The organism is Streptomyces sp. NPDC028928 (genome assembly GCF_055564915.1).
In genome coordinates this window covers 591,320-647,572 of record NZ_JBVHVI010000001.1, presented here as the reverse complement: position 1 = coordinate 647,572, position 56,253 = coordinate 591,320, and the positions used below count along the sequence as shown (strand labels likewise).

The 56,253-nt window shown below is 73.2% G+C and carries 51 protein-coding genes and 1 pseudogene (1 of these 52 running past the window's edge); 22 read left to right on the top strand and 30 right to left on the bottom strand.

The features are described from left to right. From ACZ4U1_RS02940 to ACZ4U1_RS02875, 14 genes and pseudogenes are all read right to left on the bottom strand, one after another. Positions 1-431, bottom strand: partial view of a hypothetical protein gene (locus ACZ4U1_RS02940; RefSeq protein ID WP_467900046.1) — the 5' portion only. The gene continues 121 nt to the left of window position 1, outside the view; the window shows 431 of its 552 coding nt (coding positions 1-431); its start codon is at positions 429-431; its stop codon lies off the left edge, out of view. 63 nt (positions 432-494) lie between these two features. Further along, a pseudogene (locus ACZ4U1_RS02935) lies at positions 495-1,124 on the bottom strand (hypothetical protein); the annotation flags it as partial. After that, positions 1,121-1,858, bottom strand: a complete 738-nt coding sequence (locus ACZ4U1_RS02930) for a YqjF family protein (RefSeq protein ID WP_467898864.1) — start codon at positions 1,856-1,858, stop codon at positions 1,121-1,123. The pseudogene ACZ4U1_RS02935 and the gene ACZ4U1_RS02930, both read right to left, overlap by 4 nt. Positions 1,859-1,940: 82 nt before the next feature. Continuing rightward, the gene (locus ACZ4U1_RS02925) at positions 1,941-2,222 is read right to left on the bottom strand and encodes a hypothetical protein (protein WP_467898861.1); all 282 of its coding nucleotides are present in this window, start codon (positions 2,220-2,222) and stop codon (positions 1,941-1,943) included. A gap of 103 nt (positions 2,223-2,325) precedes the next feature. Then, positions 2,326-3,006 carry a maleylpyruvate isomerase N-terminal domain-containing protein gene (locus ACZ4U1_RS02920; protein WP_467898859.1) on the bottom strand — a complete coding sequence of 227 codons (681 nt, stop codon included), beginning with the start codon at positions 3,004-3,006 and terminating at the stop codon, positions 2,326-2,328. An 86-nt stretch (positions 3,007-3,092) separates the two neighbouring features. Next, entirely contained in the window at positions 3,093-3,626 is a 534-nt protein-coding gene (locus tag ACZ4U1_RS02915) for an SLATT domain-containing protein (protein ID WP_467898857.1), read from the bottom strand. Between the two features lie 68 nt (positions 3,627-3,694). Next, positions 3,695-5,050: a hypothetical protein gene (locus ACZ4U1_RS02910; RefSeq protein WP_467898854.1), complete on the bottom strand. Its 1,356-nt coding sequence runs from the start codon at positions 5,048-5,050 to the stop codon at positions 3,695-3,697. Further along, positions 5,047-6,201 carry a nucleotidyltransferase family protein gene (locus tag ACZ4U1_RS02905; RefSeq protein ID WP_467898851.1) on the bottom strand — a complete coding sequence of 385 codons (1,155 nt, stop codon included), beginning with the start codon at positions 6,199-6,201 and terminating at the stop codon, positions 5,047-5,049. The genes ACZ4U1_RS02910 and ACZ4U1_RS02905 overlap by 4 nt, the downstream gene beginning before the upstream one ends. Further along, on the bottom strand, positions 6,177-7,856 hold the full coding sequence (locus ACZ4U1_RS02900) for a hypothetical protein (protein ID WP_467898849.1): 1,680 nt from the start codon (positions 7,854-7,856) through the stop codon (positions 6,177-6,179). Before ACZ4U1_RS02900 ends, ACZ4U1_RS02905 begins: the two co-directional genes overlap by 25 nt. 6 nt (positions 7,857-7,862) lie before the next feature. Beyond that, positions 7,863-11,318: a hypothetical protein gene (locus ACZ4U1_RS02895; protein WP_467898846.1), complete on the bottom strand. Its 3,456-nt coding sequence runs from the start codon at positions 11,316-11,318 to the stop codon at positions 7,863-7,865. A gap of 136 nt (positions 11,319-11,454) precedes the next feature. Beyond that, the gene (locus tag ACZ4U1_RS02890; protein WP_467898844.1) at positions 11,455-12,270 is read right to left on the bottom strand and encodes an ABC transporter permease; all 816 of its coding nucleotides are present in this window, start codon (positions 12,268-12,270) and stop codon (positions 11,455-11,457) included. Positions 12,271-12,279: 9 nt separating this feature from the next. Next, on the bottom strand, positions 12,280-13,173 hold the full coding sequence (locus ACZ4U1_RS02885; RefSeq protein WP_467898841.1) for an ABC transporter permease: 894 nt from the start codon (positions 13,171-13,173) through the stop codon (positions 12,280-12,282). A gap of 3 nt (positions 13,174-13,176) precedes the next feature. Beyond that, positions 13,177-14,376, bottom strand: coding sequence for an ABC transporter substrate-binding protein (locus ACZ4U1_RS02880; protein ID WP_467898839.1), 1,200 nt, complete (start codon positions 14,374-14,376; stop codon positions 13,177-13,179). Between the two features lie 27 nt (positions 14,377-14,403). Then, positions 14,404-15,435, bottom strand: a complete 1,032-nt coding sequence (locus ACZ4U1_RS02875; protein ID WP_467898836.1) for an ABC transporter ATP-binding protein — start codon at positions 15,433-15,435, stop codon at positions 14,404-14,406. 110 nt (positions 15,436-15,545) lie between these two features. On the opposite strand from ACZ4U1_RS02875, the gene ACZ4U1_RS02870 reads away from it, so the two are divergent. Together ACZ4U1_RS02870 and ACZ4U1_RS02865 are read left to right on the top strand one after the other, a co-directional pair. Continuing rightward, on the top strand, positions 15,546-16,286 hold the full coding sequence (locus ACZ4U1_RS02870; protein ID WP_467898834.1) for a FadR/GntR family transcriptional regulator: 741 nt from the start codon (positions 15,546-15,548) through the stop codon (positions 16,284-16,286). Between the two features lie 37 nt (positions 16,287-16,323). Then, positions 16,324-17,094: a PDC sensor domain-containing protein gene (locus tag ACZ4U1_RS02865; RefSeq protein WP_467898831.1), complete on the top strand. Its 771-nt coding sequence runs from the start codon at positions 16,324-16,326 to the stop codon at positions 17,092-17,094. 84 nt (positions 17,095-17,178) lie between these two features. Here the strand turns inward: ACZ4U1_RS02865 and ACZ4U1_RS02860 are convergent, their stop codons facing one another. Next, a complete protein-coding gene (locus tag ACZ4U1_RS02860; RefSeq protein ID WP_467898828.1) occupies positions 17,179-17,829 on the bottom strand; it encodes an FMN-dependent NADH-azoreductase in 651 nt (216 codons plus the stop codon). Between the two features lie 128 nt (positions 17,830-17,957). Between ACZ4U1_RS02860 and ACZ4U1_RS02855 the strand changes: the two genes are divergently transcribed. Then, the gene (locus ACZ4U1_RS02855; protein ID WP_467898826.1) at positions 17,958-18,350 is read left to right on the top strand and encodes a winged helix-turn-helix transcriptional regulator; all 393 of its coding nucleotides are present in this window, start codon (positions 17,958-17,960) and stop codon (positions 18,348-18,350) included. Between the two features lie 237 nt (positions 18,351-18,587). On the opposite strand, the gene ACZ4U1_RS02850 is transcribed toward ACZ4U1_RS02855, so the two are convergent. From ACZ4U1_RS02850 to ACZ4U1_RS02840, 3 genes are all read right to left on the bottom strand, one after another. Continuing rightward, positions 18,588-20,066: a glutamate-cysteine ligase family protein gene (locus ACZ4U1_RS02850; RefSeq protein WP_467898824.1), complete on the bottom strand. Its 1,479-nt coding sequence runs from the start codon at positions 20,064-20,066 to the stop codon at positions 18,588-18,590. Between the two features lie 103 nt (positions 20,067-20,169). Next, the gene (locus ACZ4U1_RS02845; RefSeq protein ID WP_467898821.1) at positions 20,170-20,967 is read right to left on the bottom strand and encodes an SAM-dependent methyltransferase; all 798 of its coding nucleotides are present in this window, start codon (positions 20,965-20,967) and stop codon (positions 20,170-20,172) included. Positions 20,968-21,899: 932 nt separating this feature from the next. After that, positions 21,900-23,060: a 4Fe-4S binding protein gene (locus ACZ4U1_RS02840; RefSeq protein ID WP_467898818.1), complete on the bottom strand. Its 1,161-nt coding sequence runs from the start codon at positions 23,058-23,060 to the stop codon at positions 21,900-21,902. 171 nt (positions 23,061-23,231) lie between these two features. On the opposite strand from ACZ4U1_RS02840, the gene ACZ4U1_RS02835 reads away from it, so the two are divergent. Both ACZ4U1_RS02835 and ACZ4U1_RS02830 read left to right on the top strand, forming a co-directional pair. Next, entirely contained in the window at positions 23,232-23,936 is a 705-nt protein-coding gene (locus ACZ4U1_RS02835; RefSeq protein ID WP_467898815.1) for an SDR family oxidoreductase, read from the top strand. Positions 23,937-24,193: 257 nt separating this feature from the next. Continuing rightward, the gene (locus ACZ4U1_RS02830; protein WP_467898812.1) at positions 24,194-25,813 is read left to right on the top strand and encodes an ABC-F family ATP-binding cassette domain-containing protein; all 1,620 of its coding nucleotides are present in this window, start codon (positions 24,194-24,196) and stop codon (positions 25,811-25,813) included. Positions 25,814-25,855: 42 nt separating this feature from the next. Here ACZ4U1_RS02830 and ACZ4U1_RS02825 read toward each other — a convergent pair whose 3' ends face one another. Continuing rightward, on the bottom strand, positions 25,856-26,641 hold the full coding sequence (locus ACZ4U1_RS02825) for an SDR family NAD(P)-dependent oxidoreductase (protein WP_467898810.1): 786 nt from the start codon (positions 26,639-26,641) through the stop codon (positions 25,856-25,858). 160 nt (positions 26,642-26,801) lie between these two features. Between ACZ4U1_RS02825 and ACZ4U1_RS02820 the strand changes: the two genes are divergently transcribed. From ACZ4U1_RS02820 to ACZ4U1_RS02810, 3 genes are all read left to right on the top strand, one after another. Then, positions 26,802-27,455 carry a TetR family transcriptional regulator gene (locus ACZ4U1_RS02820; RefSeq protein WP_467898807.1) on the top strand — a complete coding sequence of 218 codons (654 nt, stop codon included), beginning with the start codon at positions 26,802-26,804 and terminating at the stop codon, positions 27,453-27,455. Between the two features lie 102 nt (positions 27,456-27,557). Continuing rightward, on the top strand, positions 27,558-27,737 hold the full coding sequence (locus ACZ4U1_RS02815; protein ID WP_467898804.1) for a hypothetical protein: 180 nt from the start codon (positions 27,558-27,560) through the stop codon (positions 27,735-27,737). A 156-nt stretch (positions 27,738-27,893) separates the two neighbouring features. Next, positions 27,894-29,345, top strand: coding sequence for a WGR domain-containing protein (locus ACZ4U1_RS02810; protein WP_467898801.1), 1,452 nt, complete (start codon positions 27,894-27,896; stop codon positions 29,343-29,345). Between the two features lie 18 nt (positions 29,346-29,363). On the opposite strand, the gene ACZ4U1_RS02805 is transcribed toward ACZ4U1_RS02810, so the two are convergent. The 4 genes from ACZ4U1_RS02805 to ACZ4U1_RS02790 all read right to left on the bottom strand — a co-directional run bounded on the left by ACZ4U1_RS02805 (position 29,364) and on the right by ACZ4U1_RS02790 (position 33,117). Then, a complete protein-coding gene (locus ACZ4U1_RS02805) occupies positions 29,364-30,356 on the bottom strand; it encodes a cation:proton antiporter (protein ID WP_467898798.1) in 993 nt (330 codons plus the stop codon). A gap of 99 nt (positions 30,357-30,455) precedes the next feature. Then, positions 30,456-30,770 (bottom strand): hypothetical protein, encoded by a 315-nt coding sequence (locus tag ACZ4U1_RS02800; protein WP_467898796.1) that lies wholly within the window; start codon positions 30,768-30,770, stop codon positions 30,456-30,458. 134 nt (positions 30,771-30,904) lie between these two features. Beyond that, a complete protein-coding gene (locus ACZ4U1_RS02795; protein WP_467898793.1) occupies positions 30,905-32,485 on the bottom strand; it encodes a glycerol-3-phosphate dehydrogenase/oxidase in 1,581 nt (526 codons plus the stop codon). Then, entirely contained in the window at positions 32,482-33,117 is a 636-nt protein-coding gene (locus ACZ4U1_RS02790; RefSeq protein WP_467898790.1) for a TetR/AcrR family transcriptional regulator, read from the bottom strand. Before ACZ4U1_RS02790 ends, ACZ4U1_RS02795 begins: the two co-directional genes overlap by 4 nt. A gap of 129 nt (positions 33,118-33,246) precedes the next feature. On the opposite strand from ACZ4U1_RS02790, the gene ACZ4U1_RS02785 reads away from it, so the two are divergent. From ACZ4U1_RS02785 to ACZ4U1_RS02775, 3 genes are read left to right on the top strand one after another with little or no spacing between them, the layout of a single operon-like run. Continuing rightward, a complete protein-coding gene (locus ACZ4U1_RS02785) occupies positions 33,247-34,839 on the top strand; it encodes an FAD-binding oxidoreductase (protein ID WP_467898787.1) in 1,593 nt (530 codons plus the stop codon). Positions 34,840-34,877: 38 nt separating this feature from the next. Further along, positions 34,878-35,759 (top strand): YegS/Rv2252/BmrU family lipid kinase, encoded by an 882-nt coding sequence (locus ACZ4U1_RS02780; RefSeq protein ID WP_467898785.1) that lies wholly within the window; start codon positions 34,878-34,880, stop codon positions 35,757-35,759. A 55-nt stretch (positions 35,760-35,814) separates the two neighbouring features. Then, positions 35,815-36,183: an NUDIX hydrolase gene (locus ACZ4U1_RS02775; RefSeq protein ID WP_467898783.1), complete on the top strand. Its 369-nt coding sequence runs from the start codon at positions 35,815-35,817 to the stop codon at positions 36,181-36,183. A 12-nt stretch (positions 36,184-36,195) separates the two neighbouring features. Here the strand turns inward: ACZ4U1_RS02775 and ACZ4U1_RS02770 are convergent, their stop codons facing one another. Further along, complete coding sequence (locus ACZ4U1_RS02770) at positions 36,196-36,732, bottom strand: GNAT family N-acetyltransferase (RefSeq protein WP_467898781.1); 537 nt, start codon at positions 36,730-36,732, stop codon at positions 36,196-36,198. A 443-nt stretch (positions 36,733-37,175) separates the two neighbouring features. After that, positions 37,176-37,571: a thioesterase family protein gene (locus tag ACZ4U1_RS02765; RefSeq protein ID WP_467898778.1), complete on the bottom strand. Its 396-nt coding sequence runs from the start codon at positions 37,569-37,571 to the stop codon at positions 37,176-37,178. 253 nt (positions 37,572-37,824) lie between these two features. Between ACZ4U1_RS02765 and ACZ4U1_RS02760 the strand changes: the two genes are divergently transcribed. Further along, positions 37,825-40,341, top strand: coding sequence for an ATP-dependent Clp protease ATP-binding subunit (locus tag ACZ4U1_RS02760; protein WP_467898775.1), 2,517 nt, complete (start codon positions 37,825-37,827; stop codon positions 40,339-40,341). A 60-nt stretch (positions 40,342-40,401) separates the two neighbouring features. Here the strand turns inward: ACZ4U1_RS02760 and ACZ4U1_RS02755 are convergent, their stop codons facing one another. Next, a complete protein-coding gene (locus ACZ4U1_RS02755) occupies positions 40,402-40,860 on the bottom strand; it encodes a GreA/GreB family elongation factor (protein WP_467898772.1) in 459 nt (152 codons plus the stop codon). 120 nt (positions 40,861-40,980) lie between these two features. On the opposite strand from ACZ4U1_RS02755, the gene ACZ4U1_RS02750 reads away from it, so the two are divergent. Then, on the top strand, positions 40,981-41,121 hold the full coding sequence (locus ACZ4U1_RS02750; protein ID WP_467898770.1) for a hypothetical protein: 141 nt from the start codon (positions 40,981-40,983) through the stop codon (positions 41,119-41,121). Positions 41,122-41,181: 60 nt separating this feature from the next. Here ACZ4U1_RS02750 and ACZ4U1_RS02745 read toward each other — a convergent pair whose 3' ends face one another. Then, positions 41,182-41,586: an STAS domain-containing protein gene (locus ACZ4U1_RS02745; protein WP_467900044.1), complete on the bottom strand. Its 405-nt coding sequence runs from the start codon at positions 41,584-41,586 to the stop codon at positions 41,182-41,184. Between the two features lie 179 nt (positions 41,587-41,765). Here ACZ4U1_RS02745 and ACZ4U1_RS02740 point away from each other — a divergent pair, with 179 nt between their 5' ends. From ACZ4U1_RS02740 to ACZ4U1_RS02730, 3 genes are all read left to right on the top strand, one after another. Continuing rightward, positions 41,766-43,052 carry a hypothetical protein gene (locus tag ACZ4U1_RS02740; RefSeq protein WP_467898767.1) on the top strand — a complete coding sequence of 429 codons (1,287 nt, stop codon included), beginning with the start codon at positions 41,766-41,768 and terminating at the stop codon, positions 43,050-43,052. Between the two features lie 136 nt (positions 43,053-43,188). After that, positions 43,189-44,199 (top strand): urea transporter, encoded by a 1,011-nt coding sequence (locus tag ACZ4U1_RS02735; protein WP_467898765.1) that lies wholly within the window; start codon positions 43,189-43,191, stop codon positions 44,197-44,199. A 221-nt stretch (positions 44,200-44,420) separates the two neighbouring features. Beyond that, entirely contained in the window at positions 44,421-46,124 is a 1,704-nt protein-coding gene (locus ACZ4U1_RS02730; RefSeq protein WP_467898764.1) for an LCP family protein, read from the top strand. A 24-nt stretch (positions 46,125-46,148) separates the two neighbouring features. Here the strand turns inward: ACZ4U1_RS02730 and ACZ4U1_RS02725 are convergent, their stop codons facing one another. Further along, positions 46,149-46,928 carry a DUF1206 domain-containing protein gene (locus ACZ4U1_RS02725; protein ID WP_467898761.1) on the bottom strand — a complete coding sequence of 260 codons (780 nt, stop codon included), beginning with the start codon at positions 46,926-46,928 and terminating at the stop codon, positions 46,149-46,151. 190 nt (positions 46,929-47,118) lie between these two features. Between ACZ4U1_RS02725 and ACZ4U1_RS02720 the strand changes: the two genes are divergently transcribed. After that, on the top strand, positions 47,119-47,772 hold the full coding sequence (locus tag ACZ4U1_RS02720; RefSeq protein ID WP_467898759.1) for a hypothetical protein: 654 nt from the start codon (positions 47,119-47,121) through the stop codon (positions 47,770-47,772). 172 nt (positions 47,773-47,944) lie between these two features. Beyond that, on the top strand, positions 47,945-48,562 hold the full coding sequence (locus ACZ4U1_RS02715) for a sigma-70 family RNA polymerase sigma factor (protein ID WP_467898756.1): 618 nt from the start codon (positions 47,945-47,947) through the stop codon (positions 48,560-48,562). A gap of 547 nt (positions 48,563-49,109) precedes the next feature. Here the strand turns inward: ACZ4U1_RS02715 and ACZ4U1_RS02710 are convergent. Continuing rightward, the gene (locus ACZ4U1_RS02710) at positions 49,110-50,372 is read right to left on the bottom strand and encodes an MFS transporter (protein ID WP_467898753.1); all 1,263 of its coding nucleotides are present in this window, start codon (positions 50,370-50,372) and stop codon (positions 49,110-49,112) included. Between the two features lie 226 nt (positions 50,373-50,598). Here ACZ4U1_RS02710 and ACZ4U1_RS02705 point away from each other — a divergent pair, with 226 nt between their 5' ends. Beyond that, entirely contained in the window at positions 50,599-51,261 is a 663-nt protein-coding gene (locus tag ACZ4U1_RS02705; RefSeq protein WP_467898750.1) for a ScbR family autoregulator-binding transcription factor, read from the top strand. Between the two features lie 110 nt (positions 51,262-51,371). Here the strand turns inward: ACZ4U1_RS02705 and ACZ4U1_RS02700 are convergent, their stop codons facing one another. Then, positions 51,372-51,824 (bottom strand): SgcJ/EcaC family oxidoreductase, encoded by a 453-nt coding sequence (locus ACZ4U1_RS02700; RefSeq protein WP_467898748.1) that lies wholly within the window; start codon positions 51,822-51,824, stop codon positions 51,372-51,374. Between the two features lie 126 nt (positions 51,825-51,950). Between ACZ4U1_RS02700 and ACZ4U1_RS02695 the strand changes: the two genes are divergently transcribed. The 3 genes from ACZ4U1_RS02695 to ACZ4U1_RS02685 all read left to right on the top strand — a co-directional run bounded on the left by ACZ4U1_RS02695 (position 51,951) and on the right by ACZ4U1_RS02685 (position 56,122). Beyond that, complete coding sequence (locus ACZ4U1_RS02695; protein WP_467898745.1) at positions 51,951-52,403, top strand: MarR family winged helix-turn-helix transcriptional regulator; 453 nt, start codon at positions 51,951-51,953, stop codon at positions 52,401-52,403. Positions 52,404-52,508: 105 nt separating this feature from the next. Then, positions 52,509-53,357, top strand: a complete 849-nt coding sequence (locus tag ACZ4U1_RS02690) for a class I SAM-dependent methyltransferase (RefSeq protein WP_467898742.1) — start codon at positions 52,509-52,511, stop codon at positions 53,355-53,357. A 581-nt stretch (positions 53,358-53,938) separates the two neighbouring features. Further along, positions 53,939-56,122 (top strand): MMPL family transporter, encoded by a 2,184-nt coding sequence (locus tag ACZ4U1_RS02685; RefSeq protein WP_467898740.1) that lies wholly within the window; start codon positions 53,939-53,941, stop codon positions 56,120-56,122. The last annotated feature ends 131 nt before the right edge of the window (positions 56,123-56,253 follow it).

Here is a 56,253-nt window from a genome sequence, read left to right as displayed (position 1 = left end):
AGGCGTTCGTCGGTCGCGGCGAGCCGGCGCAGGGTGGTCCAGGCGGCCGCCTTGCCCTCCACACCGAGCCGCAGCGCCTCCAGTTCCAGTACGGCGCTGAGCGGAGAGCGCCGCACGAGGCGGCCGTTGCCCTTCAGGCGGGCCGCCTTCTCGGCCGTCCAGCCCGCCCAGACCTTGTAGTGGCGCACGGGGACGTCCAGGTCCCGCATGATGTCCAGCAGCGTCGCCCGGTCCTCGTTGATCTCGACGGCGACGGCATCGAGGGCCCGGCCGAGCGCGGAACCGCGACAGGCGCGGGCCAGATGGCCGACCCGCTGGGCGCCCGCGGTGGCGCCGGCCAGGTGGTCGTTGAGATAGACACCGAGCAGCTTCATGTCTGTGCCGCCGGTGGACTCGCGCCCGGGCGCACCGGAGCGTACCGGTCCGTTCATGGCAGGCCTCCTTCGTGGCTTCCTCGGCAAGGGACGGGGGCGCCCACGGCGTCCGGCCGCGCGGGGTGCGCCGACCGTCGTCGTGACGCGTACCAGGCTGGGCGTGCGCGGCGCCGAGCCGAAACCGAAGCGGACGGCGGGCTCGACCGGGGCGAGGGGGCCGAGGTCGCGCCCTTCGTGCACGGCGCTCGCCGCGGTGATCCGGTGCAGGTCGCGCGCGCCGTACCACTCGCGCCGGCCACCGCCGGAGCTGCCTCGGGTCCGCGCCCCGAGCAGCACGCGGGCGGGCGGATCGGTCAGCACCGTCCAGCGGGTCCGGGCGGCCAGCGCACCCGGGACGGCCCGCAGCAGGACCCCCGGCAGACTCCTGCGGCCGACGGTCAGGCGCAGGTCGAGCAGCGAACCGGCGGTGACCGTCCACCGGTCCCCGGTGACGCGGACCCGTACCGGTACGACCCGCACCTCGTCGAAGGTGTAGGTGCCGGCGATGAAGTCCGCCGTGCGCCGGGTCGGGGCCAGCAGCAGACGGTGACCGTCCTCCCGCTCCAGCATCACGTCGCTGAACGGGCCGAAGGGCGAGCGGGGCCAGTGCCCGAGCACCACGCGGGTCCCGGACGCCGTCCCGATGCCGGCGATCCAGCCGTCGAAGCGGAGCCGGACGGCCCGGGCCGGGCCCGGCGCGGACGCGTTCATCCGTCCGGGGCGGCACGGTCGCGGGCCCGGCCGCTGCGCCCCACCGGGTGCGAGACGCCCAGGCGTACGTTCCGCACCCCGTCCGAGAAGTGCACGATCGGCTCCGTCCCGGGCGGGGGCAGCCCCGCCGGCCGGGTGAACGTCTCCTCCAGCGCCACGAGACGCGCCTCGCGCAGCGGCCAGGGGGCATGCTCGACCGGCGTCTCCCAGAGCACGCCGCAGCGCAGGGTGAAGGCCCGCCAGCGCGAGGTCAGCCACACGTCCAGCCGGCTGGGCCGGACCGGCCCGCCCGGTCGGACCGACAGGCGGTACCCGGGACCGCCGCCCCGCCGGGCGCCGGTGTAGTGCACCGCGTCCTCCCGCCGCGCCAGCTCCAGGCGGCCGACGTGGTACGGCACCCCCACCGCGCGGGCGGCCAGCATCACCGGGCAGCCCACCTCGATGGACAGGAACCACAGCCCTTCCCGGCCGTCCGGGCCCCGCACATAGGTGCGCAGATTGGTCTCCGCGAAAGGGGGCAGGGCCACCGGCGACCCGGGCGGGCGCACACCGGACATCAGGAACGGCGTGAGACTCACCCAGGCCGAACCGTCGTACGTGTCCACGGCGAGCCCGCGCGGCAGCAGGGGCTGGACCTGTGCGGGCGGGCAGGCCCAGTGCACGAACGTCTGGGTCAGCCAGTCGGCCCGCAGCGCCGGGACGTACACACGCTGCTGGGGTCCATACGACACCACCCGCACCGACTCCCCCGCAGCGGGGCGCCGAAACCCGGCGCGCCGCGTCGGACCGGCCCGTCCCCCCGCTCCGGGTGCCGGCTCAGGTGGCGCGCGTTCCACCGCCCCGGCGGATGCGCCCCAGCAGGTCCCGGTGGTAGGCCGCGAGTTGGCCGGCCGGCACCGGGGCGGGGCTCCCGGCCAGGGTGTACCAGGTGTCGCTGCCGGAGTACTGGATGGCGACCCGCACGCTGCGGCCGTCGGGCAGGAGGATCGTCGCGACGGTGAGATCGCCGGTGATGACCCCGACCTCGTCGGTCATCGCACCGCCGGGACCGGCCGTGACCCGGTCGACGTAACTGTTGATGCTGGGAGGGTTGTTCATGGGGCGCAGGTTTCCATCAACCCGACCGGGATGCCCCGCACCGCGCAGGCGGCGCGCGCGGCTGTCGCCGCGTTGGGCGTGCCGCCGGGGCACCGGCCGGTGCTCAGCCGAACAGCGGGAGCCGGTCCGCCGCAGTGCCGAGGGCGGCACGTTCGGTGTCGGTGAGCGCGGCCCGCCCGGTGCCCACGCGCGCGTACCGCTCGTCGCCCCACTCCGCCGGGGCGGGCCGGCCGAGGAGCCCGTCCAGCGTGGCGCGCACCGCCGTCAGGCCCTCGGGCGAGGGTCCGGGGGCGTGCGGGAGGTGGACGATCAGGTCGAGATGGTGGACGGTCGCCTCCACCGCGAGCGTGGTGATCAGGTCGCCGGCCGTCAGCACGTGCCCCTGGGTGGCCACCCGCCGGCCGGGATCGGCCGTGTCCGCCGCGTGCACGGCCGCCGCCAGTGTCTCCAGGTACAGCTCCCGCATCTGGCCGAAGACCAGGAACATGCTCCCGTTCACCCGCACCCAGCGCCGGCCGTTCGCCGCCCCGGCGGTGTCGGGCCGCCAGTCCTGCCAGTACGTCACCGCGTCCCGGTCGGCGGGCCCGTCCACCGGTGTGTGCAGGGCCACCAGTCCGCGCTGGGCGTCCTGCAGACAGTGGAAGACGAGGTCGCGGACCGCCCAGCCCGTGCAGCCGGTCGGCAACCAGGACTCCTCGTCCCCCAGCCCGGCGACGACGGCCGAGGCGGCCTCGTAGGCGGCGCGCAGGGTCCGCGCCGGAGTCGTGGAGTTCACTGTGCTCATACGGTCTCCCCGGACGTGTGCGGTGGCCGGTCACATGATCGTGGACGGGGGGGCCGGACGGAACGCCCGACCTCGGTGGGCCGGTCTCAGCCCTCGCCGTCGACCGCGTACCTCTGCGTCCCCGCCCGCAGGTTCGCCTGGGCCCTGCGGTACGCCCGCCGGCTGGGGACCTCCGCCTTGGCGTTCTGCTCGTCGCGGCGGGCGGTCAGCTCGGCCAGGGCCCGGCGGGCCTCGTCCGGTGTCCAGTGCGCGAGGTCGATCTCCCGGTGCTGCCGCGCGGCGGTCTGGATCTCCAGATAGGCGTTGGCGGACGCGGCCGCCTGCGCGGTGCGCTGCGGCGCGTTGACGGTGGTCAGGACGGCACCGAGGCCCGAGGCGAGCAGGGCGAGGATGCCGGCCGCTGTCCGGCCGGTGGACTCCACGAGGGCGGTGGTACCCGCGACGGCGGCCAGCAGGGTGGTCGGGACACCGAGCAGCAGATGCACGGCACGCCAGCGCTTGGTCTCCTCGAACTGGCACTGCGCGCTGTACATGGCGCTCTCCTCGATACGCCGCAGTTCGGTCTCGATGGCTCGGCGGCGGGTGTCGCCGTCGGTCCCGGCCGGGTCGTCGCTGTCCACGCGTTCACGATAAACGGCGGCACCGGCCGGACGGGACCGAATTGCCTCCCCCAGCACGCCAGTTGCCCTCACATCCGCCCCGACTCGTACGCGGCCAGGGCGGCGTGGGCCGGATGGTGCGGGGGCAGACCGTCGATCATGTGGTGCCACTGGGACAGGGTGACCCGCTCGTTGGCGGGGAGCGACACCTCCAGCTCGGCCGGGGGCACGCGGTCCAGGAAACGCAGCGGTACGGGCGGTCCGTCCAGGTCGACTTCGAAGGTGGTGCCCGGCACCGGGACGGCCAGGAAGCCGTACAGGGATCCCGGGAACGCGCTCAGCGCCATCCAGTGACGCGTGCCCCCGGTGTCGGAGGCGTCCGTGCCGGTGGCCGGGCGCAGTGTCACCGGGTGGAAGAGCGGTCCGTCGGCGAGCCGACGGGCGGGCGGGGAGGGATCGTCCTCGATCTCCGTCTCGATCTCCAGCAGGCCGCCCGCGGTGACGGTGAGGCCGGTGGTGACCGGCCAGTGCTCGATGATCTCGGTGCGGTGGGCGGCCGGCTCACCGGACGACGCCCGCAGCGCGAAGTCGGGGTCGAGGCGCCTCCTGAAGGCGACCGGCGCCACCGGGCCGGTGCCCCGCAGGCGCGTCGCGGCCAGGCCCGCGCTGTGGTGCAGGGCGCGGTCCGCCGCCGCGAGCGCGTCGGCGAGGCCGGCCAGGGCGTGCCGGGCCGTCCGGGGCAGGCGGGCGGTCTCGGCGGCCAGGATGCCGCCCAGCAGATGTGCGGCCTCCCGGCCGAACCAGGGCCCCGGGCGGCCGTTGCGCAGACCGGCCTCCAGGACCTGGAGGGGCCCGGCCAGCGGCGCGGCGGCCGGAGCGAACCAGTGGCGCAGTTCGCCGGCCGGCGGCGCTGCGGCGACGGTGCCGGCGCCTCCCGTCCCGGCGCGCAGCAGGGCGGCGGCCGAGTCCGCCGTGGCCGTCACCCGCTCCCACGGCAGGCAGTGGAACAGTTCCGGCGGCGCGTGGGTCTCCCGGGCGACGCGGTGCAGGAGGAAGTAGCGCAGGGCCGGACTCTCGGCGCGCAGGGCCGCCACCGTCGCCGGGTCGGCGGGGAGTGCGTCCCATGTGCTCTCCAGGCGGGCGACGAGCGCGGCGCCCGCCTCCGACACCGGGACGGGACCGCCGAAGTCGTCCAGTTCCACGACCGTGGTGCCGTCGGCGGCGCGCAGGGCCAGCGCCCGGCACGGTTCGCCCTGCCACATGACGACGGCACTGGTGCGCGTCCACGCCTGCTCGCGGAAGCGTCGCATCGTACGGGCGTCGGTGCGTTCGCTGCCGTCGTTGACGGCACCGAGTCCCGGGTCAGTGGTCCGGACCCGGGCGATCCAGTCGCTGAGCGGCCGGTGGGCGGGCACGGCGTGCGAAGGGGGACCGGTCTCGTTCATGCCGCCCCCGCGAGGAACCGGGCGTGCAGGCGGATCGCGACGGTGCCGAGTCGCTGGACGGTCTCGGTGACGGCGGGAGCCGTGGGATCGGGCACGCACTGCTCCCACAGGGTCGCCAGGTGGTGCCAGGTCTCGGGACCCCGCGCGTCGAGCCGGTCGAGCAGGTCGGTGGGCAGCGCCCGGGCCCAGGCGCGCAGCGGCTCGTCGTCCGGTTCGCCGGGACGCCGGTTCCAGCGCAGCAGGAACTTCAGCCCGCGCAGCAGCACTTCGGCGCGCGCCAGCGGGTCGGTGGAGGCGAGGGCGGGGACGAGACGGCGTGGGGCCTGCCGGGGCTCGTCCCCCAGGTCGTCCAGGGCCTGTCCCAGCGGGTCGACCACGAGGTTGCGCACCGGGTCGTAGAGCAGGGTGTTGACGGTCAGGTCCCGCTGCCGGCTGTCCTGGAGCAGGTCGCTGCCCGTCGCCGGGAAGCGGGTGGCCTCGCGGAGCAGACCGAGACCGCGGTAGTCGAGCGTGGGCCCGTGCGTGCGGGCGACCGGGTCGAGGATGGCGCAGGTGAGCGTGGTCGGGTTGAACCGCTGGACGTGCTCGGCGCTGAGGCCGTCGAGGTCCAGCACGGCGCGGGCCGCGTCGGTGAACGCTCCGGCGGGCGCGGTCCCGGTGAGGTCCAGGTCGTTGACGCCGCCGGGGCCTGCACCGGTCACCATGTCGCGGGGTGCGCCGCCGCTCAGCCAGCTGTGATGGCCCGACGCCGCCAGACGCTCGACCAGCGGGGCTGTGAAGGGCAGGGAACGGGGCCCGTGCAGCAGCTCCTGGAACCGGTCGGTGAGACCGGGACGGATGTCGTCGGGCCGGCGGGTACGGGCCGGTTCGAGCTGCTCGCAGGGGTGCCGGCCGGTCCGTGTCAGGCTCGGCTGGTCGGCGGGGTCCGTGCTGCGCCGCGGCGGGCGCCCGGCGTCCTCCTCGCCGCCGAGGACGAGTTGGTCGTCGCGGGCGGTCGGCAGGGCCGTGGCGGTGCAGGCGAAGCCCACGACCGGCCGGCCCTCGACGGTGTCACCGGTGAGGATCGGTGCCGTCCTGCCGTCGCCCTGCTGCTGTCGGGGCAGGGACGGCGCGCCGGTGACGTCCTTCACCCGGCGGCAAGTCCGGTCCATCGCGCGGTTCCTCCTTCGACGCGAACGGTGAGCGGCACGGTCACGGCGTCCCCGGCGGTGTAGGCGGACCCGTTGTAGTCGAGACCCGGTGCGAGGCCCGGTTTCAGGCCCAGGACGGCGGCGTCCCGCAGCCGTTGCGGCGTACAGCTGATGTCCGTGTCCGGCTCGTCCACGCACGTCGACGCGTTCGGGTAGACCAGTTCCCCGGCCGACGCTCGCCGGGGGTGGGTGCGGATCGCCCGCAGGACGGCGCGGGGCCCATCGGCGGTGCGGATCCAGCGGCGCTCCGTCGCGGAACACGGGTCGCACAGCGTCACGAGCCGCTTCGTGTCCCCGCGGACCGCCGCGTCCTCGATGTCCCCGGCCAGCTTCCGCACCGCGGCGGGTAGCCGGGCGCCGTGGTCGTCCACGGCCGTCACGCCCTCCGACGGCTGCCGGGCCGCGGCGGGCGGTCGTGCGGCGGCGCTCTCGGCGGGAGTGAGCGCGAACAGCGAGACACCCTGGGCGAGCACGCGCTTTCGGCCTCCGCCGGTCAGGGTGAGGGTGCCGGTGGGGCTGTCGCTCGCTGTCGCGTAGCGGGCGCGCGGGTACACCGGGTCTTCAAGGCGTACGACCCTGCCGTCACCGCCCAGGGCGATGCCCAGCATGCCGCTGCCGAGGTAGGTCCACCGGCCGTCGTGCAGATAGTAGGAGACAGTCCGCTCCGGGGAGATGACCTGGCAGTTGGGCATGGGGCTGAAGGTGGCGGTGATGCCGTCGCCCGCCCAGGCGACGGACGTCACGAGCCGTGCCTCGGTCACCAGCGCGTGCCGGAACGCGCTGTCGTGCGGCATCGGGCGGCCGGGCTCGCCGCTCCCGGTGCCCTGGTGGGTGAGGACGCTTTCCAGGGACCAGCAGGCACCGCCCGAGTCGTGGCTGGACCACGTCAGTCCCTGGCCGTCGGGCTGTCGCTGCGCGTGCGACAACGTGGTGCGCCCCTTGGCCGTGAGGAGCCGGCGGACGCGCCCCTCGCGGTCGGCCACGACGAGGGTGCCCTCGCCGCGGGCGACGCCGGGACCATCGACAAGCGGCGAGAACAGGATCACGTCAGCTGCCCCGCCGGCGGCCAGTCGGGCGTACTGCCGCTGACGTGTGGCGAGGGCGATGCGCCGCGGGCCGCCCGTGGCCGGGAAGAGCAGCAGGGAGCTGCCGTCGGTGCTGAGACTGACCGCGTCGTCGCCGAGGAAGCCGATGCCGCTGCACGGGCAGGGCCGTGAGGTCTGCCGTCCGGTGTCCACGTCCAGGAGGTGGATCTGCCCGGTCCCGGAGCCGCCGTCGGCATCGAGCCAGGCCAGTGACCGCCCGTCGGGTGACCAGGCGAACTGCGACGGCCACGTGTCGAGTCCGCTGAAGGAGTCCTCGCCGGGCTGCACCTCGCCCGCCTTCCAGGTGCGGCCGGCGGCGTCGGCGGCGAAGACCGCGCGCTGGGCCGGCCGGAGGAAGGCGACGACAGGGTGCCGCCGGTCGGGTTGCCCGGTGGGGGCGGCGGAGGCGCCGGCCCGCGGGGCCCGGGAGGTGCCGTCGCCGTCGGAGGTGCAGGCGCTCGCGGCCAGGATCAGGGCCAGGGCGAGCGCGAGGCCGGGGTACCGGGTGCGGCGGCGTCCGATGAGGGGCATGGCGGCTCATTTCCTTCCGGTGCACAGGTCGATGTAGGCGTGGCGGTCACCGACCTGGGTGCGCCATTCCCGGGCGGTGAGACCGGAGTCGCCGGTCCAGCGGCAGATCTGGCGCCTCCAGTCGATGTCGGCCACCTGCCACAGGTTCACGGGCCCGGCGACGTCGCTGTCCGTGACCGGGCGGGTCGCCCCGGCGAGGAAGTCGCCGTTCGGCGACCAGTCCAGGCGGGTGATGTCCGTGCCGCCCGAACTGCGCAGGGTGGGCAGGGCCTGTTGGCCGGTGGTGGTGTCGTAGACGAGCACCTGGTCCTCCACCGCGACCGCTAGATGACCGCCGTCGGGTGACAGGGCCATGGCCTTCGGGGTCGCGGTGGTGGCCGGCAGGGTGAGGGAGTCGCCGGTCTCCTTCAGGTTCGCGTCGCGGAACCGTACGGTGCCCTCCGCGCCGAGCACGGCGATCCGGGAGCCGTCGCGGCTCCAGGCCAGCTGTGCGGCGCCGGGGGCGTCGACGCGGCGGGTCGTCCGGGTGGTCAGGTCCGTGAGGGCGATGCGGGGCCCGTCCTTCCCGCCGTCCTCCAGTGCGAGCGCCCGTGTGCCGCTCACGGCCAGGCCCGTGCCCGCGTGGAGGTCCACGGTCGCCACGAGTTTGAAGGTGCTGGTGGACCAGAGGGCGAGCGGTCCGGTGGCGTGCCGGGCGACGAGCAGGTCCGCGCCCGGCACGAAGTCGGTCGCTGTGAACCCGCGCCGGCCCGGGCCGGCGGTGCCCCGGTCCAGCTGCGGTGCCTGGAGGGCCCGGCGCGGAGTCTTGTCGTTCTTGCCCCAGACGCTGACGACGGACTGGCCTTGGTACTGGCCCGCGGCCACGGCGTAGGCACGGTTCCGGGCGGCGTCGAGGATTTCGAAGGTCCCCGAGCCGTAGTCCTCGACGTGGGCGTAGGGCTGCTGGACCGGATCGCGTTCGATCTTGGGCCTGACCGCCGGGTCGATCGTGAACAGGCCTTTGGAACCGCGATCGCCGCCGGCGGCGAGGAGCAGCAGCCCGTCGGGGCCGAAGGACACCGTGGTCGACTGGTCGGCGGGGGTGAGGCTCAGCGGCCCGGGCCGGCGGTCGAGGACGTTCACCCGGCCGCCGCGCCCGCCGGACACCACGGTGGAGAGGTTTCCGACCGCCACGGTGACGGCGAGGCCGCCGCGCGGCGTCTCCATGTCCCCGTCGGCGATGGGGTCGTCGCCGGTGCCGACCGGCACGAGCGCGGTGCCGTCGTCACCGGCGATCGCCACGCTGCCGGACTGCCCGGCCATGGCGCGCGGCGCGTAGTCCAGGCCTCCCACCGGGAAGGCCAGTTGCCGGTGGCGGCGCCTGTCCCAGGACTGCACCCCGCGTGGTGTCGCGAGGAACACCGTCGTGTCGCTGGCGGTGATCTGTGCCGCACCGACCTGGACGTCGGTGAAGGGGATCTCGGTGGTGACCTTGCGGCTGTCCAGGCCGACGGCGACGACGGGCCCGGAGTCGAGCAGAAGCAGTGCCCGGTCCTCTCCTGGGGGCTGACCGGAGCGCTGCGGCGGCGGGCTCGGCGCGGCCGTGGCGTCGACCACGCTGCCGGGGCCCACCAGGGCGGTCAGGCCGTCCGGCACGATGTCACCGAGGCGCCGGCAGGAGGTCTCCCGCAGGGTCGTGGTGTCGTACTGGGCGATGGTGCCGTCGTCCCGCGCCTCGACCAGCCGTACGCCGCTGTTGGCGAAGCCCGTGGCGACGGGTCGGCTGTCGGTTCCGGCACAGGTGGGCGCCGGGAGCCTGCCCATGCGCCGGGGGACGGGTCGCAGCACCGAGTACACGCTCACCCCCTGCTCGTCCCGGGCCGCGAGCAGTCCGCTGTGGTCGTCCAGGACGAGGTCGGTGACCGCCCCGGCGGCCTTCCCGAGCGGTTTGCCGGTCAGCAGGTCCCAGGACTTCAGGTAGGGATCGTCGCCGGTGGTGTACACCCGGCCGTGCCGGTCGTCCACGGCGATGCTCGTCACCTCCGCCGGGCTGGCCCGCCAGGACAGCCCGACCCCCGAGTTGGCCTCCAGTACGTCGCGCATCGCCTGGACGGCGCCGGGGGTGTCCGGCTCGATGGTGTACCCGGCCAGGGCGAGCAGACCGGCGAGCCGCGGGTCGGTCTGCCTCAGCAGCATCGCCCGGGCCGCGAGGTCGGCGGCGAGTGCCTTGCGGCTCTCCTTCTCGCTGTCCGCGCTGATCTGCTGGACCATGACCACCGCGAGCACGACGACCACGCAGAGGAGGGACAGGGCCGCGAGACCCCATCGCTTGACGACGGGAAAGTCCCAGACGCGTGCCTTGCTCGCCGCCTCCGCGACGGTGGCCGCGAAGAGGAGGCGGTCCGCGGTGCCCTTGGGCTGGGCGCGCAGGGCGGCCTCCCGGTCCGCCGCGGGGACGACCACGTTGGCGCCGTCGGCCACGGCCTGGAGCTTGGCCGGGTAGCCGCCGACGGAGACCAGGGTGCCGGGCCGGGCCGGGTCGAGGCCGCCGACCAGCGCGGTGCGCGGGTTGATCCGCCGCAGGGCCGGGGGCCGTGATCGGCGCGTGGTCCGTGCGGCCTCTCCCAGCAGGATCGCGAAGGCACAGCCGAGGGAGTTGTCCTCCACCATGCCGACCACGCCGTCCGCGTGGGTCAGCGACCACAGCACCGTGGTGGTGACGTCCGTGCCTCTGGCGGCCCAGGCGTCGCTCAGCGACTGCCGGAAGCGTTCGTCGCCGCGGAATCCCCACAAGGCGCGCGGGTCGGGCAGCAGCGCCGGCGGTCCCTGCGGCAGTACGGCCGCGGTGAGCGTGCCGCGTACGCCGCCCCGGCCGTCGTCGAACAGGACGGTCAGCTCGGCCGCCGGCCGGGTCCGTGGCAGTGCGCCGTCGAGGGCCAGCAGCCAGGTCAGGGCCGGCAGGGCCAGGTCCCGGTCCGCCGTGGGGACGGTGTCCAGCAGACGGTGGAGCCGGGTGGCGTGTCCGGCCTCGCTGCCGTCCAGGAGGGGCAGCGCGGCGGCGGCTGCGTGGTCGGGGAGGGCGTGGTGGTGGCGTAACCAGAGCAGGCCGGTCGTCAGCTCGTCGGTGGCGCGGCCGGCGTCGCCCACCAGGGCGAGTCCCATGGCGGCGGACGCCCGGAGCGCCTGGACCGCGGCGGGCTCGTCCTCCAGGAAGGGCGCCTTGCCCACGAGGGCGCGCACGCACGAGGCCGCCGCGGCGCGGGGCATCAGCAGCCGGTGCAGGGGAGTGTGCGCGTCCCGCAGTGTGCGCAGTGCGTCGGCGTCCTCCGCGGCCACGAGGTTCTGGAGGTGGGCGAAGACCGGCTGCCGGGGCGACAGCAGGGCACGGGTGGTGCGCTCCCGCTCGCGCAGCGGCGGCAGGGCGTGCACCAGCGCGGCCACGTCCACGTCGTCCGGAGACAGGGCAGAAGACCCGTCCGCCACCTGAGAAGGCTCGTTCGCCGACTGTTCCACCCGCTCCCCCCGGTCAGCTGCGGCACGCACGTCAGCGTCGGCCCAGCGGTCCCATTCTGGCAAGGGCGGAAAGGTCTTTCAGGCCGAACGCGCAAGCCGTGTACCGTCACACCCGGCTGGATGTCGCCGTGTCCGCGGACAGCCGCTGGGCGACGTAGATCGGGATCACCGACAGCAGGACCAGTACGGCGGCCACGACGTTCACCACCGGTGCCTGCTGCGGCCGGGTCATGTTGCCGAAGATCCAGATGGGCAGGGTCTCGGTGCCCGGCCCCGCGGTGAACGTGGTGACCACGATCTCGTCGAAGGACAGTGCGAAGGCGAGCAGAGCGCCCGCCAGCAGCGCCGAGCGGACGAGGGGGAAGGTGACGTCCGCGAAGGCGCGGAAGGTGGTCGCGCCGAGGTCCATGGCCGCCTCCTCGTACGAGCCGGATGTACGGCGCAGCCGGGCCACGACGTTGTTGAAGACGACGACGATGCAGAAGGTGGCGTGCCCGACGATCACGGTGAACAGCCCGAGGCCCACGCCGAGCGGCTCCAGGACCGTGCTGAACGCCGAGTTGAGGGCGATGCCGGTGACGATGCCGGGCAGCGCGATCGGCAGGACGACGACGAACGAGACGGTGTCGCGGCCGAAGAAGCGGTGCCGGGCCACGGCGAAGGCGATGAGCGTGCCGAGGACCAGCGCGATGGCGGTGGCCCCCAGCCCCGCCTTCACCGAGACCCACAGGGCGTCGCGGGCACCGGAGTTGTGCACGGCGACCGACCACCAGTGGACGGTGAGCCCCGGTGGCGGCCAGCTCGCGCTGCGGTCCGGGTTCAGGGAGTTGGCCAGGACCAGCAGCAACGGGACGTAGATCACCGCGAAACCGAGCCCGGCGCCGATGCGCAGGGCGGTGCGCGCGGTGCGGCTGAGATGCACGCTTGTCTCCTACAGGCTGTTCAGGGCGCCCGTGCGGCGGATCGCCAGCAGGTACAGGATGATCACGGCCACGGGTACGGTGCCGAGCGCGGCGGCCATGGGCAGGTTGAGTTCGATGTTGGCGTACACCAGGTTGCCGATCAGCTGGGTCTTGCCGCCGACGATCTGCACGGTGATGTAGTCGCCGAGGCTGAGCGAGAAGGTGAAGACGGAGCCGGCGGCGACGGAGGGCAGCACCATGGGCAGGACGATCGAGCGGAAGGTCCGCCCCGCCCGTGCCCCGAGGTCGGCGGAGGCGTCCAGCAGGTTCGCCGGGAGCTGTTCCAGCGCCGTGTGGATCGGCAGGATCATGTACGGCAGCCAGAGGTACGTCAGGGTGAGGACGGTGGCGGACAGGCCGTAGCCGGGGCCGCTCAGCCCGAGCGGCGCGAGCATCCAGTCGGCGAGGCCGCCCTCGGAGAGGATCAGCCGCCAGGCGTACACCTTGACCAGGTAACTCGCCCACAGCGGGGTGAGGATGGCCACGACGAGCAGCGGACGCCACCTGGGCCGGGCCACGCGGGCGGTGTAGAAGGCGACCGGGAAGGCGATCACCGCGCTCAGCACGGTCACGGCGAGGGCGACGCCGACGCTGCGCAGGATCACCTGGCGGAAGACCGGTGTCGTGAACAGCGCGTGGAAGTTGTCCGTCGACCAGACCTTCACCACCTGGGAGGTGAAGGAGTCCGTGGTCCAGAAAGCGGAAACGAACAGGACCGCCAGCGAGCCGAGGTAGAGGACGGCGAGCCACAGCAGCGGGGCGGTGAGCAGGAGGGTCAGGCGCAGCCGGGGCCTGCGGTGCAGGGTTCCGGCGAGCCGCCGGACGGTGCCCCGGCCGGCGGCGGTCGGCTCATCGGTGGTCACGGCTCAGCCCTTGATCTCGGTCCAGGCCTGCACCCACTTGGCGTACGGCACGCACTTCACGTCCTTGCGGCCGTCGAGGCACTGCTCGATGGGCGTGTTCCAGAAGGCGATCTTCTTCCAGTAGTTCTCGTCGGCCGCGTGGTAGACCGTGCAGAAGTTCTTGTCGCTGGTCTCGGCACACGCCTCGGAGTTGGCCGGGGCCTCGCCGAAGTACTCGGCGACCTGCGCGTTGACCGTGGGGGAGACGATCCAGTCCAGCCACTTGTAGGCGCAGTTGGGGTGCTTGGCCTTGGCGGAGACCATCCAGGTGTCGGACCAGCCGGTCGAACCCTCCTCGGGCACCAGCGCCTTGACCTTGGCGCCCTCGGAGGCGGCGAGGTTGGCGATGACCTGCCAGGTCGTACCCACCACCGAGTCACCGCTCTTGAAGGCGGAGACCTCCTTCAGGTAGTCGCTCCAGTACTCGCCGACGTATCCGTTCTGCCGCTTCAGCAGGGCCACGGCCGCGTCGAACTGCTTCTGGTCGAGGGCGTACGGGTCCTTGATCTTCAACTCGGGCCGGGCGGCCTTGAGGTACAGGGCCGCGTCGGCGATGTAGATGGGCGAGTCGTACGCGGTGACGTGCCCCTTGTACCGGGAGGCGTCGTCGAAGACGGCGGACCAGGAGGTGGGCGCGGGCGACACCTTCGCGGTGTTGTACATCAGCAGGTTGGCGCCCCGGCCGTGGGGGATGCCGTACATCTTCCCCTTCACGGAGTTCCAGGCGCCGTTCTTCAACCCGTCGAAGACGTCCTTGTAGTTCGGGACCAGGCCGGTGTTGACGGGGGCGGCGTCACCGGAGGCGATGAGGCGCAGGGAGGCGTCGCCGGAGGCGGAGACGGCATCGTACTCGCCGGTCTTCATCAGCTTGACCATCTCGTCCGAGCTGGCCGCGACCTTGGAGTGGACCTGGCAGCCCGTCTGCTTCTCGAAGCCGGAGACCCAGTCCACCTCGGGGTCGTCGGAGCCGTCCTCGACATAGCCGGCCCAGGCGATCAGGTTGACCTGCCCCTCGGTCTTGCCGAGCTTCGTCGGAGCCTTCAGATCGGGCGGGTTGAGGCCGGTGGGGGACGTGCCGCCGGAGCCGGAGGAGTCGCAGGCGGCGGCGAGCAGCAGTACGGCGGCGCAGACGGCTGTGGTGCGCGGGGTACGGGTGAGACGCACGGCGTTCTCCAGGTGAGGGGGACGGTGTCAGGAGGGGAGCCGGACGGCGTGCCGGCGGTGCCACTGGAGGCGGACCCGGGTGCCGCGGTAGGCGGCGGCGTCCGCTGAGGAGGTCTCCAGGTTCTGCTGGAGCGCGGTGAGCCGGCCGCCGCCGTCCAGGTCGACCAGGAAGCGGGTTGCGTCGCCGAGGTAGACGACCTCGGCGACGGTGCCGGTGGCACCGCTGTGCTCGGGCACGTCGGCCTCGGCGGACTCCTTCAGGACGCGGATCTTCTCCGGGCGGATGTTGTAGGTGCCCGGCGAGCCGGTGATCCGGTGGGCCGCCTCGCCTTCGAGGAGGTTGGAGATGCCGACGAAGGAGGCGACGAAGGGCGTCGCGGGGCGCTCGTAGATCTCCGCGGGGGTGCCGACCTGGGCGATCCGGCCCTGGTCGAAGACGGCGATCCGGTCGCTCATCGTCAGGGCCTCCTCCTGGTCGTGGGTGACGAAGACGAAGGTGATGCCCACCTCCCGCTGGAGCGCCTTGAGTTCGACCTGCATCTGCTCGCGCAGCTTGAGGTCGAGGGCGCCGAGCGGTTCGTCCAGCAGCAGTACCCGGGGCCGGCCGACGAGCGCGCGGGCGAGGGCGACGCGCTGGCGCTGTCCGCCGGACAGCTGGGCGGGCCGCCGCTGGCCGTAGCCGTCGAGGCGGACCTCCGCAAGGGCCTTGCGGGCGCGGACCAGGCGTTCGGCCTTCGGTACCTTGCGGATCCTGAGGCCGTAGGCGACGTTCTGCTCGACCGTCATGTGCGGGAACAGGGCGTAGTCCTGGAAGACGGTGTGGACGTCCCGCTCGAACGGGGCGAGGCCGGTGACCTCCTGTCCGGCGAGTTCGATCCGGCCCTGGTCCGGTGTCTCGAAGCCGGCGACGAGCCGCAGGACCGTCGTCTTCCCGGAGCCGGACGGGCCGAGCATCGAGAAGAACTCGCCGTCCCGGATCTCCAGGTCGACTCCGGCCACGGCGGTGGTCTCGCCGAACGCCTTCCGCAGGCCCTGCAGCCGGATCGCAATTCCCTCCATGGGGGAACCTTTCTGGCGCGCTGAACGTTGACCGTAAACATATGAAGTCATAGGTCATAGCTCAAGGTCCCTTTAGGGTAAAGCTTGAGTCAACGCACGAGGTGGTGACCGTGAGGCAGCACGAGACCGACGCAGGCGCCCGCAAGGCCGTCTTCAGCCCGGTGGACAACCGGGCCCGCGTGGACGCGGTCGTCCGCCGCATCGGCGACGCCATCGAGCTGGGGCTTCTCGCCGAGGGCGAGCAGCTCCCCGGCGAGAGCGAACTGGCCGGACAGCTCGGCGTCTCCACGGTCACCCTGCGCGAGGCGCTCATGGCGCTGCGGCAGCAGGGTCTGGTCACCACCCGCCGGGGCCGCGGTGGCGGCAGCTTCGTCTCGCTGCCCGAAGTCCCCGCCGCCGACCGGCTCAGGGCACGGCTGCGCGGCTGGAGCACCGAGGAACTGCGCGACCTCGGCGACCACTGGGCCGCCCTGTCGGGAGCCGCCGCCCGGCTCGCCGCCCAGCGCACCGAACCGGCCGACCTCCAGCCGCTGCGCCGCACGGCCGAGGAGCTGGCGGACGCCGAGGACACGGCCGCGCGCAGCCGGCTCTACGGCCGCTTCCACGTCGAACTCGCCGCCGCCGCCCAGTCCGCCCGGCTCACCCGTGAACAGGTCGTCCTGCAGAGCGAGGTGGGCGCCCTGCTCTGTCTCGTCCTGTCCGACGACACATATCGTGAAGAAGTTGCGGACCGTCACCGCTCCGTCATCTCCGCCGTGCAGGATGGGGCCCACGAAACGGCCGGCACGCTGGCCGAGCGGTGCGTCAGGGAGTCGACGGCGCGGCTCGTCGCCGTACGCCTCACCCTCTGACCGCGCCGCGTCCGGTTCCCGTCCGCTGGAGGACAGCATGGGCGTCAGCACGGGGCTCGCCACCGCCGCCACCAACGCCACGGAGCCGGAGGCATGGGTGGCCGCGCAGGTGTGCGGCGCGCTGGAGGCGGTCTTCGAGGCGGTCGCCGCCACCCGTGCCGACACCGCCGCCCTGCTGCACCGGGTGGCCGCCGAGGGGCGCCGGCCCGTCAGCCGCGACCTCGCCGCCCTGCGCCCCGGACTGCATCTGCGACTGCGCCGCGAGGAACTCGTCTCCGGCGCCGGCTTCGTCGCGGCCCCCGGGCTGCTGGCCGACGTGCCGGCCTGGCTGGAGTGGTGGCAGGCGGGTGCCGGGGGTGACGTACGCCCGCTCCTGCTCGATCTCGACCCCGGCCGGTCGGCCTACTCCGACTACACGCACTGGGACTGGTTCGCGCTGCCCCGCGACACCGGGCGCCGGGCCGTGGCCGGGCCGTACGTGGACTACCTCTGCTCCGACGAATACAGCCTCACCCTGTCCGAACCGGTGCGGATCGAGGGGCGGTTCGCCGGAGTGGCCGCGGCCGACGTGTATCTGCGGCACTTCGAGGCGGCCGTGCTGCCGCTGCTGCGGGGCCTGTCCCGGCCGGCCCGTCTGGTGAACGCCCGCGGCCGGGTCGCCGCCTCGGCCGACCCCGCCCACCTGGCCGGCTCCCTCACCAAGGGCCCGGACTTCGGCGCACTCCTCACCTCCGCACGGCCCGGCGCGTACGACGGACTGCGGCTGGTGCCCTGCCGGGGGGTCCCCCTGGTCCTCGTCCTGGCCTGAGCACGGCCGCGGCACCGGGCATGGGAAGGACCCCGGGCCAGCCGTGAGGCGGCCCGGGGTCTGGGGTGCGGCACTCGGGGTGCCTCAGGCGGCGAGGCGCTCCGCCAGCTGCCGCGCCCGGGTCTTGGCGGCCTCGAAGGCGCGGTCGCGGGAGGCCTCGTACAGCGGGACCAGCTCGGCCATCGCCGGGTTCTTCGACGCCATGGTCAGCTCCGGGACGATGAACTCCAGGTCCAGGCCGAGGGCGTCGGCCAGGACGGCCTTGAGGTAGGTCTGCACGTATTCGTAGCCCTCGCGCGGGGTGCCCGGCGCGTAGGAGCCGCCGCGGCTGGCGACGACGGTGACCGGGGTGCCCTTGGCGGACGGGGTCTCGCCCGCGGTGCGGCCCATCAGGATCACGTTGTCCAGCCAGGCCTTGAGGGTCGACGGGATCGTGTAGTTGTACATCGGAGCGCCGATCAGGATCGCGTCGGCCTGCTCCAGCTCCTCGATCAGCTTCACGCGCTCGGCGAAGACGGCGGCCTGCTCGGGCGTGTGGGCGGACTCGGGGACGAAGCCGGCGAGGTGCGCGTCGGCGGTGATGTGCGGCACCGGCTCGGCCGCCAGGTCGCGGTAGATCACCGTGCCCTCGGGGTGCTGCTCCTCCCAGTGCTTGCGGAAGGCCTCCGTCACGGCGCGGGAAGCCGACCCCTCGGTCGGGAACACGGACGAATCGATGTGCAGCAGGGTGGCCATGGATGTCTCCAGAAAGGGCTGGGCAGCCGCACGCCGCAGCGCGTCGGCTCACGTTTCGTACTGGACTATGTTTAACACATCGACTTACTTTTTCTCAGCCCCCTACGGTGGGGTAGTACGCTGGAGGCATGGCGGCGGAGCAAAACCACGACAGCGCGGCGTGCAAGCGGGTGGACCAGGGCATCACCCGCGTCTTCCAGCTGCTCGGCAAGCGCTGGAGCGGCCCCATCGTGGCCGTCCTGGTGGAGCAGCCCGCGTACTTCGCCGATCTCCGGCGGGCCATCCCCGGCATCAGCGAGCGCATGCTGTCCGACCGCCTCGCCGAACTCGGCGCCGCAGGCCTCGTCCTGCGTGAGGTCGACGAGGGCCCCCCGCTGCGCGTGTCCTACCGCCTGACCGAGGCCGGCGCCGCCCTGGAGCCCGCCCTGCGCGAGCTGGCGCAGTGGGCGAAGGTTCACCTGCCGGAGGCATCGGCATGGCCCGAGACCAGCCTGGAACGGCCGAGCGCAGCCCGGGCCTAGAAGATTCGGCTCGGACCGGCGTCAGCGGCCGCCGCGCTCCGCGCAGTCCACTCGCCTGTCCGCCGGCCCACGAGGCCCGAGTGCCGAAGCCCGCGGGTCTTCAGAAGACCAGGACGGCGACACCGGCATCCCGCCGCAGCCGACCGAACCGTCTTCACCGACGCGGAGTCCGCGCAGCACCGGGACTCGGCGTCCGGCCGCGCGGTGACCGTCCCGCGCCGGCGCCGCTGATCCCGGTCAGTCCACCGGCCAGGTGTGCACCGGGGCGTTGAGGTGCATGTAGTCGATGTACACCTGCGTCATCCGGCGCAGCGCCTCGTGCCGGCCGGCGTGCGTGGTGCCGGCGACGTGATGGAACATCTCCTTCTGCCACACCGCTCCGTTGCGCGCCGTCACACAGCGCTGCTCGATGACCCCGAGCAGCGGCTCCCGCCAAGCCGCGTCCATGCCGGAGTGCTCCAGCCCGCGGTGCGCGAGCGGCAGCAGCCGGCGCAGCACCAGCTCCGGCACCGGCACCTCGCCCATCCCGGGCCAGTACAGCATCGCGTCGATGCCGTGCCGGGCGGCGGCGTGCAGGTTGTCCTCCGCGGCCGCGAAGGACATCCGCGACCACACCGGCCGGTCCTCCTCCACCAGGGCCCGGGTGAGCCCGTAGTAGAAGGCGCCGTTGGCGAGGGTGTCGGCCACGGTCGGTCCGGCGGGCAGCACCCGGTTCTCCACCCGGATGTGCGGGCGGTCGTGGGCCACGGCGTAGACCGGCCGGTTCCAGCGGTAGATCGTGCCGTTGTGCAGGGTCAGCTCGGACAGCTCGGGGATGTCGCCGCGGTCCAGGGTCTCCGCCGGATCCTGCTCGTCGCACAGCGGGAGGAGGGCCGGGAAGTAGCGCAGATTCTCCTCGAACAGGTCGAAGACACTGGTGATCCACCGCTCCCCGAACCACACCCGGGGCCGCACCCCCTGCACCTTGATCTCCTCCGGGCGGGTGTCGGTGGCCTGCTCGAACAGCGGGATCCGGGTCTCGTGCCACAGCTCCTTGCCGAACAGAAACGCCGAGTTGGCCGCGAGCGCCACCTGCACCCCCGCGATCGCCTGCGCCGCGTTCCAGTAGCCGGCGAACTCCTCCGGGGACACCTGCAGATGGAACTGCGTGCTGGTGCACGCTGCCTCCGGGGTGATCGTGTCCGCGTAGGTCCGCAGCCGGTCGGTGCCGTCGATCTCGATGCGCAGGTCCTCGCCGCGAGCCGCGAAGATCTGGTCGTTGAGCAGCCGGTAGCGGGGGTTCTCCGACAGCGCCCCCTCGTCGATCTGCTCCTGCCGCAGCGTGGGCAGGATCCCGATCATCAGCAGGCGGGCGCCGACCGACCGGGCCCGCTCCTCGGCGTGGTTCAGCGCGGCCCGGATCTCCGACTCCCAGGAGTCCGGACCCCCCGCCGTCAGCCGCCGGGGCGGGACGTTGATCTCCAGGTTGAACCGGCCCAGCTCGGTGGACCAGGCGGGGTCCGAGATCGCCTCCAGCACATCGCTGTTGCGCATCGCCGGTTCGGCCGCGTCGTCCACCAGGTTCAGCTCTATCTCCAGGCCGACCTGGGGCCGCTCCGACTCGAACCGCGCCTCGCGCAGCATCTGCGCGAACGCCTCCAGGCACTCCTGCATCTTGATCCGGTACCGGCGGCGGTCCTCGCGGGTGAAGACGAGCGCCGGGACGTCACGCCCCATCGGCCCTCCAGGTCCCCTGTCGGACACCTCTCCCTCCAGCGTCGCACCAGCCCGCGACGGGCACCAAGCCGACGGCTGTCCGCGGGCGGACCCCGCCGGCCGGTCAGGAGGCCTTGCGGGCCACGCCGCCGTAGAAGCCGATCTCCTCGGAGCGGGGCGGCGGCGGGGTGTCCGGGCGCCAGAACGGCACCTGGGCCAGGCCCGGCTCGACCAGTTCGAAGCCCTCGAAGAACCGCTCCACCTCGGCGCGCGTGCGCAGGTTCAGGGAGGCGGTCGCCTTGGTGTAGACGGCCTGGGCCGCGCTGCGGTCGGCGAAGTCGCCCGTGGCGTGCGAGAGCACCAGGAAGCTGCCGGCCGGGAGCGCGTCGCGCAGCGTGGCGACGATCTCCCCGGGCCGGTCCGCGTCGGCGAGGAAGTGCAGGACGGCGACGAGGAGCAGGGCGACCGGCCGGTCGAAATCGATCAGCCGGCGGACGTCGGGGTGGTCCAGGACGGACCGCGGGTCCCGCAGGTCGCCGAGGACGATGCGGGTCGTACCGGACCGGCTGAGCAGGGCGTTGCCGTGCGCGGCCACGATCGGGTCGTTGTCGACGTACGCCACGCGGACGTCCGGCGCCACCGACTGGGCGACCTCGTGCACGTTCGGCGACGTGGGCAGGCCGGTGCCGATGTCCAGGATCTGGCGGACCCCGCTGCCGACGGCGTACCGGACGGCGCGCTGCAGGAAAGCGCGGTTCGCCCGTACGCCGATCCGCGCCTCGGGCGCCGCGGCGGCGAGTTCCTCGCCCGCCCGCTGGTCCACCTCGTAGTTGTCCTTGCCGCCCAGGAGGTAGTCGTAGATCCGCGCGGGATGCGGTCTGCTGGTGTCGATGGTCACGGCCTCGAAGCCGTCCTGTGTCACGCGTAGCTCCTCTCCACGGCCGGCACGGCCTCGGTCCGTACACGGCCGGGCACAGCTTCCCACACGACCGTTCAACTTCCTTCTGGACGTCGGGAGTTCCCGCAGGTCGCCGCCGGCCCGCGCCGGGTGCGGCGGGCGGGACGGCGGCGCCCCGGGCGGGGCGCTCCCGCCGCCTCACCCGCCCGGACGTCTCCGGCTGGCGCGCGCGGGCGCGGCGCCGGAGGGTCGGAACAGGATCGTCGGCGCGTCTCCGAACAGGGTCGGTGGTTCGGTCTACGACCGCCGAGGCCCGACCCCACGGACCGGCACGCCGCCTGGGCCGCACCAGCGGCGGTGGGCCGACCGACAGGGGCGGGGAACGGTGAATCCACGCGCTCGGGCCGCTCCCCGCCCCGTCGGACACGGCCCGTCGGGCCATACTGGGGCCCAGCGGCGTCGGGCACCGGCCGTCATGCCGCATCGGGGCCCTTCCCCATCGGGTACCGGCCGTCCTGCCGCATCGGGGCCTTATGCCGTCGGGTACTGGCCGTTGGGCCGTACTGGGGCCCTATCCCGTCGGGCGCTGGCCGTCCTGCCGGATCGGGGCCTTGTTCCGTCGGGTACTGGCGGTCATGCCGTACCGGGGCCTTGTCCCGTCAGGTACCGGTCGTCGGGCTGTCCCGGGGGGCCCGCGCCGTCGGGCATGTGCCGGCCAATGCCGTACCGGGGCAAGCCGTCGGGCACTGGCAGTCAGGCCGTACCGGGGCCCTGCCCGGTCGGTACCGGCCGTCGGGCTGTCCCGGGGGCCCGCGCCGTCGGGCACGGACCGGTCAGGCCGTACCGGGTCACCGATCCGTCGGGCATGGGCCGCTCAGGCCGTACCGGGTCACCGATCCGTCGGGCATGGGCCGCTCAGGCCGTACCGGGTCACCGATCCGTCGGGTACCGGTCGGTCATGCCGTGCCGGGAGAGGCGGCTTCTCCGTCGTCCCGTTCGGCGTCGTCGGGACCGGGGTCCGGCCGGTGCCGAACGGGCGGGCGCCAGCCGCCGCTGACCTCCTTGGTCGGCTTGTGCGGGAAGCGGCGCTCGGCGTACCGCTGTGCCGCGGAGCCCGGCAGGACGTAGAGGGTCTCCGTCTTGTCCTGCAAGGGGCGCAGAACCGTGTCCAGGTACTGCTTGCGGTCGTCGAGGTACGGCCCGAGCACGTCCTCGCCGGCGGGGCAGACGGCCAGGCAGTACCCGGACTTGTAGCTGGGCTTGAAAGCGAGGCTCTGCCACATCGAGGCGTTCTCCGGGTCGGTCACCCGGTCCCGGAAGTCGGCGGCGTCCTCGCTGTCGGCCACCGTCTGCACCCAGTCGGTGAACCCGCTCATGAACTCCCGGTAGTTGTGGGTCGTACAGGCCAGGGGGTCGAACGCGCCGTCCTTGCTGATCGCGCCCACCGGGCAGGCGGCGACGCACAACTTGCAGTCCACGCACGGGTTGTAGTCCAGCGGCCGCCCGTACGCGCTCACCGGGGCGTCCACCAGGACCGTGGCCAGCAGGACGAAGCTGCCGAACCGCGGGTGGATGACGTTGCGGTGCAGGCCCATCACGCCCAGCCCGGCGGCCACGGCCACGGTCTTGTGGGCCACCACCCAGATCCGGCCCGGGAAGCGCTCCATCTCCTGGGGGAAGCCCGCCGAGGGGTTGAGCGCGCGATGGCCGGCGTCCTGGAGGGCCCGGGTCACGGCGCGGGCGGCCGCGTTGACCTGTTCGTCGGTCTGGTGGAACTCCTGGTTCGCCACGCTGCGGGCGGGCGAGCGGGTGTTGTCCCGGTTCATCCGGACCATCAGGGAGATCAGGGTGCGGGTCCCGGGCAGCGCGGCGAGGACGTGCTCGCGTTCCCCGGCGAGGTCGGGGTGGTCCAGGCTCACGGCGGCGGCGTCGTCCGCGCCGGCCTCCCGGCACAGGGCGCGCAGCCAGTCGGCGTCGATCACCGGGGGCGGAGCCGGAGCCGGGTCCGTCCGCCGGCCGGCCCGTTCCGCCAGTACGGCCCGCACGGACGGGTGGGCGGCGAGTTTGGCGGGCAGCTTCCGGGGCTCCGCCCGCTCGGTGGTGTCCTGCTCGCTCATCCTGGCCCTTCCTGTCGGCCCTGTGCTGCTGAGTTGGAATGTCAAACTCACTATGGAGGATGGTCGACGGATCGGGCAAGGGTGCTTGATCGGTGAGGCGGCTGGGCTTGCCGGCGGAAACCGATCGGTTTACGGTGGTGGAAACCGATCGGTTTCCCTCTGGAGATGCACATGACGTCGATCAAGAACTCAGTCGCCCTGGTCACCGGTGGCAGCCGCGGCCTGGGCAAGGCGCTGGTGGAAGAGCTGTACGCGCGCGGCGCCGCCAAGGTGTACGCCACGGCCCGCGACCCGCGCACCGTCACGCACCCCGACGCCGTACCCCTCGCGCTGGAGGTCACCGACCCCCGGGCCGTCGAGGCCGCGGCGGCACAGGCCCACGACGTCACCGTGCTGGTCAACAACGCCGGCATCTCACTCGGCGCGCACTCCTTCCTGGACGCGGCGGTGGACGACGTACGCCAGGAGTTCGAGACCAACTTCTACGGGCCGCTGCTCGTCACCCGGGCCTTCGTGCCGGTCATCGAGCGCAACGGCGGCGGACATCTCCTCAACGTGCACTCCGTGCTCTCCTGGCTCGGTGTCGCCGGCTCCTACAGCGCCACCAAGGCGGCCCTGTGGTCCCAGACCAACTCACTGCGCCTGGAGCTGAACCCGCGGGGCATCGGGGTGACCGGACTGCACGTCGGCTACATCGACACGGACATGGCCGCGCACGTGGACGCCCCCAAGTCCACTCCCCGGGGCGTCGCCGCGCTCGCGCTCGACGGCGTCGAGGCCGGGGCGTACGAGGTCCTGGCGGACGACCTCAGCCGGCAGGTCAAGGCGGGGCTCTCCGGAGACCTGGCGGCGCTGTATCCGCAGCTGGCGGCCTAGTCGGCGGGGAGTGGCCCGGAGCGGGCGGGCGTCGCCGACCGGAGCGATGCCGTCCAGCCTTCCGGCCGGCCACCGGCAACTGCGGGCTGGTCGGCGTGCCGTGAGCGGTCCGCTCTCACCCCCCCCGCAAGAAAATGGCATGCGCCGACGCGGACGCCCGCGTTACCGTGACGGCATGTCTACGCCCCGAACTTCCTAGCTGAGGACCCGCTTCCACGCCAGAAGTGTGTCCTCTTGCTTTTTCGGAGCGTTTACCGATGATCACCGTTCGTGACGCCGAGCTGCGTGCCGGCGCCCGCCTCCTGCTCTCCGGCGTCTCCTTCACCGTCTCCCCCGGGGACCGGATCGGCCTCGTGGGCCGCAACGGCGCCGGCAAGACCACCCTCCTGACTGCCCTCGCCGGGCGGGCCAGGCCCGCCGCAGGCGTCGTCACTCACACCCGGCCGGTCGGCTTCCTGGCGCAGGACTCGCGCGCCGCCGACCCGGCCGTGACCGTCATCGACCGGATCCTGTCCGCCCGTGACCTCGACAGCGCGCTGCGCGCCGTGCGCGAGGCCGAGGCGGCGATGACCGAGGCCGCGACGGCGGCTGATGCCGACGCGGCGGCGCTGGACCGGGCGATGCGCGCCTACGCCCGCGCCGAGGCCGCCTTCCAGGCCGGCGGAGGTTACGCAGCCGAGGCCGAGGCGGCCCGCGTCGCGGCCGGACTCGGCCTGCCCGAACGGGTGCTGGGCGAGCCGGTCGGCGCCCTCTCCGGCGGGCAGAAGCGCCGCGTGGAACTCGCCCGCATCCTGTTCGCCGGCACCGACCGCACCCTGCTGCTGGACGAGCCGACCAACCACCTCGACGCCGACTCGCTCGCCTGGCTGCGCGCCTTTCTCCAGGCCCACCAGGGCGGTCTGGTCGTGATCAGCCATGACACCGCGCTGCTCGCCGACGTCGTCAACCGCGTCTTCCACCTGGACGCCACCCGGGCCACCCTCGACATCCACAACACGGACTGGCGGACGTACCTGAGCCGGCGGGACGCGGAGGAGCGGCGCCGTACCCGGGAGCGGGTGAGCGCCGAACGCAAGGCCGCCGCCCTGCACGCACAGGCCGACCGGATGAAGGCCCGCTCCGCCACCGCCACCATGGCCCGGAGCATGGCCCGCAGGGCCGACCGGATGCTGGCCGGTCTTGAGCCGGCCCGGCGCACCGAGAAGACCGCCCGGATCCGGCTGCCCGAACCCGCCCCGTGCGGGCGGACCCCGCTGGGCGCGATCAGCCTCGCCAAGGCCTACGGCGGCCACCGCGTCCTCGACGGCGTGGACCTCGCGGTGGACCGGGGCAGCCGGCTGGTCGTGCTCGGCCTCAACGGCGCCGGCAAGACCACCCTGCTGCGCATCCTTGCCGGCGCCGAACGGCCCGACGGCGGACGGGTGGTGCACGGGCACGGACTCCGCCTCGGCTACTTCGCCCAGGAGCACGACACGCTCGACCCCGGCCGCACGGTGATGGAGAACCTCACCCTCGCCGCCCCGCACCTGAGCCCGGGCGAGGCGCGGCGTGTCCTGGGTGCCTTCCTGTTCACCGGCGACGACGCCGACAAGCCCGCCGGTGTGCTCTCCGGCGGGGAGAAGACCCGGCTGGCGCTGGCCGGCCTGGTCCACTCCGGGGCGAACGTGCTGCTGCTGGACGAGCCCACCAACAACCTCGACCCGGCCTCCCGGGGTGAGGTGCTCGCCGCCGTCGGCTCCTACCCCGGTGCGATCGTGATGGTGACCCACGACGAGGGCGCTGTCGATGCCCTCCGACCGGACCGGGTCCTGCTCCTGCCGGACGCGGACGAGGACCTGTGGAACGAGGACTACCGGGATCTGATCGCGCTGGCCTGACGCCGGGGAGTCAGAAAACCGGGGCGGAGTCGGACATGACGGTCAGAAATGGGTGCCGCCGTCGATGCGGATCTCGGTGCCGGTCATGAACCTGCCGTCCCGGGAGCCGAGCATCGCGACCACCGACGCCACCGTCTCGGGGCCGGCGAATCCCTGGCCCAGGGCGGGGGAGAGCTTCGCGAACAGGCTCATGTCGGCGTCGGCGGGCAGCCCCGGCCCCTGGCTCTGCCCGCTGACGCCGCTGCCGTCGGTCATCCCGCTGGAGATGGAACCGGGCTGGACGGCGGTGAAGCGGATGCCCCGGCCGGCGTACTCGGCGGCGAGGGCGTGCGTCATCGACTGGATGCCGCCCTTGCTCGCCGCGTACGCCGCCATATAGGGGTGCGCGAACGCGGCCGAGGTGGAGCTGAAGTTGACCACCGCCGCGTCCTGGCCGGCCAGCAGGGCCGGTATCGCCTCGCGGATCACGAGGAAGGTACCGACGAGGTTCACCCGAAGGACGCGGGTGAACTCCTCGAGGCCCGTCAGGTGGGTGTGCGAGGAGCGCAGGATCCCGGCCGCGTTGACCAGCACGTCGAGACCGCCGAGCGAGGCGGTCGCGGTGGCGACTCCGGCGCGTACGGAGGACTCGTCGGCGATGTCGACGACGAGGGTCGTCAGGCGCTCCGTGTGGCCGGCGGCCTTCTCCCAGGTGTCCCGCAGGCCCCGCTCGCTGATGTCGGCGGCCACCACGCTGCCGCCCTCGGCGAGGATGCGCAGCACGGTGGCCTGGCCGATGCCGGACCCGGCCCCGGTGATCAGTACGCGGCGGCCTTCGTAGCGGTTCATGTCTGTCTCCTGCCCGGCCCGCCGGCGCGCGGCGGGACCTGTGCGACGCCGGTTCTCCTGCCGTCCGACGCCCGATGCCCTTCACGTTACGTCGGAATGACACGTTTTGCCACTTCGGCACTTCATGCCATCTCATCGCGCGGAGCCGTACCCTTCTGGGGTGAGCACCAAGCCGCCGCCCTCCTCCCTGACCGAGCGCCGCAAGGCCGCGACCCAGCTGGACATCGCCCACGCGGCAGCCGAGTTGTTCGCCGCGCAGGGGCCGCACGCGACCACCGCCGAGGAGATCGCCCGGCAGGCGGGCGTCGCGTTGCGGACCTTCTACCGCTACTTCCGCTCCAAGCAGGACGCGGTGAGCCCCCTGCTCGCGGACGGCGCCGACCGGTGGCGGGCGCTGTTGGAGGAGGCCGAGCCGGGTGCCGGCCTGTTCCGGGCGCTGGAGTCGGCGGTGGAGCAGTCGCTGGCGGCGCCGGACGAGGAGGCCGCCCGGGCGCTGCTGCGGACCCGGGGACTGCTGCGGGCGGCCGAGGACGATCCGGCGCTGCGCGCGGTGTGGTACCGCGTGAACCAGGAGTCCGAGGAAAGACTCGTACCCGTCGTCGCCCGGCTCGCCGACGGCCGCCTCGAAGCGCTGCGGACCCGCCTGGTCGCGGCGGCCGCCACGGACGCGATCCGCATCGCCCTGGAGACCTGGGCCGCCACGGAGGCCGACGTCACGGGCGAGGACTCCCCGGCCGCCCTCGCCCTCCGGTGCCTGCGCCAACTCCTGGGCGGGATGGAGGCGTTGCTGCCCGATGGGGGCCACCAGGGGTAGGCCGTGCCCGGCCGAGGCTCAAGATCGGCTCAACTCGCTGGAATCCGCACCGGCCACGGGTGCATCCTCCTCGACAAGACCACGACCCCAGGGGGAACACTGATGAAGACCTTGCTCGGCCGAGCCGTGATGCGCGTGCGGGACATTGTTTCCGGGCGCCAGGATGTCCGGCAGTACAGCCACCCGGAGGCCCATCGCCACGGCTCCCACAACCGCCACGCCAACCTCGCCCACCACTACATCCCGACAGCGCCGCCGATCCCCATGAACACCGGCATGTAGCGCGGCGCGCACACGAACGCCGGTGCGTCGTTCAAGCGGCGCCCGGCCGCGCCACTGCTTGAGGCGGTGCGTGATTGTCAGTGGGTGCCCCTACGGTGGGAAGCAGTTGAGGACCTGCTGGAACGGCCGCGGGTCCGTCTGGGGGAGGGGTGTGCCATGTCCACGGCGTCCGCGGTGTCGACCACGTACCTGGAGCTGTCGCAGGAAGGCGGCAGCGCCCACAAGTTCTACGAAGTGACGGTCGACGGCCAGGTGGTGACGGTGCGGTACGGCCGGATCGGCGCCGCCGGGCAGGTGCAGACGACGACATTCCCGACCGTGGAGAAGGCGCGGGCCGCCGCCGCCAGGAAGGTGGGGGAGAAGGTCCGCAAGGGATACGCCCCGGCTGTCCGGGGACAGCGCGCCCCGCGCCCGGTGACCCGCCGCCAGGTCAGCTCCGCGCCGTCCACCGCGCGGGCCGTGGCTCCGGTGCTGTGGCGGTTCCGCACCGGCTCCGCCGCGTTCGGCATCCATGTCGACGACGAGCGCTGCTGGGTCGGCAACCAGGCCGGTGACGTCTACACCCTGGACCACGAGGGCGCCGTGCTGGCCCGCTTCAGCCTGCCGGACGGGGTGAAGTGCCTGGTCGCCGACGACTTCTGGATCTACGCGGGCTGCGACGACGGGACGGTGTACGACCTCTCCTCCAAACTCCCCTTCGCCGCCTACGACATCGCCTCCGACGTCGACATCTTCTGGCTCGACATCCACGAGGGCGTCCTGGACGTCTCGGACCGCGAGGGCCGGCTCACCGTCATCGACCACGAGGACGAACACCAGTGGTCGCGCCGCAGCCACGGCGAGCACGCCTGGATGGTCCGCGCCGACGACCACGCCGTCTACCACGGCCACCAGCGGGGCGTCACCGCCTACGCACCGGACGGCGGCGGCGAGCTGTGGCACACCCCCACCAAGGGGGCCGTGCTCTTCGGCTGGCAGGAGCAGGACGCGGTGTACGCGGGCACCGCGCACCGCGTGGTCCAGCGGCTGTCGAAGGACACCGGGGCCGTCGAGGCGACGTACGCGTGCGACAGCCCGGTGTACTCGTGCGCCACCTCACCCGGCGGCCGGTTCGTCTTCGCCGGGGACGCGGCCTCCTCCGTCTACTGCTTCGACCGGGACGGCAGGCGGCTGTGGAAGCTCGGCACGGGCAGCGGCTCGGCGCTGTCCATGCAGTACCGCGACGAGCGGCTGTACCTGGTCACCACCGACGGCTCGCTGGTGTGCGTCGACGCCGGCGAGGCGGCCGTATCGGCGGCCCAGCAGGGCACGGTGCCGGTGGTACGGGACGTCAAACTCGCCCACGCCCTGCCGACGTACGCTCCGGCCACGGCCGTGGCCGCGGTGACCACGGTCGACCGGGCACCCGCCGGAGCCGTGGTCGTGGAGTGCGTCCAGCAGGGCGGCCGGCTGCGGGTGCACGTGGTCTCCGACGGCTACGACTCCTCCTGGAACGTCCAGTTCCCGCGCGCGATACGCGAGCCCGGCGCCCGGTACGTCGTGGACGCCCTGCACCCGGCCGCGGGCGGCTTCTACCGCGTCCGCGGCGACATCCGCCGCCTGCTCTGACCTCTCGTCCGGAGAGACTCAGCTCCGGGCGGAGGCCGGAACGGACGCGCCGGACCCACCGGAGGCGGTGACGAGTTGCTTCTCCCGGGTCTCGGGGACGGCCCACCGGAAGAGCGGCAGTGCCATGCCGGTCGTCACCACGGCGACCAGCACCAGCAGGGAGAAGACGTCCCGCGAGATGATGTGTTCCGCCAGACCGACGTTGATGAAGATCAGGATCATCGGTCCGCGGGCGTTCATCAGGCCGCCGACGGCCCACGACTCCCGCCAGCTGAAACCGATGCTCCGCATGGCGAGGGCGCAGCCGGTGTACTTCCCGGCCACCGCCGCCGCCGGCATCAGCAGGAAGCCGATCAGCATCGACCATCCCCCGATGCCGTCGAGCTGGGTGTTGAGCCCGGAGAAGGTGAAGAAGGCCGGGAGCATGAGCACGCAGACCACGTCCATCATCATGCGCTGGTGCAGCGCCGCGACGAACGCCGGGTTCTTCGGCATGGACAACCCGGCGATGAATCCGCCGAAGACCGAGTAGACGCCGATCAGGTCGGTGAACCAGCCGGCGGCCAGAACGACGGCGAGGACGATGTAGAGGTGGTCGAAGTCGAGCCGGCCGGTCCGCTCCACCCGCTCGCCCAGCGGTTTCAGGGCGCGGGCGACGAACACCAGCATCACGAGGGAGAACAGAGGGAAGGCCGTGATCGACAGGGCCCCGCCCAGGAAGAGGCAGAACTCGCCCATTCCCACGCCGGGCAGCGACATCTCCCCGTGCAGCGCGGCACCCACCCCCATCCCCAGGACCAGCGGCACGCCGATGCCCGACAGGGCCAACACGGCGGCCCGGCCGCCCTCCCGGGCGTCGGCGGCCTTGTGGCTGAAGCCCGACCCCACGAGGAACATGAAGAGAGTGAGGCCCACCGTGCTCCACACATAGAGGACCGACTTGACGTCCGCCGAGAAGAAGGACGTCTGGCTGTGCGGCCAGAGTTTGCCCACGGGGGTCTCGGAGTACACCGTGTTCACGATGGGTGCCCGCCGCGCCCACCCGGACATACTCGGGGTCGTACGGGGAGAGGCCCGGTGACCGGCGCGCCGGAGGGGGCCGGTGCGCGGTCACTGGTGGACGGGGCGCGGCCGGTCGCTCGGCTCGCGGCCGCACGGGCGGCGGACGCCGACCGGGATGCGGCGCTCTCCGCCGAGGTGGTCTCCGCGGTCGTCGAGGCGGGCTTCGCCCGGCACTTCGTACCGCGCGCACGGCGGCGAGGAGGGCACGTTCCTCGCGTTCCTGCGGGCCTCGGCGGTGCTGGGAGAGGCGTGCGGCTCCACGGCGTGGTTCGCCTCCCCCGCCGCCACCATGGGGCGCATCACCGCCTGGCTGCCGCAGGAGGGGCGCAAGCAGATCTGGCAGGACGGGCCCGACACGCTCATCGCCGGCTCGCTGCTGCCGCAGGGCACCTTCGAGAAGGTCCGGACGGCTGGCGGATCCGGGACCGGTGGCCCTACGTCAGCTCGTGCATGCCGACGCATTCCGGCGCCGGTGTGGAGGTGCCGCCCCGTGTGTGTCAGGGGCGCACGGCCGCCGCCCTCTCCAGCATGTCCCGCGCCACGGCGAGGACTTCCGCGCGGTCCTCGGGCACCAGGCCGATGCGGGTACGGCGGTCGAGGAGGTCGGACTCGTCCAGGGCGCCCTCGTGCCGGACCGCCCAGAGGAGTTCGGCCCGGGTGACGGGGTGTCCGGGCAGGACCCGTTCGGCCAGGGCGGGGTCCTCGGTGGCGAGGGCGTGGACCGCCACGGCCTCGGTGCCGTACCGGCGGACCAGGCGGCGGGGCGCGGGCAGCGCGCGCAGTCGCTCGGGGGCGGCGGCGCCGACCAGCGGGAGCGCGGCGGTGGGGGAGGGGGCGGCGCGCAGGCCCCGGGACGCCACCACGGCGTCCACGGCGTCCTGCGCCATCCGCCGGTAGGTGGTGAGCTTGCCGCCGACCACGGTGGTGACACCGTCCGGGGAGGTCACCACCGCGTGCCGGCGGGAGATGTCGGAGGTGCGGGCCGGGGCACCGGAACCTGCGTCCGGGGAGGTGTCCAGCAGGGGGCGCAGTCCGGCGAAGGCGCCGACGACCTCGTCCCGGGCCACGGGGATGTCTAGGGCCGAGCCGAGCACGTCCAGGAGGAAGCCGATGTCGGTCTCGGGTACCTCGGGCACGTCGGGGATCCCGCCGTCGACCGGCTCGTCGGTGAGGCCGACGTAGACCCGGCCGTCGCCCTGCGGCAGGACCAGCACGAAGCGGTTGGTCTCCCCGGGGATCGGGATGTGCAGTCCGGCCGGCAGGATGCCGAGCCGCTCCGAGCGCAGGACCAGATGGGTGCCGCGGGAGGGGCGGATCCGGATGCCGTCGGCGAGGGTGCCCGCCCACACCCCGGTGGCGTTGATCACGGCGCGGGCCCTGATCTCGCCCTGCTCGCCGGTGAGTTCGTCCCGGATCAGGGCGCCGGTGGCGGTCAGCTCCAGCGCCCGCACCCGGGTCAGTACGCGGGCACCGTGCGCGGCGGCCGTCCGGGCCAGGGCGGTCACCAGGCGGGCGTCGTCGGTCACCTTGCCGTCCCAGGACAGCAGCCCGCCGCGCAGCCCGGCCGCGCGGACCGAGGGCGCCAGGTGCCGGGCCTCCGTCGCGGACAGCCGGCGCGGGGCGGGCAGCACCTGGCGCGGGGTCCGGGCGGCCAGCCGCAGCATGTCCCCGGCCCGGAACCCGGCCCACGCCAGCGAGGCCTGGGCCCGGGACACCAGCGGGGTCAGCGGCAGCACGAACGGCTGGGCGGCCACCAGGTGCGGGGCCGTGCGCGTCATCAGCACCCCGCGTTCGACCGCGCTCTCGTGGGCGACGTCGAACTGCGCGGAGGCCAGGTAGCGCAGGCCGCCGTGGATGAGCTTCGAGCTCCAGCGGGAGGTGCCGAACGCCAGGTCCTGGGCGTCCACCGCGACGACGTCCAGGCCGCGGGCCGCGGCGTCCAGGGCGGCTCCGGCGCCCGTGGCGCCCAGTCCGACGACCAGGACGTCGGCCACCCGGCCGTCCGCGGCCTCGGCCAGTTCCCGGCGGCGCCGGTGTGTGCTGAGGGACGAGCCGGGCGCGGCCTCGGTGTGGCTCATGGCGTCAGGGTCCTCTCCAGGAGGGTGCGCAGCTCGCCGAGGAACGCGGCGGAGTCCAGCTCCGGATCGTCCTCGTCGGTCATCGTGCGCAGGGACAGGGTGAAGGACTGCACGGTCAACAGCAGGGCGCGGGCCTGCCGTTCGGTGTGGCCGGGCCGTACCGACCCGTCCGCGTGGCCCTCGCGCAGCGCGTCGGCCAGCAGCGCCAGCAGCGCCTCCTGGCTCGCGCCGCGCCGGTCGAGGACGTACGGCAGGAGCAGTTCCGGATCGACGTCGACGATCTTGCCGAAGAGGGGATGCGCGCGGAACGCCTCGACGCCGGCCACCAGTCCGTCCACGATCCGGGTGCGCGTGCTGATGCCGGGCGCGGGCGCCGGCATGGCCCGGGTGGCCACGCCGATCCACTCCCGGGTCATCAGATCGCCGACCAGGGTGCGCAGATCGGGCCAGCGCCGGTACAGCGTCATCCGGGAGACGCCGGCGCGGCGGGCCACGTCGGCGAGCGTGGTGCGCCGTACCCCGACGGCCAGCACACAGTCGCGTACCGCGTCGAGCACGGGGTCGTTGTCGGAACCGTTGCCTGAGCCGTTGCCCGTACCACTGCCCGAACCGTTGTGACGAATAGGCGTCATGTGTCACAGTGTAACGCCCCGGGGCCGGGACGGAAGCGGTCCGGCCCCGGAAACGGCAGCCGAGCCGCGCCGCCCGAGCACCGGCCGAGCACACCGACCAGCACACCGACCTGTGAGGACGACCGTTCAATGGACATGCTGTGGAACGGCTGGGGCGACCCGGCCAAGGCGGCACCGCTGCCCGACTCGGTGACCGGGCTGCTGCGCGACCTGCTCGGCGTCAAGCCGCGCAGCACGCCCGCCCTCGGCCTGGAGGACATCCGCCCGCCCGCCCCCACGGCCGACCCCGCCGCCCTGCGGGCCCTCGCCGCGGCCGTCGGCGGCGAGGAGCACGTCCGCACGGACCCGGAGAGCCGTGTCCGGCACACCCGCGGCAAGTCCACCCCCGACCTGCTGCGCATCCGCGCCGGCGACGTCACCGACGTCCCCCAGGCCGTCGTCCTGCCCGGCGGCCACGACGAGGTCCTCGCCGTCCTGCGCGCCTGCGCCGCGCACGGCCTGGCCGTCGTGCCCTTCGGCGGCGGCACCTCGGTGGTGGGCGGACTCGCCCCGCAGCGCAGCGCGTTCGTCGCCCTGGACCTGCGCCGCATGAACCGCCTGCTCGACCTCGACCCCGTCTCCCGCACCGCCGTCCTCCAGCCCGGCCTGCGCGCCCCCGAGGCAGAAGCCCTGCTCGCCGAACACGGCTTCACCCTCGGCCACTTCCCGCAGTCCTTCGAGTGGGCCACCATCGGCGGATTCGCCGCCGCCCGCTCCAGCGGACAGGCCTCCGCCGGCTACGGCCGCTTCGACGAGATGGTCCTCGGACTCACCCTCGCCACCCCCGAGGGCACCATCGAGACCGGCCGCGCCCCCCGCTCCGCCGCCGGACCCGACCTGCGCCAGCTCGTCCTCGGCTCCGAGGGCGCCTTCGGCGTCATCACCTCCGTCACCGTCCGGATCCGCCCCCGGCCCGAGGCACGGGTGTACGAGGGCTGGCGGTTCGGCTCCTTCGAGGAGGGCGCCGCCGCACTGCGCCGGCTCGCCCAGGACGGGCCCCGGCCGACCGTACTGCGCCTGTCCGACGAGACCGAGACGCTCATCGGACTCGCCCAGCCCGACGCGATCGGCGCCGACCTCACCCAGGGCGGCGCGGGCTGCCTGGCCATCACCGGGTACGAGGGGACGGCCGAGGACACCGCGTACCGCCGCGAGCGGGCGGCGGCCGTCCTGACGGACTGCGGCGGCACCCTGGCCGGCACCGAACCCGGTGAACGCTGGGCGCACGGCCGCTACTCGGCGCCGTACCTGCGCGACGCCCTGCTCGACGTCGGCGCGTTCGCCGAGACGCTGGAGACCGCGGCCTTCTGGTCCCGCGTCCCCGACCTCTACACGGCCGTCCGTACGGCGCTCACCGACACCCTCACCCAGGCCGGCACCCCGCCCCTGGTCATGTGCCACATCTCGCACGTGTACGAGAACGGCGCCTCGCTGTACTTCACCGTCGTCAGCGCCCAGGGCGAGGACCCGGTGGCCCACTGGGCGCCCGCCAAGCACGCGGCCAACGAAGCCGTGCTGGCGGCCGGCGGCACCATCTCCCACCACCACGGGGTCGGCACCGACCACCGCGACTGGTTCATCCGCGAGGCCGGCCCGCTCGGCGTCTCCGCCCTGCGCGCCGTCAAGCGCCGCCTGGACCCCGAGGGGCTGCTCAACCCCGGTGTCCTGCTGCCCACCGACTGACCCCACCCCACCCGACCGCCTGCCTCGGAGGCCCCCCGATGCGCCAGTTCACCGCCGTCGTCAACCCCACCGCGGGCGGCTCGACCGGGGCGGCGACCCTGCTCCAGCTGGCCCGGCTGCTCCGCGCGGCCGGCGCCGAGCTGGAGACCCGGTACAGCCAGAGCCTCGCCCACGCCCAGGACATCGCCCGCACGGCCGGAGAGCGCGGCCGGATCGTGCTGGCCGTGGGCGGCGACGGCATCGCGGGCGGCATCGGCGGCGCGCTCAGCGGCACCGGAACCGTCCTGGGCCTCGTACCCGCCGGACGCGGCAACGACTTCGCCCGCGCGCTGCGGCTGCCCGCCGAACCGGCCGCGCTCGCCGAGATCCTGCTGCACGCCGAGCCGCGGCCCGTCGACACCATCGAGGTGGAGTCGGCCGTCCACCCGCGCACGGTGGTCCTGGGCAGCGTGTACGCCGGCGTCGACGCGGAGGCCAACCGGCACGCCAACAACGCCCGGCTGCTGCGCGGCGCCGCGTCCTACTACGCGGGCGGCCTGCGCGCCGTCACCACCTGGCGGGCGGCCGACTACCGCGTCACCGTCGACGGCGAGGAACACCACCACCGCGGCTACACCGTCGTCGCGGCCAACTCCCCCTACTACGGCTCCGGCCGGCTCATCGCGCCGGGCGCCCGCGTCGACGACGGCCTGCTGGACATCGTGCTGATCCGCGAGGCTCCGCGCCACCTGTTCTTCACCCTGATGAACGAGCTGAAGACGGGCGCGCACATCCACCGCCCCGAAGTACGCGTCCTGCAGGGCCGGGAACTGCGCGTCGAGGCCGCCCGGCCCGTCCCCTACGGCGCCGACGGCGAGGTGGAGGCCACCCTCCCGGTCACCCTGCGGGTACGGCCCGGGGACCTGCCGGTGCTGTACTGACAGGTGCAGCACCGGCTCACCCTGGGTAGGCAGAGAGTGCCTGGGAGGGAGCCATATGACGCTGGAGCAGGCCGAGGGCGTGGTGCGGGCGGTCGTCGTGTACGACGGGCGGGTGCTGCTGGTGCCGGACGGGGACGGCTGGGCCCTGCCCTCGGGCACCCCGGAACCGGCCGAGACCGCCCAGGCCACCGCGGCACGGATCGTCTACGAGATCACCGGCTACCTGGTCGACGGCACCGAGCCCCTGGATACGGGAGAAGCGGCGGGCGAAACGGCCGTGGTGTGCCAGCTCCTGACCGAGACACCGTCGTCCGGCGGCCACTTCACACCGGAGCAACTGCGCTGGACACCGATCGAGGAGACCACCGGCACGCCGCTGCCGGGACCCGTGCGGGCGTACCTGCAGGGTCACACGCCGGTGTAACGCCGCCCCGTGTCAACTCCGTTCGCCGCCGGACCGCTCCGCGCGGAGCATGGAGAAGATCACCTGGTCGTGCCACCGGCCGCCGCGCCACTGCGCCGAGCGCAGCACGCCCTCCCTGACGAAGCCCGCCTTCTCCAACGCACGCTGCTCGGCGAGGTTGGCGCAGTCCGTCCAGGCCTGGAGCCGTTCGGCCCTGGTGTGGTCGAAGAGGTACTCGGCCAGCAGCCGCTGGGCCCGGGTGCCTATGCCGCGGCCGCGCGCGGCCGGCACCAGGCCGATCGCCAGGGACCAGCAGGCGGAGGTGGCGGGCCGACCCCAGCTGCCGGCGAACCACTCGACCCGGCCCACGGCCCGGCCCGCCTCCGCCACGGAGAGCACGCCGCCGTCGGGGCCGAGCAGGCCGGTCTCCGCGAACCGCCGGCGCAGGCCGGCCGGTGAACCGAAGCCGAACCACTGGTACTGGCCGGTCCCCTCCGGCCCGCTGAACTCGCGCTCGAACAGGTCGAGATCGTCGGCGGTCACCGGGCGCAGCGTGATCTCATCGGACACGGAACGACTCCTGATCCTCTCGACCACAGAGTTCCACCTCGTATGGCCGGCGTGGACAACGGCGCCTGACTCTGCCACACATCAAGCGACGCCAGGAAAGAACCAGCGGGTGGTGGTGGGCTGTGGGCCGGGCCCCGAGCAGGTGAGCCCCAGGACGGCATGGCGTGGCGGCGGATCCAGGGGCGGGGGCGTGTCGGAGGGCGGCCCAGGTCGTCGTCGTATCGGACGGTGGATCAATGGGCCGCACCGCATCGGACGCTAGCCCTTCGGGCGGCACCGCACCGAAAAGCGGCCCCTGGGACAGCACCGCCGCGTCAGACAGTGGTCCTTCGGGCAGCATCGCCGGGTTAGACAGCGGCCCTTCGGACAGCGCCGCCGGGTCAGACAGCGGCCCCTGGGACTGCGCCGCCGGGTCAAGCCGCGGCCCCTCGCACAGCCCCACGTCACGGCGGCCCCTCAGCCGGCGGTCCCTCGCTCGGCCCCGCGTCCGACCGCCGCGCAAGGAACCGCCGTCGGTCGACCACCGCGCGCTCGATCTCGCCCGTCGCGACCACCCGGCCCGAGCCGTCGACGGCGCGTACCGCGAAGGTGAGGCGCCGGCCTGTCGGAGCCGACGCGGGCTCGGCGGTCACCTCGACCTCGCCGCCCACCCCCGTGGCCCGCAGATGCTCGACGTGGACCGCCGTACCCACGCTCGTCTGACCCGTCCCCAGAAACGGGACCGCGGCCCGTACGGTCGCCGCCTCCATCCACGCGATCAGCCGCGGTGTCGCGAGCACGGGCACGTCGCCGCTGCCCATCCGGATCGCGGTGTCGGCGTCGGTCACCTCATGGCGCATCTCCTCACGCTAGCGCCCCGCGAGCGGCCGTGCCCCGGGCAGGGCCGGGCTGTACGTCCGCCCCGTCGGCTCCGCTCGGCTCCGCTCGGCTCCGCTCGGCCCCGCCGGGAACCGCGGTCGACCGGCGTCGGCACCCTCCGCTTGCGGTGCCGTCCGCACCGGGTTTCAGTGAGTACTGGCCCCGCAGACTCCCCCCGCAAACTCCGCCGCAGCCTCCCTTCCCGTAGCGCTGCCCCCCGCGCCTGGAGCCGCCATGTCGATGTCGTTCGGTGCACCGTTCGGTTCGTCGGATCCGTTCAGCGAGTTGCTGAATCGTTTCTTCGGTATGTCACCGGCGTCCTCGCCCCCCGCGGTGCAGCGCGTCCCCATCGGACGGCTGCTGACGGAGTCCTCGCAACAGCTGCTGAACCTGGCCGCACAGCGGGCCGCAGAGGACGGCACCTCCGACCTCGACACCGAGCACCTCCTCTGGGCGGCCACCCAGGTCGCCCCGTCCCGCCGGCTGCTCTCCCAGGTCGGCGTGGACCCCGACACGGTCGCCGCCGAGCTGGCCAAGGTGCTGCCGCGCGAGTCCGGCGAGCCCTCCGCACAGCCGGGCCTCACCCCCGCGGCCAAGCGCACCCTCGGCGCCGCCTACGCCCAGTCGCAGGCGGCCGGCGTGTCCTACATCGGCCCCGAGCACATTCTGAGCGCGCTGCTCGGCGACAGCGACACGGGTGCCGCCCGGTTGCTGCGGGCGGAGGGCCTGGACACCAAGCGTCTCCCGGGGCTGACCGAACAGGGAGCGCCGCGCCCCGAGGGAGCCCCGGCCGAACGGAAGAAGCCGCCGGCCACCACCCTGGACGAGTACGGCCGCGACCTGACGGAGGAGGCGAAGGCCGGCAAGCTCGACCCGGTCGTCGGGCGGGCCGAGGAGATCGAGCAGACCGTCGAGATCCTGTCCCGGCGCTCCAAGAACAACCCGGTGCTGATCGGCGAACCCGGTGTCGGCAAGACCGCCATCGTGGAGGGCCTGGCCCAGCGCATCGTGGCGGAGGAGGTCCCCGAGGCCCTGAAGAACAAGCGGGTCGTCTCGCTGGACCTCTCGGGAATGGTGGCGGGCGCGCAGTACCGGGGACAGTTCGAGGAGCGGCTGAAGAAAGTCATCGAGGACGTCCAGGCGGCCGGCGGCGACATCATTCTCTTCATCGACGAACTGCACACGGTCGTCGGAGCCGGCGCCACCGGCGAGGGCTCCATGGACGCGGGCAACATGCTCAAGCCCGCCCTCGCGCGCGGCGAACTCCACGTCGTGGGCGCCACGACCCTGGACGAGTACCGCAAGTACATCGAGAGGGACGCCGCCTTGGAGCGCCGCTTCCAGCCGGTGATGGTCCCGGAGCCCACGGTCGAGGAGACGGTGCAGATCCTGGAGGGGCTGCGCGACTCCTACGAGGCCCACCACCAGGTCCGCTTCGACGACGCGGCGTTGGCGGCCGCCGCCGAACTGTCCGACCGGTACATCAGCGACCGCTTCCTGCCGGACAAGGCGATCGACGTGATGGACCAGGCCGGCGCCCGGGTGCGGCTGCGCAGCGCCGGACGCTCCACCGAGATCGTCAGCCGCGAGGACCGTATCGCCAAGCTGCGCCGCGAACTCGAACAGGCCGTCTCCGCCGAGGACTTCGAGAAGGCCTCCGAACTGAAGCGGGAGATCGCCGAGGTGGAGGGCGAACTCGCCGGCATCGAGGAGCGCCGCGAGGGCGTCGTCTCGGTCACGGCCTCCGACATCGCCGACGTCGTCTCCCGCCGCACCGGGATCCCGGTCTCCCAGCTCACCGCCGGCGAGAAGGAGAAGCTGCTCCGGCTCGAGGAGGAGATGCACGCGCGGATCGTCGGCCAGGACGAGGCGGTCACCGCGGTCTCCCAGGCCGTACGCCGCAACCGCGCCGGCATGGGCGACCCCAACCGCCCCGTGGGGTCCTTCCTCTTCCTCGGCCCGACGGGCGTCGGCAAGACCGAACTCGCCAAGACCCTCGCCGCCCTGCTGTTCGGCGAGGAGGACCGCATGATCCGGTTCGACATGAGCGAGTTCCAGGAGAAGCACACCGTCGCCCGGCTGGTCGGCGCGCCGCCCGGATACATCGGCTACGAGGAGGCCGGCCAGCTCACCGAGAAGGTCCGCCGCCGGCCCTACAGCGTGGTGCTCTTCGACGAGGTGGAGAAGGCCCACCCCGATGTCTTCAACACCCTCCTGCAGATCCTGGACGACGGACGGCTGACCGACGCCCAGGGCCGCACCGTCGACTTCCGGCACTGCGTCGTCATCATGACGTCCAACATCGGCGCGCACCGCATCCTGGACCACAAGGGCGAGGTGTCGGAGCTGAGGGACGCGTTGATGGAGGACCTGCGCACCCGGTTCCTGCCGGAGTTCCTCAACCGGATCGACGACATCATCATCTTCCACGGCCTGACCGAGGACGACCTGGGGCGGATCGTGGACCACCTGCTGGACCGGAGCCGGCACAAGCTGCACGCCCAGGGCCTGGGCCTGGAGGTCTCGGAAGCGGCCAAGAAGCTGCTCATCGCCCACGGCCACCAGCCGGAGTTCGGTGCCCGGCCGCTTCGCCGTACGATCCAGGCGGAACTCGACAACCGCATCGCCACCATCCTGCTCAGCGGCGAGGGCGAGCCCGGCGACACCATCGTGGCCGACGTGCGGGACGACTCGCTGCACTGCTCGGTACGGCGGGGCGGGTCCGGAGCGCCGGTGTCCGCGGAGGCCTGACGTACCGTCGAGGGTCCCCGGTCACTCCGGGGACGGTCGCCGGTCTTCCCCGATCGCCGGTCATTCCCCGATCGACACGATGTCCGCCGTCGCGGGTCCGTCCGGGGTGTCGTAGTGGACGGTGTCCCCGGACCGGCGCCCGAGCAGCGCGCGCCCGAGGGGGCTGTCGGCGGTGACCAGCGGCTGGTCCAGCGCCTCGGCGACCTCGCCGATCTGCAGGGTCTCCGTCGCGCCGTCGGAGAAGCGGACCGTGACCGTGCTGCCGACTCCCACCACGTCGGTGGGGGCGGGCCCGGCGACCTCCGCCTGGCTGAGCCGTTCGGTGATGTCCTCGATACGACGGTCCAGACGTCCGAGCTGATCGGCGCGCCGCAACTCGTCGGCCTGGTCGGCCTGGTCGCCCACCGAGAGGTCCCGGAGCGTGCCGGCGACCAGCCGGCGCTCGGCCTGGAGGTCGGCCAGTTCCTGCTCCAGCGCACGGCGGGCCTGGGCGCTGATCGGCTCGGGATCACCGGTCATGGTGTCTGCTCCTCTGCGGGCGGAAGGACGCACGGAAAGTCCGGCATTTCGCATCATAGCCAGGCGAATGACTGGCGCTCCCTCCGGTGGAGTGCCGAGGAACGCGGAGATATCTTGCTTATGTCTCTTATGCCTCGAACGTGGAGCCAGTCGTGCTCCGCTCCCTGTCCCCAGGAGGTGCCCATGTCCTCGAAGCGACGCCGGAAGAAGAAGGGGCGGCGCAAGCACGCGGCCAACCACGGGCGGCGCCCGCAGTCCTGACCCCCTCACCGCGTCCGCGACCCCCTGGCCCAAGTCCTCGCCGGCTTCGAGGACTTCCGGTCAGCCGTCCAGGGCGTCGCGGACGCTGGGGTAGCAGGCGAGGAGGGGGGTGAGGCCGACGATCTCCAGGGTGCGCAGGACGGGCCTGCGGACTCCGGCCAGCCGCAGCCAGCCCGCCGGACCGTGGGCCTGGTGGGCGGCGATGAGCACGTTGATGCCGCTGGAGTCCATGAACGGCACCCCGCTGAGGTCCGCCACGGTGCGCGCCCCGTCGGGCTCCGCGGGGGCGAGGGCCCGGCGGAGAGCGCCGGAGGTGTGGTGGTCGACCTCGCCGGTGACCGTGACGACGGTGACACCGTCGATGTCGGACCGGGTGACCGACAACCCGTCCGGTTCTGCCTGTTCGGTGGTGCCTGCGGTGTCCGCCACGCGTTCCTCGTCCACGTTCGCCCGATCCTTGCCCAGAGCTTTCCTCTCCGGGAGGCTGCCCCGGATCGCGCGGAGGATTCCCCGCAACCGGATTCCCTGCAACCTCTGACGCCTATCGTGTGTCCAGTACATGACGGGCGGGCCATGACCGGGCCCACCCGCCTTCTGGCATGCCGACGTGCCTGCCCCTGTGCATACCGAAGAGGAGATCCACCGTGCGCACCCCCCTCCGTTCCATGGCGGCCTTCGTGGCCGCCGCAGCGACCGGCATCGGCGTCCCCGCCCTCGCCGTTCCCGTGGCGCACGCCGAGGAACTCGCCCCCGACCTGGTGATCTCCGCCCTCCCGGCCGCCTCGCCCAAGCCGGGCGAGATCTACGACAACTCCGTCACCGTCACCAACAAGGGCACGGCGCCCGCCGACGGTGTCACCTTCCGGGTCCGGCTGACCCGCGGACTCGACTTCCCGGACCAGGTGGCGGGCTGCACCTACTCGACCCTCGCCGACCACGTCCGGCAGGCGCTGTGCGAGCTGGACACGGTCGTCCAGCCCGGCGCCTCGATCACCACGCCCGTACGGTTCAAGGCCCTGCCCCAGGCCTTGATGGAGGCCGTCGAGTACGGCACGGGCCGCACCGGCGAGGCGCCGGGCGAGGGCTTCGGCGACAGCTACCGGCGGCTGACCCTGACCGCGGACAGCACGGCCGACCTGGCGGCGGAGGGAGACCTGGTCGAGGGCGCGCCGGGCAGCCGGGTGACGGTCACCGCGACGCTGCGCAACCACGGCCCCGGCTGGATCGGGAACCAGGACAGCGACGACCAGCCCGCCCTGATGGTGCGGATCCCCGAGGGAACCGTCGCCAAGGAGGTGCCCGGGGACTGCGCGCCGTTCGGGATCGACGGGCCGACCGGACCGTCCGAGCCGGGCCACGCCCGGTACGTCTGCCGGCCCGCAGGCCACACCATCGACGTCGACCAGTCCCTCGACTACACCTTCGTCCTGGAGATCGGGAAGACCGCGCGGGACACCAAGGGTGCGGTGACGGTCAGTTCCGTGTACGGCATCCACCCCGCGTTCGACAAGAACCGGGCGAACGACACGGCCTACCTCGCCGTCGACGTGACGGGCGGCGAGGAGCCCGGCACGAGCACCGCCGGCGGCACCACGGCCGGCGGTGACACGGGCAGCGGTGGCACCGGCACGGACGGCGGGGGCAACGACCCGCACGGCCAGTCGACGGGCGGCTCCGGCACGACGGGAACGACGGGAACGACAGGGACGACGGGGGCGACGGGAACGACGGGTACGTCCGGTACGACGGCCGCCTCGGGTTCGGCGTCCACGACGTCCTCTCCCTCCACGACGTCCGGTTCCGGCACCGGCGGCACCCTCGCGAGCACCGGCAGCGACGGCGTGCCGCTCCTGGCGGCCGGCGCGGTGGGCGCGACGGTGCTCGGCGGCCTGGTGCTGGTGGCCGTACGCCGCCGGGGCGCCGCGAAGTGACCGCCCGGCTCCCGGCGCCGCCGGGAGCCGCCACCGGCAACCCCGACCTCGACAAGTCGTACCGCATGACGGAATATGTATGCCGCACAGCGGAAAACGACAGACGGTGGGGTCGCGTCGGGTGAGGGGGCAGGGCGTGCGGCGGTCGGACGGTGTCCGGTGGTGGCGGAGACGGGGCGCGGGCTTCGGGCGGCCCCTGCTGCGCGGTCCGGCCCAGGTGATGTTCCTGGCGGACGCGCGGACCGGCGCCGTCTTCTGCCTCGCCCTGTGCGCGGCCGACTGGCGCTACGGCGCCTACGCGCTGGGCGGCGCCGCCCTCGGCACGGGCACCGCCCGGCTGCTGCACATGGCCCCGGGCCGGGTGGAGTCGGGTCTTGAGGGCTTCAACTCCTGCCTCCTGGCCCTGTGTTTCGCGGTGTTCCTGGACGCGGGCCGGCCGTCCACGGTGCTGCTCGCCGCCGTCGGCTGCACGGTGGCCGCGGTCGTCACGGCGGCCGTGGTCCGACTGCTGCGGGTGTGGCACCTGCCCCCGCTGACCCTGCCGTACTGCCTGCTGGCGAGCGCGGTCACGGTCGCCGCGCCCGCCTTCCGGCGGATCTGGCCGCACGACGGCAGCCTCGCCGCGCTGCCCGGCGCGGCCTCCGGTCCCACCGCGCTGCGCCCGGGCGAGCTGTGGCGGGCGCTCTTCCGCAACGTGTCCCAGGTGTTCTTCCTGGACGAGTGGTACGTGGGGGCGCTGCTGCTCGCCGGTCTCTTCCTGGCGAGCCGTACGGCGGGGCTGGTGGCCTGCGCCGGCAGCGCGACCGGCATCCTGACCGCCTGGGCGCTCGGCGTGCCGGCGGCCCGGATCGCCGACGGCACGATGGGCTACAACGCGGTGCTCGTCGCCCTCGCCCTGTGCGGGGTGTTCCTGGGGGCGTCCCCGGCCACGCTGCTGTACGCGCTGCTCGGCGCGGTGACGGCGACCGCCGTGACACCGGCCGTCGCCCATCTGCTCGCCCCGTCCGGCGGTCACGCGTTCACCTGGCCGTTCGTGCTGACGACGCTCGGCTTCCTGACCGCCGCCCGCTCCTTCCCCCGCCTCAGTGCCCCCACCCCGCCGGAGCCCCCCTCACCCAGGCCCGGCACCCCGGCCCCCGCCGCGTAGGTCCGCCTCACGGGCACCGGAGGCGCACGCCGCCGCGGTGACCGTCGTCGTATGGCGTCGCTTCCGGCCGCACAGTCCGCGCCGGGCGCTCAGGTACGGCACGTAGACTCCCGCCACCTGTGCGTTCGGTAGGCGTCCACGCTGCTCGGACCACGCGTTTGCTAGATTGCGCAACTACGCAACCGACCCGGCGCAGGCGCGACCGTTCAGGGGAGTGGGAGATGAGCGACCCGTGGGACGGGCCGGCCGGCCAGGGCACGCGGAGCCGCGGTACGCGGGTCCCTCCGCAGCGCGGGGCCGAGGCGGACGGCGCTCGTCCGCCGGGCGGCCGGGCGGCCGCCTCACGGGAGCGTGGCGGCGGGCGACCCCGCCGGACCCGCCCGGTGGGACGCGGCAGGCGGTGGCTGAAGATCACCGGCATCTGCCTGTCCGTCCTCATCGTGGTCACCGCCGGCGCCGGCTGGTGGTTCTACCAGCACCTGAACGGCAACATCCACAGCGTCTCGCTGGACGGCAAGGGCGGCACGGAGAAGGCCGACGCCTTCGGCCGCACCCCCATCAACATCCTCGTCATGGGCTCCGACGGCCGCACCAGCAAGACCGACTGCAAGCTCGGCGGCGGCTGCTCGGCCACCGGAGTGCAGACCGGCAGCAACGCGGACGTGCAGATGGTGCTGCACATATCCGCCGACCGCTCCAACGCCACCGTGATGAGCATCCCGCGCGACACCATGACCAAGGTCCCGGCCTGCGAGGACAGTGAGACGGGCCGGTCCACGTCCGGCTACTACGGCCAGATCAACAGCGCCCTCCAGTACGGCCCCGCCTGCCAGGTGGCCACCGTCCACCGGCTCACCGGCATACCCATCGACCACTTCGTCAGGCTGGACTTCTCCGGTGTGGTGAAGATGTCCGACGCGGTCGGCGGCGTCTCCGTGTGCGTCAGCGGCGACGTCTACGACACCTACTCGCACCTGAAGCTGTCCAAGGGCAGCCACACCCTCAAGGGCGTCGCGGCCCTGGAGTTCGTACGGTCCCGGCACGGCTTCGGCGACGGCAGTGATCTCGGCCGTACGATCTCGCAGCACATCTTCCTCAGCGCGATGATCCGCAAGTTCAAGAGCGCGGGCACGCTCACCGACCCCACCGCGGTCTACCACCTCGCCGACGCCGCCACCAAGGCGCTGACCGTGGACGACGGCCTGGGCAGCGTGAAGAAGCTGATCTCGCTCGCCGACGACGTGAACAAGGTCCCGGCCGAGCGGATCACCTTCACCACCATGCAGACGGCACCCGACCCGGACGACAGCGACCGCGTCGTGGTGGGCGCGGGCGCCCGGTCCCTGTTCTCCACGATCGCCGACGACCAGTCGCTGACCACCGGCTCCGGCAAGAAGTCGGCGGCGGCCTCGGCGACCGCCAAGGCGACGGCCACCACCTCCGCCGTACCGGCCGCCCGGATCGCGGTGACCGTCGAGAACGGCACCACGGTCACCGGCCGCGCCTCGGCCGTCGCGACCGCCCTCACCGGCAAGGGTTTCAGCTCGGGCACGACCACGGCCAACGCCCCGAGCCCCGCGACGACCACCACCCTCACCTACGGCGCCGGCCGGAAGCCCGAGGCGCAGACGGTGGCCAAGGCGCTCGGCCTGCCCTCCTCACACCTCGAGCAGGGCACCGGCACCGGCCTCACCCTCGTGATCGGCAGCGACTGGCCCAGCGGAAAGACCTACCCGGGCGGCACCTCCTCGCCCGCGCCCGCCGACACCGAGGCCGCCGTCGGAGGCGCCCACGCCTCCACCGCCGACCAGGCCAGGACCTGCGCCAAGGTGAGCCCCTACAAGACGGTCACCCTCGACGGCGTCTCCATGACCCCGGCCCAGGCGTACGCGGCGGCGCGGAACAAACCCGACTCCGACGCCTGAGCGGCACCGGCCGCGGCCGCCGGATCAGAGCTTGCGCCAGCGCGCGTTGCACCAGGAGAAGACGCCGAACGCGGCGAGGCCGAGCGCGACCAGGGCGAGCAGCCAGGGCCCGGCCGGGAGGTCGCGGAACGCGCGCAGGGTGTCGTCCATGCCCCGGGCCTTCCCCGGCTCGTGCCGGACGGCCGCGACGAGGGCGAACACACCGGCCGCGGCGAAGACGACGCCACGGGCGGTGCCGCCGGTCACCCCGAGGGTCTCGACGACCGTGCGGGTCCTGGCGGACATGGCGTGCGTCCGCAGGTTCTCGCGGAACGTCCGCTGTACGGCCCGCACCGCGATCCACCCCCCGGCGATCACCACGGCGGCACCCGCGATGCCGAGGAGCCACTGGCCGCCGGGCCACTCCAGCACCCGGGCGGTGACGTCGTCGGTGTGCCGGTCGGAGGACCCGCTGCCGCTGCCCCGGTCCCCGGCGGCGTAGGCGAGCACCGAGTAGGACACGAAACAGTAGAAGACGAAACGGAACAGGTCCGCCGCCCGCCGGGAGAGCTTGGACCCGTCGGGGCCCGGCCCGCCGAACACCGCCTCCGACAGCCGCCACACCGCCATACCGGCGAGGGCGACGCCCACGATCCACAGCATTGCCGACCCGAACGGCTGCCGGGCCAGCTCACCGAGGGCGCCACCGCGGTCGGCCTGGTTCCCGCCGCCGCCCCCGCCGAAGGCGATCCCCAGCGCGATGACCGCCACCAGTACGTAGATCAGCCCGCGTGCGGCGAAGCCCGCCCGGGCCGCCACGGCCATGGCCGTGCTGTCCGCCGCCCGCCGCGCCCGGAACCGCCCTCGAAGGGCCCATGACCGTGCGTCCATACTCCGCCGATTGCCCCCGCGCGCCGGTACGACACCTGTTCGCCGGTGACCGGCACGGTTCGGCGGGGGCTGGTTTCCGTACCTCCGCATGACGACGGGGGACGGGATGCGAGGATGGGGCGCCATGACAGCAGGGTGGGGTGTGCGCACGGTGCGGGCCGCGGTGTTCGCGGCCGTCTGTGTCGTACTCGCCGCCCTCGGCCACGTCCTGATGTCCGGCCGTGACGTCCCCGCGTGGGCACTGGCCGCCGGCCTCGCCGCGACAGGCGGCGCCGGCTGGTGCCTGACCGGCCGGGAACGCGGCCCGGCGCTCATCGTCCCGCTCGTGGTCGCCGCCCAGACGGCACTGCACTCGGCGTTCTCGCTCGCCCAGACCCTTTCCGTGAGCACCATGCCGTCACCGCACGCGGACATGCCGATGGACATGCCGATGGGCATGAGCGGCATGGACATGAACGGCATGGACATGGCGCACATGGCGCACCCCATGGGGGCCGGGGGCGGCTGGCCGGTGTCCGGGATGACGGCCGCCCACCTGCTGGCCGCGCTCCTCACCGGGCTGTGGCTGGCCTACGGCGAGCAGGCCGCCTTCCGCATCCTGCGGGCCGTGGCCGGATGGCTGGCCGCGCCGCTGCGGCTGTTGCTGGCCCTGCCCCTCGCCGCCGGCGGTCCCGACCTCCGACCGCGCCGCCCGCGTTCGGACCGGGCGCCGCGCCCCGCCCTGCTCATCCACACGATCACCTCGCGCGGACCGCCCGTGGGGACCGCTGTCGTCTGAAGACAGCCGGAACACCGAGGCCGCCCCTGAGCGCCGCCTCGGTCCACGGCCGTACGTCCGCGTACGCCGGCAGCACTCGTGCGCGCCACGTAGGGCCGTCTCCTCACACACCGGACCCCGCGCGCTCCGGCGTACCCGGGTCCGGTCACGGTCGACCCGAGAAGGACACCAGGTGATCACTCCTGTCCTGCCCGCAGCACGGACCGCCCACGACCCGTCGGTGACCGCCGACGAGTCGGCGACCGCCTGGGCGCTGGCCGCCCGTGGCGGCGACGCCGACGCGGTCGAGAATTTCGTCCGTGCCCTGCACCGCGACGTGCGGCGCTACGTCGCCCACCTCTGCGCCGATCCGCAAGCCGTCGACGACCTGGCCCAGGACACCTTCCTGCGCGCCCTCGGCAGCCTGCACCGCTTCGAGGGTCGCTCCTCGGCACGCACCTGGGTGCTGGCCATCGCCCGCCGAGCGGTGACCGACAGTTACCGCCACGCCGCCGCGCGGCCGCGGCTGTCCGACGCGGCGGACTGGCAGCCGGCCGCCGAATCGGCTCAGCCGCGGGGCCTGCCCGGCTTCGACGACGGCATCGCGCTGCTCGATCTGCTGGCCGGGCTGCCGGACGAGCGCCGGGAGGCATTCGTGCTGACCCAGCTGCTCGGTCTGCCCTATGCGGAGGCGGCCGAGGTCAGTCACTGTCCCATCGGCACGGTCCGCTCCCGCGTGGCCCGCGCCCGGGCGACGCTGATCGGCCTGCTCGACGCAGCGGAGAAGCCCACCACCGCTGCGGCGGCCTGAGCGAGCGGCTGAGCCGGGGTCGGTGGCGGTGTGTCAGCGGCCGCATGGGGTTACTGCCCGGAGCGGCCCCGGCTGGTGGCCGGGTGGCGGGTCGTGTCTGGGCGTGACCACTCGCGCGTGCGGAGCTGCACCGTGTAGGCGGCGGTGGTCGGCAGTTCGCCGGCGTCGCGGTTGCCTGAGTGGGCAGCTGGGCCGGGGTTGGTGGCGGTGTGTCAGGGGCCGCATGGGGTTACTGCCCGGAGCGGCCCCGGCTGGTGGCCGGGTGGCGGGTCGTGTCTGGGCGTGACCACTGGCGCCTGCGGAGCTGCATCGCGTAGGCGGCAGTTGGCAGTTCGCCGGCGATGGGTTGCCTGAGTGGGTGGTTCGGCCGGGGTGGGTGGGAGTGTGTCAGCGGCCTCACAGGGTTACTGCCCGGAGCAGCCCTGGCCGGCAGCCGGGACGTGGGTCGTCCCCGGGGGTGACCACAGACGCTCGCCGAGCCGCATCGTGTAGGCGGCGGCGGTCGGCACCGGCGGGTCGGTGGCGGTGTGTCAGCGGCCCTATCGGGTTACTGCCCGGAGCGGCCCCGGCCGGCAGCCGGGACGTGGGTCGTCCCGGGGCGTGGCCACTGGCGTCCGCCGAGCAGCACCGCGCAGGCGGCGGTGGTCAGCAGGCCGCCGGCGAGGAAGGTGCCCCGTGCGCCGGCGAGGGGCAGGACCAGTGCGCCGAGCGCGGCGCCCGCCGCGATGCCGGCGTTGTAGGAGCCGGAGTTCGCCGCGAGCGCGATGTCCGTGCGGCCCGGCGCGCAGTGCAGCATCGCGTTCTGCGCGGTCATGAACACCGGTCCGAGCGCACCGCCCGTCAGGACCAGGAACAGCACCGCCGCCGCCGGACGGGTGCCGGCCGCGTACAGGCCGAGCATGCCCACGGCCTGGGTGGCCACGGCCGTGGTCAGCGCGGCGTCCGGGAAGCGGTCCAGCAGCGCCGCGGTGACGCTCACCCCGGCCAGACACGCGGTGCCGAAGGCCGCGAAGAGGGCGCTGACCGTGCCCGGCGGGAATCCGCTCACCGTGCCCAGGAACGACACGAGGTAGGTGTATCCCGCGAACGCCCCGGTGGCGGACAGGAACCCCGCCGTCAGCACGGTCGCGAACCGGCGGACATCCGGGCCGCTCGCGTAGGCGGCGGGCTCCTCGTCCGGACGCGAGGTCGGCAGCAGGACGGCGATCGTCACGAGGGAGACCAGCCCCAGCACGGCCAGTGCGGCGACCGGCACCGGCCAGCCGCTGCGCCGGCCCAGCCAGGTCCCGGCGGGAACACCGAGCACGAGGGCGAGCGAACCGGCGACCGACAGCGCCCCCACCACACGCCCGCGCACCCGGGGCGCGAACAGGCCGACCGCCACCGGACCCGTCACGGCCCAGAACAGCGCCTGGGCCGGCGCGGTCAGCAGCCGGGCCGCGAGGAGCAGCCAGTAGGAGGTGGCCAGCGCCGCGACCAGACTGGACACCACCAGCGCCGCGAGGAGGCCCGTGAGCACATGACGGCGGGGCACCGCCCGCAGGGCGTGGGCGAGCGGCAGCGAGGCGACGGCGACCATGACGCCGTAGCCGGTGACCAGCAGACCGACCGCCGACAGGGACACCCGAAGGCTCTCGGAGATCAGCTCCAGCAGGCCGATCGGCAGGTTCTCCGCGGTGTTGAAGGTGAACGCGGCCAGCATCAGGGCGGCGACCACCGCGGCTCCGCGCCATGGAGCCGGACGCGTCGCCGTCGCCCTGCGGCCGCGTTCCGACCCGGTCCACCGCGCCTGCTCCGTGGCACCACCCATGCACCCACCTCACCCGCCTCACCGGTTCCACGGCAACCGAATTGCCGTACAGTGCGCCGGGCCATGCCACCAACCCCCCGTCGCCCGGCCGCCGTACAGGAGCCGGTCTTCGCCTGCCGGGGGCAAGTGCCACTGTGCGTCAACTGACGGACCGCGCCTTCCCGTTGACCGTCCGTGCGGTATGGTACGAGCTGTTTGGTTTAATTTTCAGCTTGGGGGAGGGTCCATGGCGCAGCAGGAGCGAGCTGTCCGGACCCGACGTGCTGTTCTCGAGGCCGCCGCGGCCGTCTTCGCGGAGCGCGGCTACGCGGCTGCCACCATCGCCGAGATCCTCAACCGGGCCGGCGTCACCAAGGGCGCCCTGTACTTCCACTTCGACTCCAAGGCGGCCCTCGCCCGGGGCGTGCTGCAGGAGCAGATGAGGACCGAATACCACCTGCCCCGGGAGCTGAAGCTCCAGGAGTGGGTGGACGCCGGTATGACCCTGGCCAAGCGTCTGCCCCAGGAGCCCATCCTGCTCGCCGGTGTCCGGCTCTCCGCCGATCTCCAGGGACACGACGTCCTCGGCAGCGCCTGGCCTGCCTGGGCCCGGCTGACCTCGTGCGTCCTGACGGAGGCCAAGGAACGCGGCGAGGTGCTCCCGCACGTCGTGCCCGAGGACACCGCCCAGATCTTCCTCGGCGCCTGGATCGGCGTGCAGTTCGTCTCGCAGGCCGTGGCCGGCTGGGCCGACCTGGACGAGCGGATGTCGGCGCTGTACGACCACTTCCTCCCGGCGATCGCCGCCCCCGCCGTCCTCGTCCGGCTGGACACCGCACCGGACCGTGGCGCCCGCGTGATCGCCGAGGTCCACGAGAAGTCGGCCGCCCTCGCCGGCGTCTCCGGCTGACATCGACCGGCACGTCCCGTTCCCCTCCACGGCCGCCTCCCGCGCGGCGCGGCAGGCAGACCTGTCGGCGCGTAGCAAACCGCTGAGACGGTTCAGGGCGGGAGCGCCGCTCACGCCCGGGCGGCCGCCGGGACCAGTCCGGGCGCGAACCGGAAGGAGAGGGCCTCCATCAGGGGCCTGCGCTTGGTGTTGTGGAAGGCGGCGATACGCCACACGCCGTCCGCCTTCCGGACCAGCGTGTACGTCTGGACCTTCCCGAGCCTGCGGGGCCGGCGGCCCTTGTGCGTGTCGCCGCGCCCGCTGACCACCGCCGTGTCCGGCCCGAGGAAGCGGACACCGACGATCTCGTCCGCGAGCCGGGTGTCCTTGAGGAAGGTTGTGAACAACACGCGATGGCTCTCGGTGATGTCCTGGCGCCCCTGGTAGAGGGTGCCGACGTAGGTGGCGTAGGTGGCGTCCTCGGTGAACAGACGGCCGTAGGCGTCGGCGTCGTGCCGGTTCCAGGCGGCGACCAGGGCGTCCAGTACGGCGGTGACGGCGGCGGAGTCGTGAGCGGTGGGCATGGCGGAGATCTCCCCTCGTGGTTAGGCTTGCGCAGAGTCTTACCGAGAGCAGTATCTGCACGCGTGCAGAGATTTGGGAAGGGGGTAACCGTGCCGAATCGCCGGAGCGGCAGGGACGAGGAACGTGTGATTTTCCGTCAGTACCTGGACGCCGTGGGCCTCCACGGCCTGGCCGGCGCGGAGGCCGCGGGTCTGCAGTCCTCGGAGTGGTACGCGCTCAGCCTGATCACCCAGGAGGGCAGTCTCACGTCGGGCGAACTCGCCGCCCGCACCGGCCTGACCACCGGTGCCACCACCCGCCTGATCGACCGCCTGGAACGCGCCGGATACGCGCGCCGGGTCCCCGACCCCACGGACCGCCGCCGTGTGCACGTCGAACCCGTCCCCGACGCGCTCGCCCGCGTGGAGGAGGTCGTCAGCCCGGCCCGCCGCCGTCTCGCCGAGGTGCTGGCGGACTACACGCCCGACCAACGCGCGCTGATCTTCGACTACTTCACCCGCGCGGCGCCCGCGTTCCGCGCCGCGACCGAGGAGATCCGGGCGGCGGCCCCGCGCAGACGGACCAGGGGAACGGGCTGACGCGATCGGAGCCGCGACGGAGGACGCCCGCGCCCGCCCGCCGCCGTGGCATCATCACCGTCGTCTGAACGACCACGCCCACCGGAAAGGCCAGGCCGACCCGAGATGAACGACTGGGAGTGGGACGAGACGCTGTTCGCGGGCACGGCCCCCTACTACCGGCAGGGCCGGTTGCCCTACGCGCCCGGGCTGGTGGCACGGCTCGCCGAGGTACTGCCGGCCGACGGCACCGGACGCCTCCTCGACGTGGGCTGCGGCCCCGGCACGGTCACCCTGCCCATGGCCCCCCTGTTCCGCGAGGCCGTGGGCGTGGACCCGGACGCCGGCATGATCGCCGAGGCCGAGCGCCGGGCCGCCGCCGCGGGACTGTCCGCGAGGACCCGCTGGCTACGGCTGCGCGCCGAGCATCTCCCGGCGGGGCTCGGCACGTTCACCGTGGCGGTCTTCGCCCAGTCCTTCCACTGGACGGACCGGGAGCGGGTGGCCCGCACCGTCCACGGCATGCTCCACCCCGGCGGAGCACTGGTGCACCTGGCCGACGTGAAGAACGAGCACCGCACGACCGAAGGCCTGCCGTACCCGGCCGTGCCCTACGCGGACATCGCCGACCTCGTCAAGCGGTACCTGGGCCCCGTCCGCCGTGCCGGCCGGGGCCTGTTGCCGCACGGCACACCGGGTGGCGAGGCCGCGGTGCTCACCCGGGCCGGATTCGCGGGCCCCGAGCGGCACCTCGTCCCCGGCGGACAGATCCTGGTGCGCACCACGGACGACGTCGTCGCCTGGACCTTCTCGATGTCCTTCTCCGCCCCGCACCTGTTCGGCCCCCACCGCGAGGCCTTCGAGGCGGACCTGCGCCGCCTGCTCGCCGAGTCGGCCCCGGCGGACCGCTTCGCCGAACAACTGCCGAGCACCGAGGTGTTCGTCTGGCGCCGGCAGGTCGCCAGGTCGGGGTAGGCGCGCGGCAGGTTCGCGGCGCGGTTGAAGCCGAGGGTGACCGTGCCGTCGGGCCCGGGTCGCAGGCGGGTGTGTATCGGAAGGAGGTGCGCAGCGGGTGCCGCCGGCGTACCGGCTGTCCCGCTCTGCGACGGCCCCGAACGCGTACCGGCCGCGCACCGCCGTGCCGTCCACGGGAGGAGCGGCACCGGGCCGAGGAGGGGGCGCCGGCCGGACGGCACGGCTTCCTCGCCGTCACCGGGACTGCACCGGCTGGTCGTCCCGCGCGTTCGGCGTGATCCGGCTGAGGTGTCTTTGTCCGGTCGGTCGCATCCAGCCCATCTCCCTTACGGCTGCCGTGTGTTGGCGGGCCGTTCACCGTCCGGACCCGGGTGGGTGCGCCTCGTCCGGAATCCCGGACGGGTTCGCAGGTCCGGGCCGCGGTGTGCGTGTCCGGTGAGCGGACATGTGTTCGCGGTCACTAGGATGTGAGGCCAAGACAACCATGTGACCGGCCTGTTGATGCGGGCCGGTCGGGGTCGCCGATGCCAGGGACCGCTCCCCGGGCTGCGGTGATCTTCCTTCTCAGGAGGACCCTCCGCATGTTCCGACGAATAGGCAACGCCGTCGTCCGTCATCCCGTTTGGACGATCGTGGCGTGGCTGATCGCCGCGGTGGCGATAGTCGCCACCGCTCCGAGCCTGCCCTCCAACAGTGACGAGAGCAGTTTCCTGCCCAAGAGTTACGAGTCCATCAAAGCGGCGGATCTCCAGCAGAAGGCGTTCCCCAGCGCCTTCACCCCGTCCGCGATCGCGCTCTACCAGCGCACCGACGGCGGCAAGCTCACCGCCGCCGACCAGCAGGATGTCGCCCGGATCACCACCGAACTGGGCAAGAAGCACATCGACCAGGTGCAGAAGGTCATCCCCGGCCAGCCGTCCAAGGACGGCAGGTACACCCTGACCCTGGTGCAGATGGACAGCAAGAACGCCGGTCAGCCCAAACAGGCCGACGCGGCCGAGGTGTTACGTGAAGAGGCCAAGAAACTGGCCAAGGGCACGCACCTCGACGTCAAGCTCGGCGGCTCCGCCGCCCAGGCACTCGACCAACAGGACTCGTCCAAGCGCGGCGAGGCGTTGATCGGTATCGGCACCTTCGTCATCATCCTGGTGACGCTGCTGATCATCTTCCGGGCGCCGATCCTCGCCATCCTCCCCCTGGTGCTGATCGGCCTGGTCTCCGCCGTCGCCAACGGGCTGATCGCCTACGCCACCAAGCTGTTCGGCCTGGAGGCCAACAGCTCGATCTCCTCCATCCTCATCGTCGTGCTCTTCGGTGTGGGCACGGACTACTTCCTGTTCCTGATATTCCGCTATCGAGAGAGTCTGCGCGCCGGTGACGAGCCCAAGCAGGCCATGATCAACGCGGTCGGCCGGGTCGGCGAGGCCATCGCCTCGGCGGCGGGCGCGGTCATCATCGCGTTCCTCGCCCTGGTGCTGTCCACACTGGGCTTCCTGAAGCAGATGGGCCCGGCGCTCGCCATCGCGGTCGGCGCCACCCTGATCGCCGGCCTGACGCTGATCCCCGCCGTGGTCTCCCTCATCGGGCCCAAGGTGTTCTGGCCCTCCAAGTCCTGGCAGAAGGAGCCGCAGAACGCCCGCTTCGCCGCCCTCGGCCGGGGTGTCCAGCGCCGCCCGGCGCTGACCGCCCTCGTGTCCGGTCTCATCCTGCTCGCCCTGTCGCTCGGCACCTTCGGCTACAAGGCCACCTTCGACCTGGCGTCCGGCTCCATGCCCAAGACCAAGGAGTCGATGGTCGTCCAGGACGAGATGCAGAAGGCGTACTCGGCGGGTGCCGCGGCCCCCACCGACGTCTACCTGTCCAGCACCGACGGCAAGCCGCTGGACAAGGCCGCCTTCGACGCGTACGCGCGGAAGCTCGGTGCCGTGGACGGCGTCGCGAACGCCCGCATGACCCAGGTGAACAAGGAGGGCACCACCGCCGACTTCACCGTCACGCTCAAGTACGAGGCGTCGACGGACAAGGCGATCGACGCCGTGGGCAGGGTCCGCGATGTCGCGCACTCCGCGGCGCCCGACGGCACCGAGGCGCTCGTCGGCGGCATGTCCTCGATCTACAAGGACATCAACGCGGCGGTCAACCACGACTACAAGACGGTCTTCCCCGTCGCCGCCGTCCTGATCATGATCATCCTGGGGCTGTTGCTGCGCAGTGTGGTCGCCCCCTGGTACCTGATGGCCTCCGTGGGCCTCGGCTTCGGCGCCACCCTCGGTGCGACCGTGTGGATCTTCCAGGAGGGACAGGGGCACTCGGGCCTGATGTTCATGCTGCCGGTGATCATGTATCTCTTCGTGGTCGCCATCGGCACCGACTACAACATCCTCATGATCGCCCGGCTGCGGGAGGAGGCCCGCGAGGGCCGGGAACCGCGCGAGGCGGCCGGCATGGCGCTCCGGCACGCCGGGCCGACCGTGGCCGCGGCGGGCTTCATCCTCGCGGCGACCTTCGCCACGATGATGCTCGCGGGCAACTCGCTGCTGTCGGAGATGGGCTTCGCGGTCTCCTTCGGTATCGCGGTGGCCGCGTTCGTCATGGCGATGTTCTTCACCCCGAGCCTCACGGCCCTGATCGGCCACGCGGCCTGGTGGCCGGGCCATGGGGACCGGGCGGAGGTGCCGGCCGCCGGAACCGGGACTTCCGGCCAGCTCCGGGGAGATCAGGACCGGGACAGCACCGCCAACGATCCCGCCGGGCGCCGCGGCTAGCGGCAGCCGGTGTGATCGGTGAGGTCCTGGGGGGGGGGGCGGGAGGGGGGGGGCCTTTTGCGTTTGGGGTAGGAAGGCCCCCCTGGGCCGGAGACGGGGCCTGAAACGGCCTGGGGCACGACCGTTCCCTT

Bases quoted from the DNA above. Each gene is read 5' to 3' on its own strand.
- ACZ4U1_RS02800 (WP_467898796.1), bottom strand. From the start codon at position 30,770: ATGAGCGTGTCGGGCCCGTCCTGCCAGATCTGCTTGCGCCCCTCCTGC.
- ACZ4U1_RS02830 (WP_467898812.1), top strand. From the start codon at position 24,194: ATGATCACCGTTCGTGACGCCGAGCTGCGTGCCGGCGCCCGCCTCCTG.
- ACZ4U1_RS02840 (WP_467898818.1), bottom strand. From the start codon at position 23,060: ATGAGCGAGCAGGACACCACCGAGCGGGCGGAGCCCCGGAAGCTGCCC.
- ACZ4U1_RS02865 (WP_467898831.1), top strand. From the start codon at position 16,324: ATGGGCGTCAGCACGGGGCTCGCCACCGCCGCCACCAACGCCACGGAG.
- ACZ4U1_RS02720 (WP_467898759.1), top strand. From the start codon at position 47,119: ATGACAGCAGGGTGGGGTGTGCGCACGGTGCGGGCCGCGGTGTTCGCG.
- ACZ4U1_RS02825 (WP_467898810.1), bottom strand. From the start codon at position 26,641: ATGAACCGCTACGAAGGCCGCCGCGTACTGATCACCGGGGCCGGGTCC.
- ACZ4U1_RS02780 (WP_467898785.1), top strand. From the start codon at position 34,878: ATGCGCCAGTTCACCGCCGTCGTCAACCCCACCGCGGGCGGCTCGACC.
- ACZ4U1_RS02760 (WP_467898775.1), top strand. From the start codon at position 37,825: ATGTCGATGTCGTTCGGTGCACCGTTCGGTTCGTCGGATCCGTTCAGC.
- ACZ4U1_RS02910 (WP_467898854.1), bottom strand. From the start codon at position 5,050: ATGAACGAGACCGGTCCCCCTTCGCACGCCGTGCCCGCCCACCGGCCG.
- ACZ4U1_RS02855 (WP_467898826.1), top strand. From the start codon at position 17,958: ATGGCGGCGGAGCAAAACCACGACAGCGCGGCGTGCAAGCGGGTGGAC.
- ACZ4U1_RS02730 (WP_467898764.1), top strand. From the start codon at position 44,421: ATGAGCGACCCGTGGGACGGGCCGGCCGGCCAGGGCACGCGGAGCCGC.
- ACZ4U1_RS02905 (WP_467898851.1), bottom strand. From the start codon at position 6,201: ATGGACCGGACTTGCCGCCGGGTGAAGGACGTCACCGGCGCGCCGTCC.
- ACZ4U1_RS02775 (WP_467898783.1), top strand. From the start codon at position 35,815: ATGACGCTGGAGCAGGCCGAGGGCGTGGTGCGGGCGGTCGTCGTGTAC.
- ACZ4U1_RS02705 (WP_467898750.1), top strand. From the start codon at position 50,599: ATGGCGCAGCAGGAGCGAGCTGTCCGGACCCGACGTGCTGTTCTCGAG.
- ACZ4U1_RS02810 (WP_467898801.1), top strand. From the start codon at position 27,894: ATGTCCACGGCGTCCGCGGTGTCGACCACGTACCTGGAGCTGTCGCAG.
- ACZ4U1_RS02875 (WP_467898836.1), bottom strand. From the start codon at position 15,435: ATGGAGGGAATTGCGATCCGGCTGCAGGGCCTGCGGAAGGCGTTCGGC.
- ACZ4U1_RS02795 (WP_467898793.1), bottom strand. From the start codon at position 32,485: ATGAGCCACACCGAGGCCGCGCCCGGCTCGTCCCTCAGCACACACCGG.
- ACZ4U1_RS02685 (WP_467898740.1), top strand. From the start codon at position 53,939: ATGTTCCGACGAATAGGCAACGCCGTCGTCCGTCATCCCGTTTGGACG.
- ACZ4U1_RS02860 (WP_467898828.1), bottom strand. From the start codon at position 17,829: ATGGCCACCCTGCTGCACATCGATTCGTCCGTGTTCCCGACCGAGGGG.
- ACZ4U1_RS02850 (WP_467898824.1), bottom strand. From the start codon at position 20,066: ATGGGGCGTGACGTCCCGGCGCTCGTCTTCACCCGCGAGGACCGCCGC.
- ACZ4U1_RS02750 (WP_467898770.1), top strand. From the start codon at position 40,981: ATGTCTCTTATGCCTCGAACGTGGAGCCAGTCGTGCTCCGCTCCCTGT.
- ACZ4U1_RS02765 (WP_467898778.1), bottom strand. From the start codon at position 37,571: ATGCGCCATGAGGTGACCGACGCCGACACCGCGATCCGGATGGGCAGC.
- ACZ4U1_RS02925 (WP_467898861.1), bottom strand. From the start codon at position 2,222: ATGAACAACCCTCCCAGCATCAACAGTTACGTCGACCGGGTCACGGCC.
- ACZ4U1_RS02835 (WP_467898815.1), top strand. From the start codon at position 23,232: ATGACGTCGATCAAGAACTCAGTCGCCCTGGTCACCGGTGGCAGCCGC.
- ACZ4U1_RS02920 (WP_467898859.1), bottom strand. From the start codon at position 3,006: ATGAGCACAGTGAACTCCACGACTCCGGCGCGGACCCTGCGCGCCGCC.
- ACZ4U1_RS02815 (WP_467898804.1), top strand. From the start codon at position 27,558: ATGAAGACCTTGCTCGGCCGAGCCGTGATGCGCGTGCGGGACATTGTT.
- ACZ4U1_RS02725 (WP_467898761.1), bottom strand. From the start codon at position 46,928: ATGGCCGTGGCGGCCCGGGCGGGCTTCGCCGCACGCGGGCTGATCTAC.
- ACZ4U1_RS02700 (WP_467898748.1), bottom strand. From the start codon at position 51,824: ATGCCCACCGCTCACGACTCCGCCGCCGTCACCGCCGTACTGGACGCC.
- ACZ4U1_RS02785 (WP_467898787.1), top strand. From the start codon at position 33,247: ATGGACATGCTGTGGAACGGCTGGGGCGACCCGGCCAAGGCGGCACCG.
- ACZ4U1_RS02690 (WP_467898742.1), top strand. From the start codon at position 52,509: ATGAACGACTGGGAGTGGGACGAGACGCTGTTCGCGGGCACGGCCCCC.
- ACZ4U1_RS02900 (WP_467898849.1), bottom strand. From the start codon at position 7,856: ATGCCCCTCATCGGACGCCGCCGCACCCGGTACCCCGGCCTCGCGCTC.
- ACZ4U1_RS02755 (WP_467898772.1), bottom strand. From the start codon at position 40,860: ATGACCGGTGATCCCGAGCCGATCAGCGCCCAGGCCCGCCGTGCGCTG.
- ACZ4U1_RS02790 (WP_467898790.1), bottom strand. From the start codon at position 33,117: ATGACGCCTATTCGTCACAACGGTTCGGGCAGTGGTACGGGCAACGGC.
- ACZ4U1_RS02710 (WP_467898753.1), bottom strand. From the start codon at position 50,372: ATGGGTGGTGCCACGGAGCAGGCGCGGTGGACCGGGTCGGAACGCGGC.